Origin of the sequence: Streptomyces sp. NPDC001599 (assembly GCF_042893535.1) — a bacterium.
Lineage (GTDB): Bacteria > Actinomycetota > Actinomycetes > Streptomycetales > Streptomycetaceae > Streptomyces.
This window is the reverse complement of sequence record NZ_JBIAVA010000016.1, coordinates 1-57,671: the sequence shown is the minus strand read 5'-3', so window position 1 is coordinate 57,671 and position 57,671 is coordinate 1. Positions and strand designations below refer to the sequence as shown.

The following is a 57,671-nucleotide window of genomic DNA, read 5'->3' as shown; positions in this document are numbered from 1 at the left end:
GCCTGCGCTCGTACGTGGTCCGGGTGGCCAAGGGCGTACGGGGCCCCTCCGTGACGCTCTCCCGCACCCACCCCAACCTGGTGAAGAAGCTCTTCGCCCTGGAGGTGCCGGAGATCGCCGACGGATCCGTCGAGATCTCCGCGATCGCCCGCGAGGCCGGTCACCGCACCAAGATCGCCGTACGCTCCACCCGCTCGGGCCTGAACGCCAAGGGCGCCTGCATCGGCCCCATGGGCGGCCGGGTGCGCAACGTCATGGGCGAGCTGAACGGCGAGAAGATCGACATCGTCGACTGGTCGGACGACCCGGCCGAGATGGTGGCGAACGCGCTCTCCCCGGCCCGCGTCTCCAAGGTGGAGGTCGTGGACCTGGCGGCCCGCTCCGCGCGCGTGATCGTGCCCGACTACCAGCTCTCGCTGGCCATCGGCAAGGAAGGCCAGAACGCCCGGCTCGCGGCCCGGCTGACCGGCTGGCGGATCGACATCCGCCCCGACACCGAACAGCCCTCGGACGCGTCGCCGGAGCGGTCGTCCGGCGGCCACGGGGAATAGATCCAAGCCGCACGCCGCTGAGATCACGACAGCTTTGCGTGCGGCACGTGTTCGATTCTTGCCCCGAAGGGGTGAGGTCGGTCCGGGGAGGTAGACTTAGGAGTGTCTGGCCGGACACGTACCCGAGCATGCCCCGAGCGCACCTGCGTGGGGTGCCGGGAGCGAGCGGTCAAGAGCGAGCTGCTGCGCACCGTGGCGGTCGAGGGTCATTGCACCCCTGATCCACGCGGTACGCTGCCCGGCCGGGGTGCGTATGTACACCCCGCACCGGAGTGTGTCGACCAGGCGGTGCGCCGCAAGGCGTTTCCGCGGGCGCTCCGCGTCCCGGGCCCGCTCGACGTAAAGGCGTTGCGCCACTACGTCGAGCAGGCAGAAGGTTGCCACAAGGTTGCTGAAAGCAGCATGTGAGCAACGTGGTAAGGAAGACATGCCGCGCGGATACCCCGCGCGGCTTGGTACCTCGCGAGTCGAAAGCAGGTCGAGATTGCGATGAGCACTCGATGAGTACGCGATGAGTACGCCCATGAACTAGCGACGGTCCGGACGCAACCCGGACCTCAGAGGAGCGAAGTGGCTAAGGTCCGGGTCTACGAACTCGCCAAGGAGTTCGGTGTCGAGAGCAAGGTCGTCATGGCCAAGCTCCAGGAACTCGGTGAATTCGTCCGTTCGGCGTCTTCGACCATCGAAGCGCCCGTAGTACGCAAGCTGACAGACGCATTCCAGCAGGGTGGCGGCAACGGCCGTGCCGCCGGCCGCCCCGCGGCCCCGAAGAAGGCCGCCCCCAGGCCGTCGGCGCCGTCCCCGGCGCAGGCCGGTCCCTCCCAGGCCGCCAAGGCAGCGGGGGACCGTCCGGCCGCCCCGCGTCCGCCGGCCGCACCCAAGCCCGCGGCTGCCGAGCAGCCCGCGGCTCCGTCGGCCCCCGCGCCGGCTCCGTCGCAGGGTCCGCGCCCGACGCCGGGCCCCAAGCCCGCGCCGCGTCCGGCCCCGGCCGCGCCGGAGTTCACCGCTCCGCCGGCGGCTCCGGCCGCTCCGTCCACTCCGGCCCCGGCTCCGTCCGGTCCGAAGCCCGGCGGTGCGCGTCCCGGTGCCCCCAAGCCCGGCGGTGCCCGTCCGTCCGGTCCGGGTCAGGACCGTGGCCAGCAGGGCGGCCAGGGCCGTCCCGGCGGCCAGCGTCCCGGTGCCCCGGCGCAGCGTCCCGGTGGCCGTCCCGGCGGTCCGCGTCCGGGTAACAACCCCTTCACCTCCGGCGGCAACGCCGGCATGGCGCGTCCGCAGGCGCCCCGTCCGCAGGGCGGGCCCCGCCCGGGCGGTCCCGGTGGTGCTCCCGGCGGCGGTCCCCGTCCGCAGGGTCCCGGCGGCCAGGGCGGCGGTCCCCGTCCCCAGGCTCCGGGCGGCAACCGTCCGAGCCCGGGCGCGATGCCGCGTCCGCAGGGCGGCGGCGCCGGTCCCCGTCCCGGCGGCGGCCCGCGTCCGAACCCCGGCATGATGCCGCAGCGTCCCGCTGCGGGCCCGCGTCCCGGCCCCGGTGGCGGCGGTCGCGGTCCCGGCGGTGCCGGTCGTCCCGGCGGCGGCGGTCGTCCCGGTGGCGGCGGCGGCTTCGCCGGTCGTCCCGGTGGCGGCGGTGGCGGTCGTCCCGGTGGCGGCGGCGGTTTCGCCGGTCGTCCCGGTGGTGGCGGCGGCTTCGGCGGCGGCGGTGGCCGTCCCGGCTTCGGCGGTCGTCCCGGCGGTCCCGGTGGCCGTGGTGGCACGCAGGGCGCCTTCGGCCGTCCCGGCGGTCCCGCGCGTCGCGGTCGCAAGTCGAAGCGGCAGAGGCGCCAGGAGTACGAGGCCATGCAGGCCCCGTCGGTCGGCGGCGTGATGCTGCCTCGCGGCAACGGCGAGACCATTCGCCTGTCGCGCGGTGCGTCGCTCACCGACTTCGCGGAGAAGATCAACGCCAACCCGGCGTCGCTCGTCGCGGTCATGATGAACCTCGGCGAGATGGTCACCGCGACCCAGTCTGTCTCCGACGAGACGCTCCAGCTCCTCGCGGGCGAGATGAACTACACGGTTCAGATCGTCAGCCCGGAGGAGGAGGACCGCGAGCTGCTCGAGTCCTTCGACCTGGAGTTCGGCGAGGACGAGGGGTCCGAGGAGGACCTGGTCGTCCGTCCTCCGGTGGTCACGGTCATGGGTCACGTCGACCACGGCAAGACCCGACTGCTCGACGCCATCCGCAAGACGAACGTCATCGCGGGCGAGGCCGGCGGCATCACCCAGCACATCGGTGCCTACCAGGTCGCGACCGAGGTCAACGACGAAGAGCGCAAGATCACCTTCATCGACACCCCGGGTCACGAGGCGTTCACCGCCATGCGTGCCCGTGGTGCCCGGTCGACCGACATCGCGATCCTGGTCGTCGCGGCCAACGACGGCGTCATGCCGCAGACGGTCGAGGCGCTCAACCACGCCAAGGCGGCCGAGGTCCCGATCGTCGTCGCGGTCAACAAGATCGACGTCGAGGGCGCCGACCCGACCAAGGTGCGCGGTCAGCTGACCGAGTACGGCCTGGTGGCCGAGGAGTACGGCGGCGACACCATGTTCGTCGACATCTCCGCCAAGCAGGGTCTGCACATCGACTCCCTGCTGGAGGCCGTGGTCCTCACCGCGGACGCCTCGCTCGACCTGCGGGCCAACCCGGTCCAGGACGCGCAGGGCATCTCGATCGAGTCCCGTCTCGACCGCGGCCGCGGTGCCGTGGCGACGGTCCTCGTGCAGCGAGGCACCCTGCGGGTCGGCGACACGATGGTGGTGGGCGACGCCTACGGCCGCGTCCGCGCCATGCTCGACGACAACGGCAACAACGTCGCCGAGGCGGGTCCGTCCACGCCGGTCCAGGTGCTGGGTCTGACCAACGTCCCGGGCGCCGGTGACAACTTCATCGTGGTCGAGGAGGACCGTACGGCCCGCCAGATCGCGGAGAAGCGCGCCGCACGCGAGCGCAACGCCGCGTTCGCCAAGCGCACGCGCCGCGTGTCGCTGGAGGACCTGGACAAGGTGCTGAAGGCCGGCGAGGTCCAGCAGCTCAACCTGATCATCAAGGGCGACGCGTCCGGATCGGTCGAGGCGCTGGAATCCTCCCTGCTCCAGCTGGACGTCGGCGAAGAGGTCGACATCCGCGTCCTGCACCGCGGCGTCGGTGCGGTCACGGAGTCCGACATCGACCTGGCGATGGGCTCCGACGCCATCGTGATCGGCTTCAACGTGCGCGCCGCCGGGCGTGCCGCGCAGATGGCCGAGCGCGAAGGCGTGGACGTCCGGTACTACTCGGTCATCTACCAGGCGATCGAGGAGATCGAGGCGGCCCTCAAGGGCATGCTCAAGCCGGAGTACGAAGAGGTCGAGCTGGGCACGGCGGAGATCCGCGAGGTCTTCCGCTCCTCCAAGCTGGGCAACATCGCGGGTGTTCTCATCCGCTCCGGCGAGGTCAAGCGCAACACCAAGGCGCGCCTCCTGCGCGATGGCAAGGTCATCGCGGAGAACCTCAACATCGAGGGTCTGCGTCGCTTCAAGGACGACGTCACCGAGATCCGCGAAGGCTTCGAGGGCGGTATCAACCTCGGAAACTTCAACGACATCAAGGTCGACGACGTCATCGCGACGTACGAGATGCGCGAGAAGCCGCGGGTGTAAGCACCGCGACTTCCGGGAGTGACCGGTCCGGGGCCGGTCGGCGGAGCACAATTCCGTCGATCGGCCCCGGCCGTTCGTTGTACGGTTCAGATGATCCCGCCCGTTCGCGGCGGGGCCATCGATCCCGGACCGGCGGGTGAACCGGCTGCACATGTATGTGGGGACGCTGTCCTTCGACCTCCTCCTCGGCGACGTACATTCGCTGAAGGAGAAGCGCTCCGTCGTCCGCCCGATCGTCGCCGAACTCCAGCGGAAGTACGCGGTGAGCGCGGCGGAGGTGGAGCACATGAACCTCCATCGCCGGGCCGTCGTCGGCCTGGCCCTGGTGTCCGGCGACGCGGGCCACCTCAGCGACGTGCTCGACCGGTGCGAGCGGCTGGTGGCCGGCCGACCCGAGGTGGAACTGCTGTCCGTCAGGCGGCGCTTCCACGGCGACGACGACTGACCAGAACGGGCGGAAGACCGGATCGGGCACGAAGAAGCCGGAAGCCGGATCAGGCAAGAGAAGAAAGAACGGGAGACGGACCAGTGGCCGACAACGCGCGGGCGAAAAGGCTGGCGGACCTCATCCGAGAGGTGGTGGCCCAGAAGCTGCAGCGCGGGATCAAGGACCCGCGGCTCGGCTCGCACGTCACCATCACGGACACGCGGGTCACCGGTGACCTGCGGGAGGCGACCGTCTTCTACACGGTCTACGGGGACGACGAGGAGCGGAAGGCCGCCACGGCGGGCCTGGAGAGCGCCAAGGGCATCCTGCGCTCCGAGGTGGGCAAGGCGGCCGGCGTGAAGTTCACGCCGACCCTGACCTTCGTCATGGACGCCCTGCCGGACACCGCCCGCAACATCGAGGACCTCCTCGACAAGGCGCGGCAGTCCGACGAGAAGGTGCGCGAGGCGTCCGCGGGCGCCACGTACGCGGGCGAGGCGGACCCGTACCGCAAGCCGGACGAGGACGAGACCGAGGCCGACGAGACGGACGACACCGCTAAATGACCGACAAGCACACCACGCCCGACGGCCTTGTCATCGTCGACAAGCCGTCGGGCTTCACTTCGCACGACGTCGTCGCCAAGATGCGGGGCATCGCCCGCACCCGGCGCGTCGGGCACGCCGGCACGCTCGACCCGATGGCGACGGGCGTCCTGGTCCTCGGTGTGGAGCGGGCCACCAAGCTCCTCGGGCACCTCGCCCTCACCGAGAAGGAGTACCTGGGCACCATCAGGCTCGGGCAGACGACGCTCACCGACGACGCCGAGGGCGAGATCACGGGGTCGCGGGACGCCTCGAAGGTCACCCGGGAGGCGATCGACGCCGGCGTCGCCGAGCTGAGCGGCGACATCATGCAGGTGCCGTCCAAGGTCAGCGCCATCAAGATCAAGGGCGTGCGCTCCTACAAGCGGGCGCGCGAGGGAGAGGAGTTCGAGATCCCCGCCCGCCCCGTCACCGTCTCCTCCTTCGCGGTGTACGACGTCCGGGACGCCGTCGCCGACGACGGCACCCCGGTCCTGGACCTGGTGGTCTCGGTGACCTGCTCGTCCGGCACCTACATCCGGGCGCTGGCCCGCGACCTGGGCGCCGGACTCGGCGTCGGCGGGCACCTCACGGCGCTGCGCCGCACCCGCGTCGGGCCGTACAAGCTGGACGGCGCCCGGACCCTGGACCAGCTCCAGCAGGAGCTCACCGTCATGCCCGTCGCGGACGCGGCCGGCGCCGCCTTCCCGCGCTGGGCGGTGGACGCCAGGCGGGCCAGGCTGCTCACCAACGGCGTGCGGCTGGAGATGCCCGAGGAGTACACGGGCGTCGGTGCCGTCGCCGTCTTCGATCCCGAGGGGCGCCTCCTCGCCCTCGTGGAGGAGCACAAGGGCAAGGCGAAGAGCCTGGCCGTCTTCGGCTGAGCCCGCACACCGTCGGGTCCGCCCGTGGAGCGGCGCACACGGGGACTGCCACTGTCGCCGCTCCACGGTCCCCCCTCGGTTCCCCCACCCCTAGGGTGTATCCAACCCACCCCTTCTGTTCACCCGTCCGGGCAGGCGCTCGGAGTGAACCGGGGGAGTGGAAGGGGGCGCGTTCGCCGGGGGCTCTGTCCGGCTGATCATCACGCGCCTACCGTCGAACACACAGCACGGGTGTACGGCGGGGAGGTTCGACGATGGCGTCGCGGAACCGGTCCCGGGAGGCGACGGGCGGCAGGGCGGGAGAGCGGCCCGGGGACGGCTCCCGGGAGGCGCGAGGCGGACCCCCGGCCGTCCGGGTGGCCGACCCGGCGGAGCACGACGCATCCGACGCCGCCCTGATCCGCGTCCACGACCTCGCCGGCCGCCCCCGCGGCACGGGATTCGTCGCCGACCACCACGGCACCGTGCTCACCAGCCACGAAGCGGTCGACGGCCTGACCCGGCTGGTCCTGAGCACCGCCGGGGGCCGCCGCCGCGTCGTGGCCGCCGCCGATGTCGTCCCGCTGCCCGCCCTCGGCCTTGCCCTCGTGCGCACCGAGGGCCTCGGCGCCGACCCGCTGCCGCTGAGCACGCGGGACCGCGTCGAGGCCGGGACCTACGTCCGGATCGCCGCCGGCGGCTGGCGCGAGGCCCGGGTGCTGGGCTCCACCGACGTCACCTACACCGCCACCGACCGCTTCCACCTCCTCGGCGACGCCATCGAGCTGGCCGTCGGCACCTGCGGGCGCGACGCCCTCCGGCTGGGCGGGGGAGCGGCCGGCGGGCCCGTGCTCGACGTGGCCACCGGCGCCGTCCTCGGCGTCCTCGGCACCGCCCTCAGCTCCGGCCACAGCGACGTCGGCTTCGCCGTGCCGCTGCGCCGCGCGGCCGCGGGCCCGCTCGCCGACCTGCTCGCGGAGAACGCGGCGACGGTCCCGGCGTACGGCGCCGACCTCAACCTGGCCGGCGTGCTCGCCCTCACGGCGACGTCGGTCACGGAAACCGGGCACGCCGCCGGGCCGTACGGCGGACCCGACGCCCGGGAACCGGTCGAACGGGCGGGGGTGCAGCGCGAGTTCGCCGCCTTCGCCACGAGCGGCGTCCGCGTCCTTGGCCTGGTCGGCGCACCGGGCAGCGGCCGTACGACCGAGCTGGCGGCCCTCGCCGCCCGCCGTGCCAGGGGACCGGCAGCGGCCCCCACGCTCTGGCTGCGCGGGGCCGATCTGCACGACGACGACATGTCGCTGGCGGACGCGGTACACCGGACGCTGGCCCGGGCCGCCCGCATCGTCGCCGCCCCGGAGGCGGACCGCCCGGGCCCCGGCGGCCTCGGCGACGTCGTCCCCGAACGCCTCGCCCACCTGGCCCGCACCGCCGGACGGCCTCTCCTGATCGTCCTGGACGGCCCGGAGGAGATCCCGCCCGTCCTGGCCCACCGCCTCCCCGAGTGGACCGAGCGCACGGCCGCCTGGCTCCGGGAGACGGGCACACGGCTCGTGGTGGCCTGCCGCGCGGAGTACTGGGAGCACGCGGGGGCGGAGTTCCCGCGGGACCTGCTGCACGCCCCGGACCCCGGGGCGCCTTCGCCGGGCCCGGCGGGCGCGGGTGCGGATCCGGGTGCGGGTGCGGGCGCGGCACGGCGGCCCGCGTGGGCGGCGGAGGTCCCGTCGCCCCGGGCGTCCACCGCTCCGGGGCCGTGGCCCGTTCCGGGCGACGCGGTGGGCGCGGCGGGTGGTGCGCTGTCGTCCGGGGCAGAGGTTGCCGTGCCGGGGCGGGGATCGGGGTCGGGGGCGGCCGGTGGGGTGCCCTCGCCCGGGGCCGGTCTGCGGGAGCCGGGGTCGGGGGCTGCTGGGGGCGTGCCGACACTCGGTGCGAGTGGTGGGGTGTCTGGCGCGGCGAGGGAGGTTCCGCTGCCCACGGTGTTCATGGCTTCGGAAGGTCGGCCTGGTGCCGGTGGTGCCGGTCGTGCCGGTCGTGCCGGTGGTGCCGGTGGTGCCGGTGGTGTCGGTGATGCCGGTGGTGCGGCGGGGACTGGTGGGGCTGTACCGACGCTCGGTGCGAGTGGCGGGGTCTCTGGCGCGGCGGGGGAGGCGCCACGGCCCACGGTGTCCACGGCCTCCGTGCCTTGGCCGGGGTCGGTCGGTGGCGTGTCCTCGCCCGGGGACGGCCTGCGGGAGCCCGGGGCGGGAGCTGCCGGAGGTGCGGCGGCGCTCGGTGCGAATGGCGGTGCCTCCCGTGCGGCGGCGTGGCCGCATCGTACCGTTGGCGCCGGCGGGCCGCGACCGGCGCCGGGGACGGCCACAGGCCCGTCGGGTGGGACGGACGCCGTTGAAGGCGGGCCTGCGTCCGCACAGCGGGTGATCGCGGGCGCCCCGGTCCGCGGGCAGGCCGGGCTCCCGCCCTGCCTCCGCCTCGGCGACCTGCGCGACGACGAGGCCCGGGAGGCGCGCGCCCGCCACGGCGTGCCGGAAGGCGCCCTGGCGGACCCGGACGCCGGGCACCCCCTCACGATCCGCCTGCTCGCGGAGGTCCGGTCCGCCCTCCCCGGCCCCCCGGCCCCCGTGCCCGTCACCCGGGACGCGGTGTTCACGGCGTATCTGGACCTGATGTGCCTGCGCGTGGCCACCCGCCTGGCCGGGGAGAGCGGCCTGCACGGCACCGCCGTACGCCGGCTCGCCGCGAAGGTCTCCGGGCAGGTCCACGAGGCGGCCCGGCGCAGTCTCGGACCCGGGCAGGGCGGTCTGGACCGGGAGTCCTTCGAGACGCTGTTCCCGTGCGGACCGGCCCCGGCCCGGCTGGGCGGCGGCACCGGCTGGGCACCGGCCGTGCTCGCCGAGGGCCTCTTCGTACCCGCGGGCAGCGGCTACCGCTTCGCGCACGAGGAGCTCGCCGACTGGATCCAGGGCACCCACCTCGACCTGGACGAGGCCCTGCGCGCCCTCGTCCACCGGCGCGACACCCCGCTCGGCACCCACACCGTCCCCGTCCCGCACCACCGCATCGGCTCCGTCGTCGAGGCGCTCCTGCTCCTCGCCCGCCAGCACGGCATCCCCCAGCTCGCCCTGACCCTGGAGGAGCTGGTGCACGCCCTGGACCTCGACCCGCACTCCTGGTGGGCGGCCAGGCTGCTCGCCGAGGCGCTGACCCGCGTGCCCGACGCGACGCCGTACACCGAAGTGCTGCGGCTCCTCGCCGACGGCATCGCGCAGCGGGCCGGGGACGGGCAGCCGACCCCGCGGGTCTTCGGGCCCGCATTCTGGACGGCGCTGCGCGTGTCCGAGACCACCCGCCTGGACCTGCTGCGCCGCCTCGTCCTCGCCGACGGCCCGCCGCACGAACCCGGCCCCCGCCACCTGGACACCGCGGCCGGGCTGCTCGTCGCCGACCCCACGACCGTACAGCCGCTCCTCGTCCGCTGGTTCGACGACGAACGGCCGTTGCCCGCCACCCCGCACGCCACCGTGGCGACGGCGGCGCAGGCGCTGCTGCACACCCACCGCCACCGCGGCCTGGACGGACTCACCGAGGTACTCGTCGACAGCGCGCACCGCCGCGCCGACGAACTGCTCGGCGTCCTGGCCGAGGAGGAGCCGTCCGCGCTCTGCCGCGCGGTGGAGCGGTGGGCGCGCGACGAACGCCCCGCACGGCAGCGTGCGGCGGTCACCCACGGCCTGCGCACCGCCCCGCACGCACGCCCCGGCGCCGACCGCACCCTGCTCCGCCACGCCGCCCTGGTGCTGCTCGCCGGACCCTCCGACAGCCCGCTGCGCGGCGGCGCACTCGCCCTGCTCGTCCAGGACCCGGACTGCCGCGACCGGCACCTCCCCAGAGCCCTCGACCTCTTCGCCGCCTGCGATCCCTACCTTCCGCCGAGCGCGGTGGCCGCAGCCCTGCCGACCCACCCCGAGCCCGTCCTGGAAGCCTTCCGGGCCCGGCTGCTCGGCCCGGACGCCGGGGAGGCGCTGCGCAGGCTCGCCGACGCCACCACACCCGTGCTGACCCACCGGGTGGCCGCCCTCGTCGCCCGGACCGTGACCGAGCGCCCCGAGACCGCCGGACACCTGGCCGCCTACGTCGACCGGCGCCTCGACCGGGACCCGGCACCCCGCGCCGTACTCCTCCCCCTGGTCACCCGCCTCCTCGACGACGGCCCCGAGCCGGCGCGGGCCGCACTCGCCGGAATCCTCGCCGCCGACGGGGCGACGGCGAGCGCCCCGCTCCGCCGCGCACTGCGGGAGCACCTCTTCGCCCACGAGCACGAACCCGCCGTCCTGGACGCACTGCTGCACGCCGCCGCCCGGTGCGACGGTGAGGAGTTGCGGCCGCTCGTGCACCGCACCGGGCTGCTTCTCGTCCGCACCCCCGAGGGCGCCACCCGCTTCGACCGCGGCCTCGTCGACCTGGCCCGGCACCTGTCGGGGTTCGCCGCCCGGCTGACCGGCTGGCTCACCGACGCGCCCGAGGACTGGGCCGCACTGGTGGGCCCCAGCACCCGCCGCACGATCGAGCACCTGGCGGGCGTCCGCGTCCCCGCCTGACCCGCCCGCGCGCGGCGTGGGGTGCACCCGGTCACAGCACCGATGCCGATGCCGACCGGAGCCGGACGGCATGGCACCCTTAGACCTGCGTAAGGGTCACCACGGAAACCATGGAAACCACGGAAGCACCAAGGAGCGGACACAGTGCAGCGCTGGCGTGGCTTGGAGGACATCCCCGAGGACTGGGGACGCAGCGTCGTCACCATCGGCTCCTACGACGGTGTCCACCGCGGACACCAGCTGATCATCAGGCACGCCGTGGACCGCGCCCGCGAGCTGGGCGTCCCCGCCGTCGTCGTCACCTTCGACCCGCACCCCAGCGAGGTCGTCCGCCCCGGCAGCCACCCGCCGCTGCTCGCCCCGCACCACCGCAGGGCCGAACTGATGGCGGACCTGGGCGTGGACGCGGTGCTGATCCTCCCCTTCACCAAGGAGTTCTCGAAGCTCTCCGCGGCCGACTTCGTGGTCAAGGTCCTGGTCGACCGGCTGCGCGCCAAGGCGGTCGTCGAGGGCCCCAACTTCCGCTTCGGCCACAAGGCCGCCGGGAACGTGGACTTCCTCATCGAGCAGGGAAAGGTCTACGACTTCGAGGTCGAGGTCGTCGACCTGTACGTCACCGGCGAGGCGGGCGGCGGCGAGCCGTTCTCCTCCACCCTGACCCGCCGCCTGGTGGCCGAGGGCGAGGTGGCGGGCGCCGCGGAGATCCTGGGCCGCCCGCACCGCGTGGAGGGCGTCGTCGTACGGGGCGCCCAGCGCGGCCGCGAGATGGGCTTCCCGACGGCCAACGTCGAGACCCTCCCGCACACCGCGATCCCGGCCGACGGCGTCTACGCCGGCTGGCTGCACGCCCAGGGCGAGGCGATGCCGGCCGCGATCTCCGTCGGCACCAACCCGCAGTTCGAGGGCACCGAGCGCACGGTCGAGGCGTACGCCATCGACCGCGTGGACCTCGAGCTGTACGGCCTGCACGTCGCCGTGGACTTCGTGGCCTTCGTACGCGGGCAGGCGAAGTTCGAGACGCTGGACGCGCTCCTCGAGCAGATGGCCGTGGACGTGGACAGGTGCCGAGAGATCACCGCGACGGACGCCCCCAGGCCCTGAGGGCGATTCCTTCACCCGTCGCTCCCGCCAGCCCGGCGGCGTCCGCCCGCCCGTCGAGTCCCGCCGGGCCGTTGGCCGCCCGCCAGCCCTGCGGCGTCCGCCTCACCCGGCGGCCCGAGCCTGCCCGTCGTCTCCCGCCAGTCCGTCGACGTCCGCCTGCCCAGTGGCGTCCGCCCGCCTGCCCGGCCGTGTCAGCCCGTCCGTTCCGCGGCGGGTCGTTCCGCCCGGGCCCAGTGGCAGGCGACCTGGGACTCGTCGCCGCCGCGCAGGATCTCCAGCTCCCCGTTCCGGCAGGCGTCCGCGACGCCGGCCCGTGCGGCCTCGCCGGCCGCCAGCACCGGGCAGCGGACGTGGAAGCGGCAACCGCCGGGGATGTACGACGGGTCCGGCGGCTCGCCGGTGAGCACGACCGGCGTTCCGGGCGCCTCCGGGAGCACGGACAGCAGGGCCTGGGTGTAAGGGTGCCGCGGGGCCGTCAGCACCTGTTCCACCGCGCCCGTCTCGACGATCCGGCCGAGGTACATCACCGCGACCCGGTCGGCGATGTTCCAGGCCAGACCGAGGTCGTGGGTCACCACCAGCGCGGACAGGCCCAGCTCGGTGCGCAGCCGCAGCAGCAGCGCGAGGATCTCGCCGCGCACCGACGCGTCGAGGGAGGCCACCGGCTCGTCGGCGACGAGGAGTTCCGGCTGGAGGACCAGCGCGCCCGCGATGACGACCCGCTGGCGCTGGCCGCCGGACAGCTCGTGCGGGTAGCGCAGGAAGAACCGCTCCGGAGGCCGCAGCCCGGCCCGCGACAGCGCCTCGGCGACCGCCGTCCGCTCGTCCCCGGCGTGGCCGTGGATGCGCAGGCCCTCGGCGACGATGTCGTACACCGTGTGCCGCGGGTTCAGCGAGCCGCTCGGATCCTGGAGGACCAGCTGCGCCCGCCCGCGGTACGCCTTGAGCGCCCTGGCGGAGTACCCGAGAGGGGCACCGTCGAAGGTGACGCGTCCCCCGGTGGGTCTGACCAGGCCCAGCAGCGAACGGGCGAGGGTCGTCTTGCCGCAGCCCGACTCGCCGACCAGCGCGACGATCTCGCCCCGCCGGATGTCGAGGTCGACCCCGTCCACGGCTCGCGCGGCGGCGGCCCCGCGCCGGCCGGGAAAGGTGACGTGCAGACCCCGGACGCTCAGCAACGGGGGTGCGGCGCCGGGCGCGCCGCCGGGTGGGCCATCGGGTGGGCCGTCGGGCATGGTGCTGCTCATGGGGCACTGCTCCTCACTCCGTCGTCCTCCGCCGACGCGACCCCGCCCGCACCGCGTCCGTCGCCTCTCCCGTGGCCGTCGGCCGTCCCGCTGTCGCCGTCGGCGGTACTCCCGGCGGGTTCCGTGCCCTCGCCGGTGTCGCGGGTCCCGGCGGGCTTGCCGCGCTCGGCGGAGGAGCCGTCCGCGGCAGGCACTCCGCGCCCGGCGGGGCTCCCGCGCCCGGCGGTGTTCTCGCCCTCGGCCCCTTTCCCGCCCCCGGCGGCTTTCCCGGTTGCGGTCCCGGCAGTCGCCCCGTCGCCGTCCGGCGGCACCGTGCCGTCCGGACCCACGTGGACGCATGCCGCCCGGCGTCGCGTGCCCGCGTCCCGCAGCGGCTGGTCCTGGGTGGCACAGAGGTCCAGCGCCACCGGGCAGCGCGGATGGAACGCGCACCCGGACGGCACCGCGGCCGGGTCGGGCGGGTCGCCCGGCAGGCCGCGGGGCGCGAACCTCGAGGCCGGGTCCCCGATCGTGGGGAACGCCTCCGACAGCGCCCGGCCGTAGGGATGACGGGCGTCGTCGTAGACCTGCCGGGCCGGGCCCTCCTCGACCACCCGACCCGCGTACATCACCGCGAGCCGGTCGCAGGTGTCGGCCAGCACGGCGAGGTCGTGGCTGATCATGATCAGGCCGACGTCCTGCTCGCCCACCAGCCCCTCGATCAGCCGCAGGATCTGCGCCTGGATCATCACGTCGAGCGCCGTGGTCGGTTCGTCCGCGATGATCAGCCGCGGATCGCAGGCCAGCGCCATCGCGATCATCACCCGCTGCCGCTGGCCGCCGGACAGCTCGTGCGGGTAGGCACTGGCCCGCGCCGCCGGAAGACCGACCTGCTCCAGCAGCTCACCGGCCCGCTTTCGCGCCCCCGCCGACGTGGCCCTGCGGTGCAGCAGGATCGGCTCGGCGATCTGGTCGCCGATGCGGTGCACGGCGTTCAGCGAGTGCATCGCGCCCTGGAAGACGATCGACGCCCCCGCCCAGCGGACCGCCCGCACCCGCCCCCACTTCATCGTGAGCACGTCCTCGCCGTCCAGCAGGATCTCGCCGCCCACCCGCGCGCCCGGCGGCAGCAGCCGCAGCAGCGCCAGGGCCAGCGTGGACTTGCCGCAGCCGGACTCGCCCGCGATGCCGAGCTTCTCGCCCGCCGCCAGGGTCAGGTCGACCCCGCGCACGGCGGCCGCACCGCCGGGATACGTCACCTTCAGGTCCCGCACCTCGAGCAGACTCAACGGGACACCCCCAGCCTGGGATTGAGAACGGCCTCGACCGCGCGCCCGCACAGCGTGAACGCCAGCGCCACCACCGCGATCCCGATGCCCGGCGGCACCAGGTACCACCAGTCGCCGGAACTCACCGACCCCGCCTCCCGCGCGTCCTGCAGCAGCCCGCCCCAGGACACGACCGCCGGGTCCCCGAGCCCGAGGAAGGCCAGGGTCGCCTCGGCCAGGATCGCGGAGGAGATGATCAGGGTGGTCTGCGCCAGGATCAGCGGCATGACGTTGGGCAGCACGTGCCGGGACATGATGTGCCAGTGCCCGCCCCCGAGCGCCTTCGCCCGCTCGATGTACGGCCGCGACTCCACCGCCAGCGTCTGCGCCCGCACCAGCCGGGCCGTGGTCGGCCAGGTGGTCACGCCGATCGCGAGCACGATCGTGCCCAGCGACCGGGACAGCACCGTCGCCAGCACGATCGCCAGCACCAGCGTCGGCATCACCAGGAACCAGTCCGTGATCCGCATCATCACCGTGGCGTACCAGCCGCGGAAGTGACCGGCCGTGATCCCGATGAGCGCGCCGATGAGCACCGAGAGCGCCGCCGCGAGCAGCCCGACCAGGAGCGAGACGCGCGAGCCCCAGATCAGCAGGCCCAGCAGGCTCCGCCCGAACTGGTCGGTGCCCAGCGGGAACCGGCCGCTCGGGCTCTCCAGCGGCTGCCCGGGCGCGTCGGTCACGCTGTCCACGTCCGACCCGACGGTCAGCGGCGCGGTCAGTGCCACGAGCACGAACAGCAGCAGCGTGGCCAGCCCGAACACCTCCGCACGGTGCCTGCGGTACTCCTTCCAGAAGCGTGCGACGGAGGCACGGCGCCGCCGCCGGGCGAGAGCGCGCGGACCCGGCGCACCGGACTTCGCCGGCGGCCCGGACGTGGATTCGGTGGTCTCGGTGGTCTCGGCGCTCATCGGCCCACCCTCGGATCGAGCATCGGATACAACAGGTCCGCCAGGGTGTTCATCAGGATCACCGCGGCGGCGAAGACGAAGAACAGCCCCTGCACCAGCGGCAGATCGGGCACACTGAGCGCCTGGTAGAACAGCCCGCCGAGCCCCGGCCAGGAGAAGACCGTCTCGACGAGGATGACCCCCGCCACGGTCCGCCCCAGATTGACGAAGACCAGCGTCACCGTCGGCAGCAGCGCGTTGGGCACGGCGTGCCGGCGCCGTACGAGATCGTCCCTGAGGCCCTTGGCCCGCGCGGTCGTCAGATAGTCGCTGCCCATCTCGTCCAGCAGCGCCGACCGGGTGACGAGCAGCGTCTGCCCGTACTCCACCGCGACCAGCGTCACCACCGGCAGCACGAGATGGTGCGCGACGTCGAGCACGTGCGCGAAGCCCTCCTCGCGGCCCGACTCCATGCCCCCGGTCGGGAACAGCCCCGGGATCGGGTCCACCCCCACCGACAGCACGATGATCAGCAGCAGCCCCAGCCAGAAGGACGGGATGGAGTAGAGCGTCAGCGCCAGACCGGTGTTGAGCCGGTCGCCGAGCCCCCCGCGCCGCCACGCCGAGCGGGTACCGAGGAAGGCACCCAGCGCGGTGTAGAGCACGAAGGCCGTACCGGTGAGCAGCAGGGTGTTCGGCAGTGCCTCGGTGATCTTGTCGACGACGGGCGCGTGGAACTGGTACGACGTGCCCAGGTCCCCGCTCAGCGCCTTGACGCAGTAGTCCGTGAACTGCTCCCACAGTGGCAGGTCGAGCCCGAACTCCTCCTTGTACACGGCGAGCTGCTCGGCCGAGACCGGGCGGCCGCCGGTCATGAACTTCACCGGATCGCCGGGGATCAGCCGGAAGAGGAAGAAGCTCGTCACGAGCACGGCGAACAGCGAGACGGCCGCGCCCGCCAGCTTCCCCGCCACGTACCGCGGGTACGCGCTGCGGGTGCGCCCCCGCGGCGCCGCGGCCGCGGGAGCCCGCTTCTCGACCGCGGAGCCGGTGGCGCTACTCACGGTCGTCGGCCGACGCCCGCCGGCGGACGGCGAACAGTACCCCGAGACCGACGAGGACGACGACACCGGCGGCGATGCCGATCACCGTCCCGGTCGACGACGAATCCCCGGAGGAGTCACCGGAGCCGGCGGGCACCGCCGACCACCAGCTCCAGTAGCCGTCCTGCCCGTAGATGTTGCCCGCGTCCGACGGCATCGTGGTGATCGACTCGATCTGGTCCGTGCGATAGGCCTCGACGGCGTTCGGGTACGCCATGACGTTCATGTACCCGGTGTCGTACAGCCGCGACTGCATCTGCTTGACGATCTCCGCTCGCTTGCCGGCGTCGTACTCGCCCAACTGCCGCGCGTACAGGTCGTCGTACTTCTTGTCGCAGATGAAGTTGTCGGTGGCCCCGGTGTCCTTCGGCGTCGCCGGGAGCGCCGCGCAGGTGTGGATGGAGAGCACGAAGTCCGGGTCGGGATTGACGGACCAGCCGTCGAAGGCGAGGTCGTACTTGCCGGCCAGCCACGGGTCCGTCACGTTGTCCAGGCAGTTGAGCGTGACCGAGATGCCCAGCTCGCCCCACCACTCCTGGAGGTACTTGCCGACCGCCTTGTCGTTCGGGTCGGTGGCGTGGCACAGGATGCGGTAGTCCAGCGGCTTGCCGTCCTTGCCGAGGCGCTTGCCGTCGGAGTCCGTCCGGTAGCCCGCCTCGTCGAGCAACTGGGCCGCCTTCGCGGGATCGTAGGCCAGCTCCTGCTGGGCCGACGGCTCGAAGAAGTACGAGGAGAAGCGCGGCGGGATGTAGCCCGCGCCCTCGACCGCGTGGCCCTGGAACACCTTGTCGACGATCGCCTTGCGGTCCACCGCCATGAACAGTGCGTTGCGCACCCGTTGGTCCAGCAGCGAGGGATCGCCGTCACCGAACTTCGTCCCGTCCTTCGCCCGTGCGCCCGGATTGGTGGCCAGGGCGTAGAAGCGGCGGCCGGGGGCGTCGTTGACGCGGATGTTCTCCTCGCCCTTGAGCGAGTCGGCCTGGGCCGGAGTCAGCGACGGCGACCCGGCGACGAACGACACCTCGCCCTTGCGCAGGGCGGCGACCGCGGCGTCCTGGTCCTTGTAGTACCGGAAGACCAGCTCGTCGAACTTCGGCGCGCCGCGCCAGAAGTCCTTGTTGGCCTTGAGCCGCACATAGCTGTCCGGCTTGTAGTCGGTGAGCACGAACGGACCGTTGCCGACTACGGGGAAGTCCTTGTCGTTGTTGAACTTCGAGAAGTCGTCGACCTTCTCCCAGACGTGCTTGGGCACGATCGGCACGTCCAGCGCGGTCATCGTGGCCTGCGGCTTCTTCAGCCGGATCACCAGCTGGGTCGGGCTGGGCGCGGTGACCTCCGCGAAGTTGCCGACGAAGCTGCCGTTGGCGGTGGCGGCGCCCGGGTCGGTCATCATCGTGTTGAACGTCCACGCCGCGTCCTCGGCGGTGGCCTGCTCGCCGTCCGACCACTTGGAGTCGGAACGGATCGTGTACGTCCAGGTCAGCTTGTCCGGCGAGGACTTCCACTCCGTGGCGAGCCCCGGTATGACGTGGTTGTCCTTGGCGTCGTAGTTGGTCAGGTACTCGTACGTCAGCCGGTGGATGCTCGTACTGAGCAGCCGTACCGCCAGGAAGGGACTGAGCGAGTCGACGCTCTGCGCCACGGCGACGGTGAGCACCTTGTCGCCCCCCTTGCCGCCGTCGTCCTCCTTCGCCGAGACCGAGGGGGCGACCGCCCCCGACGCGAGGAGCAGCGCACCGGCGCCTGCTGCCGCGAGGAGACGGGTTCGCCACGGCCGGTGGGCGGTACGTCCGCTGCCGTGCTGATCGTGTCTGTTCATGACTACCTGACCTCGCGTCATCGCACGCGCAGACGCCGGGCGTCCTCGCGTGAGGCGGGCTTGAACGGTGGTGAACGCGGAATGAAGTGTGTGTCTACCAGCGGCAGTCTGCGCGCGTCAACGGTATGTCAAACCCCATGTGGCCTGCGGAAACGACGAGTTGACCCATACGTGACCCTCATTGGCGCAGACCACTGGCGCTTGCCTGGTGAGAGCGTGGCGGCTGGGGCGGACGTTGCCGTTCGCACACGCCCGAAGGCCCGCGCCGTCGAGGACGGCGCGGGCCTTCGGAGGTGGTGGGGCTACTGCTGGGGCGGGGGCGGAGGGGGCGTCTGCCCCTGCTGCGGCGGCTGCGGCGGCTGCCCCGGCTGTCCCGGCTGTCCCTGTTGCGGATATCCGTAACCGGGCTGGGCGTACGGCTGGCCGTAACCGGGCTGGGGGTACGGCTGCTGCTGCCCGGGCCCGGGCTGCGGCGGGTACGGCTGGCCCGGCTGCGGCTGCCCAGGCACCGGCTGCCCCGGCTGGCCCTGCTGCGGCGGCATCGGCTGCCCGGGCATCGGCTGCCCGGGCATCTGCTGGCCCGGCATGGGCGGGGCGGCGACCGGCGGCGGATTGCCGTCGGACGTCCACAGGCCGTGCGACTGCTGGTGGCGGACGAAGTCCTCGGCGACCATCGCCGCGAGGTTGAAGTACGCCTCCCGCACCTTCGGCCGCATCATGTCGAGGTCCACCTCGGCACCGGCGGACAGATGCTCGTCGAACGGGACCACGACGACACCTCGGCAGCGGGTCTGGAAGTGCCCCACGATGTCGTCGACCTTGATCATCTTGCCGGTCTCGCGGACCCCGGAGATGACCGTGATCGACCGTGAGACGAGGTCGGCGTACCCGTGCGCGGACAGCCAGTCCAGCGTCGTACTGGCGCTGCTCGCACCGTCCACGGACGGCGTCGAGATGATGATGAGCTGGTCGGCGAGGTCGAGCACGCCGCGCATGGCGCTGTAGAGGAGACCGGTGCCCGAGTCGGTGAGGATGATCGGGTACTGCTGGCCGAGCACGTCGATCGCGCGCCGGTAGTCCTCGTCGTTGAAGGTCGTGGACACGGCCGGGTCGACGTCGTTGGCGATGATCTCCAGACCGGACGAGGCCTGCGAGGTGAACCGCCTGATGTCCATGTACGAGTTGAGATACGGGATCGCCTGGACGAGGTCCCGGATGGTGGCCCCGGTCTCCCGGCGCACCCGTCGGCCGAGCGTACCGGCGTCCGGGTTGGCGTCGATCGCGAGGATCTTGTCCTGCCGTTCGGTGGCGAGCGTGGAGCCGAGCGCGGTGGTGGTCGTCGTCTTGCCGACGCCGCCCTTGAGGCTGATGACGGCGATGCGGTAGCAGGACAGCACCGGGGTGCGGATCAGGTCCAGCTTCCGCTGCCGCTCGGCCTCCTCCTTCTTCCCGCCCAGCTTGAACCGGGAACCGCCGGCGGCCGGACGGCTGCTCTTCGCCTTCTGCCGCTTGTTGTTCACCAGCCGGTCGGACGACAGCTCCACGGCCGCCGTGTACCCGAGCGGCGCCGCCCCCGGGTTGGTGGCCTGCCGCTGGTCGTGCTGCATCGGCTGCGGCCAGGCGGCTCCGAGCCGGGGATCGGCGGGCTGCGGGTGCGGCTGGGGCTGCGGCTGGTGCGGCTGGGGCTGCTGGGCCTGCGGCTGGTACTCCGGCTGCTGCGCAGGGGGTGCCTGGGGGGTGTGGGGCGCCGCTTGGGGTGCGTTGGGCGTCTGCACCGGCTGGCCGGGCTGCACCGGCTGGGCGGGCGGAGCCTGACCGACGTTCTGAGCCTGCGGAGCCTGCTGCGGCACACCGGGATACGGCTGCTGCGGCGACGGCCCGTGCGGGGCCTGCGGGGCCTGCGGGAAGCCGTATCCGGCGGGCGCCTGCGCGGGGGAGTGGGGCTGGGTCTGTGGCTGTGGGGCCTGCGCACCGGGCTGCGGGAAGCCGTAACCGGGCTGGGGGGCGGGCGGCGCGTCCCACCCGGCGGGCGCCGGCTGCGGAGCCTGCGGCTGGAAGGGAGGCTGCTGTGCCGGTACGCCCGGCTGCTCGGGAGGGGCGGGCGCGGGCTGGGGCTGGGACTGTGCGGGCCACTGGTGGGCCGCCGCGGGCGCGACCGGCGGGTACGACGGAGGCAGCGGCGGCATACCCGAGGGCGCCGGTGGCGCCGCGTCCTGCGGAACGGCGTCCTGCGGCACGCCGTCGGCCGGCGGGGCGGCATCATTGGGCACCGCGTCCGCGGGCACGGCGTCCACGGGCTCGTCCTCCGCCGGGACGCTGTCCTCGGGTTCGGCGGCGGTCTGCTCCGCGGACTCGGGCTCGGTGACGGCCGCCAGGACGACCGGCTCCGGCTCCGGCTCGGCGGCGGGGGCCGACCCACCGAGGCGGGGGTCGGCCAAGTCGCCGTGCGCGTCACCGGACACCGCGCCGGGAGCCTCGTCGGAGTCCGACTCGAAGCCGGACACCGTGTCGACGTCAGTATTGGCGTCAGCGTCAGGGTCAGTATCGGTATCGGTATCGGCGTCAGTAAAGCCCGTGCTCACGAAGGGCTCGTTGGGCTCGTCCGGCGTGTCACGGGCCTCGTCGGCACCGGCCGCCGGGTCCTCCCCGGCGGTGTCCTCCGGGGTCTCCTCCGCGGCGGCCCGCTCGGCGATCTCACGCTTGAGGGCAACCGCGGAGAAGCGCATGGTCGCGCCGCTTTCCAGGTCGCCGTTGTCGAGGTCGCCGGTGTCGGGCTCGCGGTCGGGTTCAGGTTCGGGCTCGGCCGCTGCCCCGGGCTCCTCGGCGGGCGGCGGCGGAACGGGAGCCTGGAGCTGGAACCCCCCGGCCGGGAAGGACGGCAGGGCCGCGGGAGACGCGAGATCCGCGGCAGGCGCCGGTTCGGCCACGGCTTTCGGCTCGGGCTCCGGCGTCCGAACCTCCGGCTCCGGCTCGGGCTCCGGCGGCGCGGACCGCTGCGACGGCGACGGCTGCGGCTCGAACCCGCTCCCCACCGGCAACTTGGGCACCCCTGCCGGCCCCCCGCTCGGCGGCGCGGGCGGAGTGAACGGCGCACCCGGCCCCGGCGGCGGAGGCGGCGTGAACGCGGCCCCCGGAGCCGGCGCCGGGGGCGGAGGCGTGAAGGGAGCGCCCGGGGCGGGAGCCGGCACGGAGGAAGGCCCATGGGGCGTCGCGTGCGGCGGCGGAGTCAGCCCCGGCAACGGCGGAACCGGACCACGAGGCGCGGGTGGAGCCGTCGGAGCGGAAGGCGGGGGAGAACCGGCCGAACCGGCAGGCGGATCGGCCCCCTCACCCTCACCCTGCCCGCCGTCGCCGGACGCGTTCTGCGTGTACCAGGCGGGCGGCGCGTAGTCGATGGTGAACTCGCCGGTCGTCTCGACGGAGGACTCCGCGTCGGGCTGGTCATCGCCGGGTGTAGCCCAGCCCCCGCGGATCCCGTCCCGATCGCTGCTCACAGTTCCTCCTGGTGTGGTCGAGCACCCTCATGCCGTGCTGGGGCGACCCTTGCTTGTCATTCGAAATTGTCCGAGGTCGTCCGATCCACCGGTTCTCCCCCTGAGACGCCGACGCCCGCTCACGGGTTCTGGTGTCGCGCCCGACACCAGCCTAATCACGAGTGACCCACCCCCGTCAGGCCCCCGTGCCCCTGCCCGCCTCGGTGCCCAACGTCACAACTGACGCAAAAAACATGCACTTTCGCGTCATATGGGGTGCAATCGGGCGATCCGGCCCAGGCGGTTCAGTCAGTCCATCCTCCGGGGCGTACCCAGCAGTCCGGTCTCCACATCGGTCGGCTGTGTCATCACGTACTGCCGGTCCCGTTCCGTACACCACAGGGTGACCCCGTCGGCGAGGGTCGGAAGCGCCTCGTACTCGGAGCGGGGCAGGCCGGTCACCCGGCCGATCTCCACCGCCTCGTCCGGTGAGACGCGCTGCACGCCCACCAGGCGCGCCTGACGCATCAACCGCGGCGCCAGCGGACTCAGGTAGGGCAGCAGCGTCAGCACGGACTGCCAGGGCGCGGAAACCACCCGGCCGCGAGGCGGACGCATGCCGCAGTCCCGGATGACCAGGACCGGTGCCGTCGCCGAGGCTCCCTGCGGAGGGACTCGCCCCACCTCGTGCACGGTCATACCGGACTGACCGCCACCTACCGCCTGCACCATCTGTGCCCAGTGAGCCGGGCGACCGGTCTCTACGGTCACCCGGGCCCCGGTCGCCGCAACGCGCAGTGCCAGGACCTGCGTGGTCCACAGTCCGCCGATCAGGAGGATGTCGAAGGGCGTCGGGCGGTTCACCCCCAGCACGGCGGGCTGTCCCTCACCGTTGACACCCACCACGACACCGTCGTCCCCGACTGGCAGGCCGAGCGTGTCCACCTGGGCCATGGAGAGCGTGTGCCGCGGATGACGGGGGCCCAGGAGACCGAAGCCGGTGCGCAGACGCGCCCGCGGGCCCGTGACCGGCCGCCCGGAAGCGGCGGCCCCGGGCGTCGGAGTGGTGGACGGCGTAAAGGCCATCAGCGGGCACCTCCGAGGGGCAGGGTGGCGAGCACGCCGGGCAGTTGTTCGCGGTCCAGACGCACGAGACCGGTCCGCGCCTGACGTGCGACGTTCTCCAGGCCCCGGCGTGCGTCGGCCAGCTCCGTGCTGCTGCGACCGGTGACCCGCACGTGCCCGGTGACCGCCACGTCGTGGCGACCGCTCGGCGTCAGGGTGAGGCTGAACGTGGTCGCCAGCGCGGGCACCGCCGTCAGCTGGGCCACCAACTGTGGCAACCCGACACCCTGACCGCCCAACTGGGGCCAACGGCGTACCCAGTACGTGGTGTGCCGCCGGTTGTCGCAACGCCAGCTGCGGCTGGACTCCTCGGTTCGCCGCCGGGGTGCGTCACCCTGGCCCGACTGGACGGTCACCATCGGGTTGGCGCACATCGAGGTGGCGAGGGCGGACGACACCTCCTCCTCGGTCAGCAGGTTCACCCGGAAGCCGGCACCCGTCAGCCGGCTGGACAGATGCTCGGCCGAGCGCACCAGGCACTTCTGCGCCCCCGGCAGCCCGCCGCCGCGCGCGGCCACCGCGTCGGGGCACAGTTCGGGGTCGAGCTTCAACGCGATCCACATGATGCGGACGGCAGGGGCGGCGATCTCGGACTGCAGCTGCGCGTAGTTGGCCACCACGACAGACTGGCGCGGCAGATGGGGCGCGGGCGCGGTCTGTGTGTGCAGGACGATCTGCCCCGACGCCAGACGAATGCCGTCCACGTCGAGCGCGTCCCGGACCAGGGCCAGCGGGACCGGTCTGCGGCCGCGCTCGGCGCGCAGCGCCCCCGCGTCGGCCTCCACCTGAAGCACGGCGGTGAGGAACCCCCCGTCGCCCACCATGCCCACAGGCCGGCGGTCGTGCTCGTCCCGGTGGACGAAGCTGTACGTGCGCAGGTTCGGCTCGCACTCCACCGCCGGGGCCAGACCGGCGTCGATGCCCTGCGGCACCGGCACCTGCGGTGCGCCCCGGCGGCGGGCCCGCAGCGCGAGATGGCTGGCCAGCCACTCAGGCAGCCAGCGCCGACGCCGACGTACCACAGCTAGGAGCACCAGCACCGCGGCAACGGCGACCGACGGCACCGTCGCCACCGGCCCTAGGAGCCAACCGCACACCGCCAACGCGGCGGCCAACTCCAGGAGCACCAGCCGCTGCAGGGTGGACGAGCCACCACGTGCCGGGCGGGCTTGCAGGTGCGGGGTGACAGAGGACCGGACTGCCGACGCCGTGCGTCCGTTGTCCGGCGGCGCGTTGGTACGACGGGGCGCCGAATGCGTGCGTGACCGGGTCCGCGACGCGGAAGCCATCACTCCAAATCCCCCGAACTCTCACCGAAGATATTGTGCTCAGCACACGGCAGACTCCGGAAGCCTACCGGTGCCCCATGCACCGTCCGGCAACAGGCATAGTAGGGGCCGGGTCTGACTCGTACGGGGAGAGAACGAAGACACATGGCATCACGGCGCGATGAACTGAACGCCCACACCTTCGCGAAGCGCCGCACACTCGCGTCTTTCCTGCAGCCTTCCCCGTCCGGTTCGGAGGAAGGCGCCCCCAGGCCGCTGCGCGCGATCGTCCCCGGTGCGGTCGTCGGCATCGTGGTGCTCGCCGTGTTCGGTGCGATCGGTCTGTTCAGCCCGACCGCTCCGAAGGGTTGGGACGAGGCCGGCGGGCACGTGATCGTGGCCAGCGACTCCACGACGCGCTACGTCGTCCTGAAAACGGACGGGAAGAAGCAGCTCCACCCGGTCCTCAACATGGCCTCCGCCAAGCTCCTCCTCGACCCCGACAAGGACAGCGTCATCACGGTGGACGAGGGCGTACTCGACAGCGGCGAGCCACCGCACGGCGCCACGATCGGTATTCCGTATGCCCCCGACCGCCTGCCCGGTTCCGACGACGCCGAGCAGGCCAAGCGCTGGGCCGTCTGCGAACGGCCCGGCCCGGGCGGCCGGGCCATCCAGAAGGCGGCGTTCGTCTTCGCGGAGAAGGACTGGTCCAGGATGGAGGGCAAGAACAAACTCTCCGGTGGCGACCTGATGTACGTCGTCGGACCGGACGGTACATCCCAGTACGTCGTCGACTCGCACGGCTCCGCCTACGCGCTGGCCGATCCGGCCGACAAGGAACTCCTGAAAGCCCTGGACACCCAGGGCCGGGCCCCGCAGCGCGTGTCCCAGGAGTGGCTGGACACGCTCCACAAGGGCGACCCGATCGAGATCCCGGAGATCAAGGGCACGCCCGGTGCGGCGGCCGGCGCCTCCGACATGCTCGGGCAGTACGACAAGGTGGGCATGGTCATCAAGGCGTACGACGGGCGGCGCATGCAGTACTACGTCGTGCAGAGCGGCGCCGTGGCCCGCGTCTCGGAGTTCACGGCCACGTTGCTCCTCAACAGCGGTGCCCTCGTAGAAGTCGGACAGGCCGGCGAGGCGCAGCAGGTCAGCCCCGGCGCGGTCGTCGACAGCGTCGAGTTCGCGGAGCAACGGAACTGGCCGTCGTACCGCCCGAAGACGGTCAACGACGGCACCTCCGCGACCTCCGGCCGCAACACCGTCTGCAGCGTCCTGCGCTCGGTCAACGCGAAGAACGGCGACACCACCCTGTCCACCTGGGCGAGCACCGACTTCCCCGCCCAACTGCCCACCGGTTCCTCCAGCGCGTACGTGACTCCGGGCTCCGGGCAGCTCTACCGTCAGTTCCAGGGCAGCGAGACGAAGGCGGGCGGGGTCTTCCTCGTCACCGACACAGGACTGCGCTACGCCCTGCAGTCCAACAGCGACAGTGCCACCGACGACAAGGGCATCGGTACGTCCGACAAGAAGCGTGAGCAGGAACTGAGCGAGTCCCGGATCGCCCAGACGAGGCTCGGCTACGAGAACGTGGAACCATCACCCGTTCCGGCGAAGTGGTCGACGTTCCTGCCCACCGGCCCACGCCTGTCCGAGGCGGCAGCGCGCCAGCCGCAGGGCTCGTGACGCCCGTGTCTGCGCGGAAGAGGGAAACGATCTGGAAGCGGAAGCCCGCGTGTGGCGTTGGCCGGATGCGGAGCCGGACACTGACCGCGGCCGTGCTCGCCGCCACGGTGCTCGCCGCGCCGACCGTACTCACGTTCCTCCCCGCCTCCCCCGCGGCGCGGGCGGCCGACGGCGGTCAGTGCACCTTCCCCTCCAAGAACTACGAGGGCAGGCCATGGGCCCTCCAACGCGTCAACCTGGACGAGCTGTGGGCCCAAACGAAGGGCAAGGGCGTCCAGGTCGCCGTGATCGACACGGGCGTCGACGTGAAACATCCCCAACTCGCCGACGCAGTCGACGCGTCCAAGGGCAAGAACTACCTCCCCGAGAAGAACGACAAGGGCGAGAAGATCGACCGGGGCAACGCCCACGGCACCACCGACACCGTCGGCCACGGCACCCGCGTGGCCGGCATCATCGCGGCGCGCCCCGCCAAGGGCACCGGGTTCGTGGGCCTGGCCCCGGAGGCCACGATCATCCCCATCAAGCAGAACGACGCGGAGGGCAACGGCACGGCCGACACCCTCGCGACGTCGATCCGGCACGCCGTGGACGCGGGCGCCGACGTCATCAACATCTCGCAGGACACGGCCAAGGCGGTGAAACCCGCCTCGACCCTGGAGTCGGCCGTCGACTACGCCCTGGACAAGGAGGTCGTGGTCGTCGCATCGGCGGGCAACGACGGCCTGGGAGGCAGGGACAAGACGACATACCCGGCCTCCTACGAAGGCGTCCTCGCCGTCGCCTCCTCCGACCGCAACAACGAACGCGCCTCCTTCTCCCAGGCAGGCGAGTTCGTGGGCGTGGCCGCCCCCGGCGTCGACATGATCTCCACCGTCCCCGGGGGCGGCCACTGCTCCGACAACGGCACCAGCTTCTCCGCGCCCTACGTGGCGGCCGTGGCGGCGTTGCTGAAGTCGGCGTACCCCAAGTGGACGGCCGAGCAGATCGTCGCCCAGATCGAGCAGACGGCCGAACGCTCCATCCCCGGTCACGACCGCCTCGTCGGCTGGGGCGTGATCGACCCGGTCAAGGCCCTGACGGACATGGACCCGGCCCACCCGGTGGAATCCCCCGCGGCCGAAAAGCCGGACGTCCAAGCCAAGGCCCCCGACGTCCCCCCTCTCCACCTCGGCGAAACCGCCGACGAACGCAACACCCGCCTGGGCACCTACGTGGCCGTCGGCGCCCTGGTCCTCACCGCCGGCCTGGGCGGGACAGCGGTGGCGGTACGGGACTCACGGCGGCGAAATCGCTGACGGCACTGTCAGGGGTATGAGGCAGGATCCCGGCGAAGCCGTCGGTCACGCGGTCGGGGTGAGGACGATGGGGCGGCGAGTCGCGGGCTGAGAGGATAGGGCCGTTGGCCATCTATCCCGCTCTACGCCGGGAAGCCTCAGCGGCGGCTACGCGGGATCCAGCACGGGCTTCGCGGGAAGCCCGCCGTTGTTCTTGCAGCCCAGTTCCTTGGCCATGGCCAGCGCGAAGGAATGGGCCACGGTCGCGTAGGCCTCCTTCAGCGCCCGGACGTTGTCCTCGGGCTCCGTCGGCATGGCCCAGTGCTCCACGCCGACCTCAAGGTGAGCCACTTCCCCCGTGCCAGCTACTTTGCCGCTCTTGCACCCGAACTGGATGTCTGCCTTGTCCGCCGCCGCCAGGGTCCGCTCCCCCATCTTCAGCTCGGTGAACTTGGAGGCGGGAGAGCCCTTGGCGTCGGGGTCGACCTGACTCCAGGTGACTCTGAGATCGAAGTCCGGCGTGTCGAGGGGCGTGTAGATGCGGCAGATGTCCCCACCCCGGTCGTGGGGCGTGTTGTACATGGTGGCAAGGAGCGTCGCGGCCTGCTCGATGCTGTATTCGTCCCCCGAAGCCTCGAACCGCGACGAACCCGTGATCACCTTCAGCGCTTTGGCCGCGTCGGCGGAGACGGCGCTGCCGCCGCACAGCTGGGTCCCCGCGACGACCTTGTAGTCGTCCGGAACCCCTTCCTCGTCCCCTTCGCCTCCGCAACCCGTGGCCCCGAGAAGCAACGAGCCCGCCACGGCTACGGAGAGGAGTCCTCCGCGTACCGGCCTACGACTGACCACTGTCCACATCCTCATGACTCCTTGGTCGTCCCTTGCCTCAGCCCGTCTCCGGGTCATTGCCCTGCTGGTTCTCGCGGTCGTTGCCGACCCCGTAGCCGACCAGCATCGCTTGGCGCAGGTCCTCACCGAAGTCGCCGTCGCGGTCCAGGCCGTTGTGCGCCAGGAACTCCTTCATCGGGGCCTCGGCCATGCTCTCACCTGAGGAGTAGATCTTCTTCTTCTCGTCATGGGTGAGCTCCTCGACCTTCTCCTTGTGCTCATCCACCGAGTTGTCGGACACGTCGCCGACCACCTGGCCGATGAGCTGCTCCGCAGCACCGCTGGCGGTGTCGGTGGCCAAGGGGATGAGTACCGCGGCCGTGCCCACAGCGGCGGTTGCGGGCAGGAAGGCGACACCTGCCGCAATGCCGGCTGCGGCTCCGAACTCGACCCAGCCCGCCCGCTTGGCGACCGCCTTCTCGTAGTCCTCGTGGGTCTTGAGGTTCGTCGCCTCCACCTGGTCGGCCCGGGACTGGTCGAGCATGCCCTGCACCTCGGCACCCGTACGCACGGTCGCCCTGGCGGCACCCTCGTCGATTCCGTCCGGACCCACGGTCCCTTCCAGCACGCTGCGGGTGTAGACCTGCTCTGCGGTCGACAATGTCGCATAGGCGTCCGGGTGCTGGCCCAGGGTGCTGAGGAAGCCCCGGACGACACTCCGCCCGTTTCCGTCCACAGTGTCCCCGAAATCGAGGTGCCCTTCCGGATTCTTGCCCGGTGCGAACACGCTCTCCCCGTCGTTCTCGTCGAGCGCCCAGTTGATGTCGTCGATGTAGCCGGCGCCCATGACACCCAGGCTGTCGGCCATCGCCTCGTGACGCTCCTTGAGCAGTCCGGGCTCCGCAGCGTACTTCTCCATAACCTGCTGCATGACCGCGACGTTGTCCTCGTCCCGCACCACTCCGGCGTCTGGGTGCCCGGCCGGGTAGCCCAGGGTCGCCGACTCCAGGGCGTGGCCGAGGGCGTCGGGCATGTAGTCGAGCGACGCCTTGAGTTCCTTGGGATCAGTCGAGTTGACGTCGCCGAAGGACTCCCACTTCTCGTTGGTGAAGAAGTCGAGGTAGTTGTCGAATGACTGGCCGTCCTTGTCCTTGCCGAGGTCGGCCGTGGCGTCGTGGTTGACCGTACCGTCCTCGTTGTACGCGGTCGGGGGGTCGGTGAAGAACTTCTTGGCCGCTTCCGGGCTGTTGCCGAGCGCCTCCAGCATGGCGGTGGTCGGCTCGTAGCCGGCGCCGTTCACTCCTGAGGGGTTGTACGGATTCTGGAGCCAGCCGTTCACCATCTTGGTCTCGGCGAACAGGTCCGGCTTCTTCGCGTGCAGTTGCGCCACGTGTTCAGCGATCGGGTTGAGGAACTTCGCGTCGTAGTTCCCGTATCGCATGATCCCGCCGAGCAACTGGTATCCGAAGGGCCCGCCCGAGTCGTACTTGGACAGCGCGATGTGCTCAGTGCCCAACTTGCGGAGCTCCGGGCCCCACTTTTCGGTGAATGCCTTGTCGTGGGAGGCGGTGGCCAGGTTGAGGCCGAGGTTCTTCTGGAGCTCCTGGACGTCCTTGAGGCGCTCCGCGTCGACCTTGCTGTAGTCATACGTGTCCGTGGCGAGCTGGCCGAAGAACGCGAGTGACTTCTCGGGTCCGAGTTCTTCGTAGAAGTACTTGGAGAACTCCACCGACGAACTGTTGTCCTTCAGCAGCTCGTTGAGCTCCACCAGGTCCTCGTGCGAGATGTCCCGGCCCTTGGCTGCCAGGGACGCGGCACGGGCGGCCTCCTCCTGATCCAGCTTCGTGTACTTGGGGGCGCCGAAGTCCTTGCGACCAGTGGCGTTGGCCGCAAGGGTCTTGTTCAAGGAGACGTCAGTGTCGCTGCAGTTGTCGACGATGAGGTCGATCTTCTTCTGCCACGACTCAATGTTCTTCTTCTCCTCCTGCAGGAGCTTGCTGTAGTCGGGGTCGTGGCGCGCCGCTGGGATCTCGGACAACGGCTTTTTCGCCGTGACCTTGCCTTTGCCGTCCACCCGGATGCCGGCCTCGGGACCCTCGTGGTCTCTGATGCTGACCAGGTCGTCCTTGGCCTTCTTGATGGCCGTGTAGCCCTCTTGAAGGATCCGGTGCACGCCCTTGGCCTCGACCACGGCGTCCGCGAACTCCTTGACGGTCTTGCCGATGAAGGCCTTGGTGACGCCTGCGTTGACGCCCTCCCAGGACGCCTTGTCCGCCTTGGCCTTCATTCCGTCGATGGCGTCGGTGGCGAGTGTGTCCAGCTTTCCCGCCATTTCCGACCAGTCGTCGACGGCGGTTTTCAGCTTCCCCAACGGGGCGTCGATGATGTCCTCGTACTTCAGCATGCTGCGCGCTCCCCCGAGCCCTACTTCATGTATTCCGTGAGTACGGAGATCCGGGCCAGATCCCCCTCGACCTTCGCCTCGTCCTTGGCGTGCCGGGCCTTGCTGTAATCGAGGTGATTCGATACCTGTCCGCAGGCGTCCAGCAACGTCCTGAGATGGGTCTGCCAGTTGTCGTGCACCTTCAGCAGCCCCGAACCGCTCTCGAAGTTCCCGTTGGTCAACGCCGTCGCCGCGTCGAACGTGGAGACACGGGCGTGGTCACCGTCCTTTGTCAGCCGCCCCAGCAGGTCATACGCGTCGTTGCCGATGGCGCCGAGGTCGTCGCGATGGACTACAAGGTCCTTGCCGCCGCCACCTTCCGTCGGAACGCTGTCGATCTGCATGGCGGTCCGCTCGCCCGCCGCCGCGCGCAGCTGGGCCCATTCTTGCTCGAACGTCATGAATCTCCCCAGTTCCATCCGGGCAGGTCACTGCGCCGTACTCGCTCGGCCGTCGACCTGATCACCTGACGCTTATATCACCACCCGGCCACGGGGCGTCCGGTGGCCGAGAGCCCGGCCGCGCCTCTGGCTGGAGTGAGCTCGCACGGACATCGGTAGAAATCTTATGGGTCGTGGGCGGGCCTTGGTCGCTCTCGCCGCTGCGGGCTGCGGTGGGCCGGGATCGGCTGACGACGACGCCTCCCACCCTGCGGACACCCCGTCGCTGACGAGCGGCAAGGATCTCCCCGTCGCGATCACCTCGGCAGAGTCCGGACTCCTGACGATGAAATCGCTGCTCGGCGCTCTGCCGCCGGAGCCCACAGCCAACGCCGCGTGCACCGAACTGACACTGAGGAGGATGCGCAAACGCACCGTGGCCATGGCCGGGATCCCGGCGAAGACAAGCGCCGCATGCGAGGGCGGCAAGGTGAGTGAAGATCCGGGCGTGACCACACGGTGCACCGTCACCTACGACGGCGTGAAGGTTCCCTGAATCATCCGTTTCGACGAGCCAACCGGTGACTTGGGACCGACACGAAATGACCAAAGCTGGCCAGGCGGCGCCGACGGCGAGGTCCGTCTACGGCAACTTCTGGAGGGAGTACAACCAGGTCAGCAAGCACGTAGGCCCCGAACCCGAAGGGGTGCCGGACATCGAACTCGTCGCAGACGACCAGGACACCAGTCACCGCTGCTAGTACGCCTCGTCCGCCGACGGCAAGGTCTGCTAGGCCAGTCCCGGAGCGTGGGCGAGTACGAGGTTGCCTTCAACAACGGCCACTCGCCGGAGTCCTCTTGAGACGGTGGACATGGAGCGCCAAGGAGCGCGTATGACGACGTCGCAACCCGGTGGAACACCGGTACAGGGCCCCGCAAAGCCGTCGGTCATGGCGCGGACGGTGTCGCCGACATGGTGGCGGAGGGCGACGGCGTTGTCCTGGTGACCGTAGAGGCTGCTCCGCCGTATCGGCCCGAGGACAGCGATCTCGCTGTTCACGCCGTAAGTCGGTCGCATCACGTGTTCGTGGGAGCTGAAAGAGGCGAGCTCTCAGTCGTCGGACACGCTTGTGAAGGCCACACCTCATGGATGGCGATCACTCGCACTTGAGTGTCTTGACAGTGACGGGGAAGTTGGCACGCATGAACGTCTCGGTGTCGCGTCGGTAGAAAGCTCCTGGTAGACGGGTTCACGACCAAGATCAACAGCCCATCAGGAGATTTCGCGTGCTTCTCTACCCGTCCGGTATCGATCCGTGCAGCCGCGCCCTGCAGCATTTTTCCGGTCTCCTCGCAGGTCACCGCCGTCGGATCGGCTCCCGGTGGCGTCGCCTCACCTGCGGCAGGCAGTCCCTGCTCGTCCTGGCTCACCTGCGCTGCGGCGACACCTACGCCCGCTTCGCGGCAGGTTTCCGCGTCGGGATCGCGACGGTCTACCGGCGCACACGCGAGGCCGTTGACCTCCTGGCCACTCTCACGCCCACGCTGGAACAGGCCATGACGGCCGCGCGGAGGAAGGCGTACGTGATCCTTGACGGCAGCGTGCTGCCGATCGACCGCATCGCTGCCGACCAGCCGTACCTACTCAGGGATGAAGAAACACTACGGGATGAAAGTGCAAGGTCCTCGCGGATCCAGCCGGCCATCTGATCTGGGCCTCGGACGCGCTACCCGGAGCCTGTGCACGATCTGACCGCGGCCCGGACCCACGGCATTCCCGCGGCCCTGACCGCCGACGACATCAAGCGCTGGGCGGGCAAGGCGGCGTATAAGGGCGCAGGTCATACTGTTCGCGTCCCGTTCCGGGGCGAGAATCTGCGCGGCTGGCGCCGGCGCCACAATCGCGATCACGCCAAGATCCGCAGCCTCGGCGAACGTGCCATGGCCACCCTCAAATGCTGGCAATTCCTGCCGAGGCTCTGCTGCAGCACTTCCCCGGATCACCTTCGTCCGTGCCGTCGTCGCCCTCGAACGCGCCACCTGATCAAGATGAAAAAGGCTCAGCGCAGCGGGAGATCAGAGCTTGAGCACCCCCCGCCATGTCCATCCAGCACCCAGTACTGCGTTTCGCAGCGGATCCGTCATCTCTCGCGTATCAAAGCGAAAAACCTCGACCTTATGCCGACGTCCGTCAGGGCTGCGCTGCGACTCCCACTGTCTGTACACCGCTGGCGCATTGCCGCGTCCGTACTGCCCATGCGCATTGTTGGCCGAACGGTTCTCCCAGCGCTCATCGAGATGGCGCACCTGGTGCTTTTCAGGAATGAGAAGCATTCGAGTCCTGAGGGTCACGCCCACCCTGGAGAGTTGACACTCTGCAATCAGGTCGGCCTTGTCTGCTGGAAGAGCATTACGCACGTTGAAAAGATTATCCGCGTTGTTGAGTGCCAGTAGTGCATGGCGGACGTCGTTAGCGGGACGTGGTGTGATGCTGCTGCAAGGTCGCCTAGTGCCAGTTAGTTTGTCGAATAGGGTCATCGGAAGAACCGCCTATGATTGTAAAATAAACTCAAGATGCATCCGCGCGAATGCTTCGCAAGAAGAGCTGGTATTCCGGCACGACAGAGGCGTACTGATCGGCGCTTGTTGTCAGTACCGTTCGAATCACCACACGCCGTCGAGGGTCCTGAACGTCCACCATGGCCAGGAGCATCTGCGATTGAACGAGTTCCCGGCGTACGCCACCGACGATGGCCGAGAAACTGAGCACTTGAACCAGGGCAGGTGCGCCCTCGGAAAGGACCTTACGTCGATTGGTCACCACCACCGACTCGGCGACTTCACGCATGCGCCAAACCGATTCATCGGCAAGGGAATCCAAAGTCGCTGTGTCCGGGGGGACCTCCCCGTCGATCGTGATGTTCGAGACGAACTCAGCCTCTGACGGCGAGCGTACCGCTGCGAAGGCCACGTCTCCGCCGACTTCTGAACCATGAGCAGCTGGTTGCCAACCGTCCGGCAGTCTGAATGACACAGGAATCGGCAGAATCTTGGGCATATCGAGACCCGCTTTCCAGGGGGAGGGTTCAGAACCAGCTGGTGACACCGTCCTTGACGGACCCTATGCCGTCACCGACCAGGTCGACTGTATCGCCTACGATGTCCACCGCATCGCCGACAGTTTGACTCACCTTTTGTGGATCAACGGTGATCTCGACTCCCACTGAGCCGCCGAGAATTGGTGAGGCGCCAGCCTTGCCACCAAGGTGGAACGTGCCGTCGTCGTCCTTCTTGTATCCCCACCAGGCCTCCGCGCCCGGACCGGCCCAGCCTTCGGCCGTCACGCCGAGCCCAATGCCGGCGGCCTCCCCGCCCCCGGCCACGGTGCCCTTGGCTCCGGCGAACGCTTTGGCGCCAACGGTGAATTCGTCCTTGGTTGCCTTCGCATTGACCCCCGCCTCGGCGCCCGCAAATCCCTCAACGCGCCCGTACCCGCCAGCGTATGGGCCGTACTCCACCCGGCCTTCGGCAACGCCACGTAGACCCGCCGAAGCTTCAGCCTTTCCTACGGCGCCCTTGTCGTTGAAGCCGTAATTCGCAGTGGCCCTAGCACCTCCGTAGCCATCGGCGATCCCGGCGAGTTGCCACCCACCGTTCGTGAGTTTCCCCTCGGCGGTTGCGTGGAACAGATCCCCGTAGGCCTTGACTGAGCCTTCCTTGCCGTACTTGGGATCGGTTGTGACGGTGAAACCGGCACCGAGACCGGTCAATGCGGTCTTGCCCTCTGTAGCCCATCCATCGGTCTTTGTGGAGGCGTCCTTGGCTGCCGTCTTCGCGGCCTCCTCATACGCTTCCTCATCGCTGTGGGCATGCCCGTTGAAGCCGTTGAGTGTGCCATCGGTGTGATCTGAGTCGATCACCACCGCCTCCAGAGCGATCTTGACACCGGAGTCGGCATCAACAACGTCCTGCACTGCTTTGTTGAGGTGCTGCTGCCACGACTGGACGGCCTCCTGCCACCCCGGGTCGTGGTGCAACGTCTTGCGTTCCGCTTCTGACAGCCGCGCGGTGTCCAGGCTCACCAGACCTTGATCGGAGACCTTCATTCGTGCATCGATCGCGTCCTGTCGAGCCGACTGCAACCGGCCGCGCAGGTCGACGAACTGGGTGTGGGCGTCCCGCAGCAACCCGGCCGTGGCCTTGGCCTCGATTTGCGCGTATTCGAACTCCTTGAGCGTGATGCCGAAACGCCGGTTGGCTGCGTCGGCGCTCAAGCCCACCCAACCAGTGCCCATGGAGACCCCGTGCACGTCTCGCCGGTAGGCCTTCTCCTGTTTTGCGAACTCGCCAGCCATTCCGTCCCACCGGTCGGCAGCCTTGGTGAGCGCATTGAGGTCAGCAGTCATGATCTCGTGATACGTCGGCACGCTTGTCCCCTCAAGATTCAGAGTCGGTCCAGTGCCGACGGGAGCCGGATCTTGCCACTTTCGGCACCTACTCCGTAGTCCGTGCTTTGCAGGATCGTGTCGGCTCCGCGCAGCGCGCCCTTTTCTGAATCGAGTCGGTCCATCAGGTTCTTCACCTGCTCGCCCCAGGTCCTGTGGGCTGTCTTCAGCGCCGTGGAGGTCGCCCAACCGTCTCCGTCTTTGGGGCCGAACGCCTTGACAGCGCTCCCTGTGTCCTCGTCCGCCCACCTCGCGGCCTTGGCCGTGTCGGGCTGGATGTGCTCCTCGATGGCCCTCACGGCAGCTGCCTTCTCTGCAGGCGATGAGGCCAGGTCCGTCTTCCCACCCGCGGATCCCGTGACGCCGGGAGGCCCACTCTGATCAGCCGGAAGTTGATTGAGCCTCATACCGACCGTTCCGTCGTCTTCGGCAGCAAGCACCGCCAACACCCTCCCCGTACGAATGTCAGTTCAGAAGCATGTCAAAGTTGACACATAATTACATGTAGTCATATCAAGGGCAAAGGTTGCGTGGAGTGGCCTTTGGACGTGGCCGCATGTACAAGCCTGCGGCGTCGGCTGGAGCCTCGCCACGCTCTGAGGCGCCGGGAGTTGGAGTGCTCACCCTCGAAGGTGAGATGGCCGAGAGCCTGTTGTTACACCGCTCTCGGATGTGACTTGGTACGGACTACGGGGCTCGATGGCCGCCTGCTCCACCGTATCCGCCACTACGACGTCTGAGTACGAGTACTCAGAGGGATCCGGACACCATCGGGCAGGCTTGCCGGGGACAGCTGGGTGGAGTGAGTTGAGTCAACTGCCTCTGAGGCGGCCGGGGTTGATCGCGGCTCCCCGAGCGCAATGCGAGGTGCGGCCAGAGAGCCCGCTGCTCGGCAACGGTGCGGCTCGGTGGCATGGTAGGTAAGGCTTCGGCATCGCCTTGATTGTTGAACGTTGAAACCAGCACGTGACAGCAACAAGGCTGGCGTAAATGGCGGTTGGGGATCGCCTACCCGATGGCTACAGTGACGATCTCTTGCGGTTACGATCAGTTGTGCGGGCGAGCGGTTCATCCTGGCTCGGCGATGGAAGGACGGGGAAGCGGGGGAGGTAGCAGCATGCTTCCAGCTGAAATGGTGGGAGGGGTGTCCGCCGCCAGGGCGGCCAACCTGGAGGTCACGGGCGAGGCGCTGTCGACGTTCGTGAAGCGGGTGGACAGCGCACTTCGCAATCTCGAGGGCTCAGCGGGCGATCCGACGCGCATCGGCGCACAAAGGATCAAGCCCTCTTCGCTCAACAGCGGCAGCGCGGCCGCCTTTCCGGAGGCCCACGCGTTGTACCTGCAGTACAACCGGGTCCACGAAGAGCTCACCAGCCTGTCGAAGACGCTGCACCTTCAGATCGAAGCGATCGGCATCGCGGTCAGGGGCGCGCACGTGGGCTTCGACAACCTCGAAGAGGAGCAGCGCCGCCGCTTCCAGCTGATCCAGACGCAGCTCAAGCGGATCGAGGATGCCAGGGGCGACGGCATGCACAAGAAGCAGACGGCTACCAGCGGGAGTCTCTAACGATGTCCGACAAGCATCACGAGGCGGACTACGGCCGAGTCTCTCAGCAGAACGCCGCTGCGGATCTGACTCGAGGTCTGGAAGTACGCCCTTCTTTCGGGCTGTTCGGCGGGGTGCTGAAGTCGGCTGTCGAATCGACGCCGCTGGGTTCAGCCATGCAGGGCCGGACGAACTTTGAGAACCACGACCTCAACGAGTTGGTCGACCTCGTCGAACAGACGAATCCGGAAGACCTGGAGAGCTCCGGCAAAGCGCTGTGGGATGCACGGGACGCCATCAAGGAGGCTGCCAAGGAGCTGGACGGTCATATCGGAAATGTGCGTTGGGTGGGGGAGGCGGGGGAAGCCTTCCGTAAGTGGGGGCGCTCACTCGTCACCAGCACGCACGGACTGAGTGCCTTTGCCGGCGGGGCAGGAGATCAGATCACCGCTGCCGCTGTGGGTCTGGCGAACGTACGCACCGCCATGCCGGAACGTGATACGAGGCCGATGACCAAAGCGCTGCGGCCCGAGCAGCTCCCGACTCCTATGCAGGTCGAGGGCAACAGCGAGTACGCGGAAGCGGTTCGTGTCGAGAAGAACCGCCAAGAGGCAATCAATCAGATGAACCGGTTGTCGTCCTACTACGCTGTGTCGGAGGAGATGCTGGCAGGGCTGGAACCGCCGACGTTCACAGCTATGCCGGATGTAGGAGTTCCGCAGCCTCGAGTCGTGCCCCGAGCTGGCGTGCCGACCGATCCTCAACCGCGTCGCATCCAGGGAAGCGGGAGCGGGAACTTCTCAGGCGGCCATTCGCCGTCGGCCATGGAAGACAGAAATCAGCCGCACCCAGCGGACGGCACAGTCGTTTCACCCGCGAGCATTACACGGCAGAACGTTTATACCGATGTTCCCGTAGCGACGAACATTGACAGTATCGGCACGCCGATGCTCCCCACGGCCCCTGCTCCCGGTCACACGTTGCCGACCACGCTGCCGCCGGGCGATGGTGGTGGGCCTACTGGGCCGTACGGTCCGGGTTTCGGCACTCCGCTGCCCCCTGGTGGCGCGGGCCGGGCTGATGGTGGAACGGGCCGTACCAAGGCACCCTTCTCCGCCCAGGGGCGTGTGACTCCTCCCGGCTCGGGTGGCGGCCCGGGGCCAGGGCGTCCGAGTAACCAGGGTCCCTTCAATCAGGTGGGACGTCCGACGCCTGCTGGGCAGCAGCCCGGGACCAAGGGGATCACGTCAGGAGTCAAGCCGTCCCCCATGGGCCACGGGGTGAGCGGCGGTACACCGCGTCCCAATCCCACGATGGCGCCGAGACCGGCGGGTGGCCCGGTCACCGGAGCCGGCCGGGCCGGTGGTGTGGTCGGCGGTCGGCCGGCGAGTACTACAGGTATTACGGGACGAAGTGGTCCGAAGCTACCTCGTGGCACGGTCGTCGGGGCCGACGCCGGGTCTCAGTGGGGCCAGGGTCGTTCCACGGCGAAGCCCGGTATCACTGGTGTGCCCTCGGGGTCAAGGTCTGCCACCCGCGCCGAACGGAACGGCATGACCCGTGGTGGTGCGGGGCTCGTGCGCGGTCCCGGCGGACGTGGGCGCCGACGTGACGATCTCAGGGAGGAAGGCGCGGAGCGACCCGACTACCTGGTCGAGGACGAAGAGACACACCTGCCCACGAATCCGCGGCGCGATGTGCCGCCGGTTGTCAACTGAGCGCGAGCGAGGACTCACCCCATCATGAAGACAGCAACACGCCGAGGGCTGCGAGTACGCGTGGGGGGCGCCGTCGCGAGCGCCCTGGTTGTCGTCGGCGTGAGCCTTGCTCCTGGTGCCACTGCGGCCGACGCGCAGTCGGAGCAGTGGTACCTGCGGCCGATGCAGGCCGAGAAGATGTGGAAGACCAGCACGGGGGAGGGCATCAAGGTCGCCGTGATCGACACTGGCGTGAACCCCGACACGCCTTCCCTCAGAGGCCAGGTCCTGGTCGACGAAGTGCCGAAGCAAGTCGCATACGGTGCCACGGACGACGATGCGGGCCATGGGACGACAATGGCAGAGTTGATCGCTGGTACCGGGGCGGAGGGACGCCTCCAAGGTCTGGCGCCTGATACGAAGATCGTGCCGTACAAAGCGGCCTTGGGAGACTCACCCAGCGCCAAGGATGATGAAATGGCGCCCACTTTGAAGGAAGCGATCAGGGCCGCTGCGGACACCGACGTGCGCATCATCAGCATGTCCGTCGGAAACGAGTTCTACGGAGCAGGCGAGGCAGCAGCGGTGCGGTATGCCGCATCCAAGGGAAAGATCCTGATCGCGAGCGTCGGGAACAGCGGCCAGGACAGTGGCTACATCGAATATCCGGCGGCATACGAATACGTTATTGGTGTGTCCTCGATCGATAAGAACAGCCACATCTCGGACTTCGGCCAGTCGGGTGGCCAGGTCGACTTGGTCGCGCCCGGCGAGAACCTCCCCGCGTATTGCAACGGGAACTTCGAGAAGTACTGCCACAACCTCAACGGCACCAGTTTCAGCACCGCCATCACTTCCGCCGCAGCCGCCCTCATCTGGTCCGCGCACCCGGACTGGACGGCGAACCAGGTCACCCGGGCGCTGATCGACACGGCCGGTCGCAAGTGGCCCAAGGACGAGCCGACCTCGACCGCCGGTTACGGGACCATCCGCCCCCGCTCGGTGCTGGCGGACCCGAACTACGACGCCGGTGAGCCGTACTCCGACCCGCTGCGGAAGGAGAACACGCAGGAGGGGGAGAAGCTGGTCACGGAGATTCCGCCGACGTCCGCCTCAGCGAAGCCTTCCGCGGGCGCAACAGCCCCGTCACAGGGTGCCGCGGGATCTTCCAAGGACAAGCAGGCGGCCGCAGGATCGGACGTTGCGAAGACCGCTGCGGCCGACGCGTCGAGCGACAGCGGCAGCACGCTGTGGATCGCACTCGGCGCCGCCGCAGCCGTGGTCGTGATCGGCGGCGGCGCCTTCGCCGTACTGCGGGCCCGGCGCGCGAACTGACACCGGCGTCGTCGGTGTCGTATGGAGAGAAGCAACAGGGAGGGCAGGGGCGGATCATGGCCGTCGACCAGAAGCTCGAAGACGCAGCGGTAGTCAAGCTGCAGAAGGACATGTACGAGAAGTTCGAGAGCATCCGCAAGCGGGTCCACAACCTGCAGGGTGTGATCGACGGTCTCGAGGGTCAGTGGCAGGGCATCGGCCGTGCCGCGTTCGACAAGAAGCAGTACGAGATCAACACGTCGCTGCAGAACATGGGCCGCATCCTCGCCGACGTCGTGGACGCGATGACCGCGACGCGCAACATCAAGGACAGCAAGGAAGACGAAGTCCTCGCTGCCGTGAACAAGATCAACGTCAACGACGGTGCTCCCACGGTGCAGTCGTCGCCCCTCAGCTCGTTCTGAGGCGAGCGGCAGACGTCAGCCACAGCCGCAGCACATTCCGAACGAGATGAGGTAAGCAGAGATGAGCCGTAACGCCGACGGTCTGCAGGTGACATACGACGGGCTCGACTTCGCGGCGACGAACCTCGCCAACGAGGCGAAGCTGCTCGACGAGGACATTCAACAGCTCACCAAGATGGTGGAAAGCAGCAAGCAGTACTGGGCGGGCAAGGCTCAGGAGGCCTACGCGCTGAAGCTGGAACTCTGGCGCAAGGAAACCACCGACATCCACCAGGCCCTCATGGGCATCGGCCATGTCGTGGGGTCGTCCGGCGGTACGTACATGGAGGGTGACCTGGCGGCGTCCAGGTACCTGCAGTAGACGCAGCGGCAGGATCGCGGCAGTGACGAGGGTGGGCGTGCGCGGGAGACGCCCACCCTCTTGTGTGTCCGGGGAGTCATCCGATGGCGGTCGTCCGATCCGGGCCGGACTCCGTCACCGACCGCCCTCGTCCTCCTCCAACCCCACCTGAACCAGCGGCTTCCCCCGCCGCCGCGACACGAACATGCCCCGGCCCGGCGGCATCGGGCGGGGGCGGACCCCGCCCAGCAGGTCGCCCTCGGCCGGGTCGCCGCTGAGGACGACACCCTGGGCGCCGAGTTCCTTGAGGCGCTGCATGAAGGCCTCGTAGCCGGCACGGCCCGCGCCCGCGGTCGAGCGGGCGATGATGAAGCGCACGCCGACGTCCCGGGCGAAGGGCAGGAGTTCGGTCAGGCCCGCCAGCGGGTTGCCGCTCGACGTCGCGACGAGATCGAAGTCGTCGATGATGATGTACACCGTCGGCCCCTGCCACCAACTGCGGTCGCGCAGTTGCTCCGGCGTGACGTCCGCGGTCGGCGTCCGGCGCTGCATCAGCTCGGCCAGCGCGTCCATGTGGTGCTGCATCTGGTTCGACATGGGGACGTACTCGGCCAGGTGCGACGGCGGGGTGACCCCCAGCAGCGAGCGGCGGTTGTCGATGACGAACAGTTTGCAGGAGTCGCCGTCGTAGCGCTCGGACAGACGCCGGATGAGGAGCTTCAGCAGGTTCGACTTGCCGGACTCGCTCTCGCCGAAGACGAGGAAGAACGGGTCCTGCTCGAAGTCCACGAACACCGGTTCCAGGTTGTCCTCGTCGAGTGCGAAGGACACCCCGCGCCGGGGGAACCGGTCCCCCGGGGGAAGCTGGTGCGCCGGGAACTCGCGCGGCAGCAACCGCACCGCGGGCGCCCCCGGCTGCTGCCAGTGCCGGGCGACCTCGGTCCCGAGTGCCTGTGTGGCCTCGGCGAGGTCGGTGTCCGAGGACAGCCCGTCGATGCGCGGGACCGCCGCCATGAAGTGCTGCTTCTGCGGCGTCTGGCCACGCCCGGGCACACCCGTCGGTACGTTCGCCGCGACCTTGCGGTCGAACTCCGAGTCCATGGTGTCCCCGAGCCGCAACTCGAGGCGGTTCATCAGGTGGTCCTTGAGGTTGCTGCGGACCTCCATGGAGCGTGACGCGGTGAGGATCACGTGGATGCCGTAGCCGAGGCCGCGCGCCGCGATGTCCAGCACGACCGACTCCAGCGCCTCGTAGTCCGCGCGGAAGTTCCCCCACCCGTCGATGACCAGGAAGACGTCGCCCCACGGCTGGTCGGCCACCGTGATGTCACCCCGCGCGCGGCGTGCGCGGAACTCCGCGATCGAGGAGATGCCGGCGGTGCGGAAGTACTCCTCGCGGCGGGTCAGCACGCCGTAGACCTCGGCCGCTGTACGCCGCACCTTCTCGGGGTCGAGGCGCGAAGCCACGCCGCCGACATGAGGCAGCCCGGCCACTGCCGACAGACCGCCGCCGCCGAAGTCCAGCGCGTAGAACTGCACTTCGTGCGGGGTGTGCGTGAGCGCGAACGACGCGATGACCGAGCGAAGGAGTGTCGACTTGCCGGACTGCGGTCCGCCCAAAATCTGCATGTGGCCGGCGGCGCCGCCGAAGTTCACCCAGAGCGGGTCCCGCCGCTGCTCGTACGGCTTGTCGACGATACCGACGGGCACGACGAGCCGACCCGCGCCCTCGTAGCCGGGCTGGGTCAGGCCGCGCCCCGCCACCTGGGCCAGGCCGGGCAGCAGTGTGTCGAGCGACGGCGGGCTGTCCAGCGGCGGCAGCCACACCTGGTGGGCGGCCGGGCCCTGTGCCTCCAGGCGCCGGACGACGACATCGAGCACGGTGTCGGCGAGCGCGTCGTCGCCCGCCCCGTCCGGGGTCTCCTCGCGCTGCGGCGGCACCGGGAGGTACCGGACGGGGACCTCGGCGGCGGTGAACAGCACGGGCCGCCGGTCGACCGGGCGCGGGCCGCCGGGGGTCGCCGCCTGCTGCGCACCCGTGCGGTACACGCCCGAGACGTACGCGGCCTTGAAGCGCACCATCTCGTCCGTGCCGAACTTCAGGAAGCCGGAACCGGGGACGTTCGGCAGTTCGTACGCGTCCGGCACACCCAGCGCGGACCGGGACTCGGCCGCGGAGAAGGTGCGCAGGCCGATCCGGTACGACAGGTAGGTCTCCAGGCCGCGCAGGCGGCCCTCCTCCAACCGCTGCGAGGCGAGCAGCAGGTGGACGCCCAGCGACCGGCCGATACGTCCGATCTGCACGAACATTTCGATGAAGTCCGGCTTCGCGGTGAGCAGTTCGCTGAATTCGTCGATCACCAGGACGAGTGAGGGGATCGGCTGCAGCGCGGCGCCGGCCGCGCGGGTTTTCTCGTAGTCGTGGATGTTGGCGTAGTTGCCCGCGTCCCGGAGCATCTCCTGGCGGCGGTTGAGTTCACCGCGGATCGAGTCACCCATCCGGTCGACGAGGGTCAGGTCGTCGGCGAGGTTGGTGATCACGGCCGCCACGTGCGGCAGTTGCGCCATGCCGGCGAACGTCGCGCCGCCCTTGAAGTCGGCGAGCACGAAGTTGAGGGTCTCGGACGAGTGGGTCACGGCGAGGCCGAGGACCAGGGTGCGCAGCAGTTCCGACTTGCCGGAACCTGTCGCGCCCACGCACAGGCCGTGGGGCCCCATGCCCTCCTGCGCCGCCTCCTTGAGGTCGAGCATCACGGGCCGGCCGTCCTCGCCGACGCCGATCGGGACCCTGAGCCGTTCGGACTGGGAGCGGGGCCGCCAGGTCCGGCGTGGATCGACGGAAGCTGCGTCCCCGAGATTGAGGAGATCCGTGAACTCGAGATTGGCCAGAAGCGGCTCGTCGTCGTCCCCGCCCGTTCCCACACGCAATGGCGCCAGCTGCCTCGCCAACGCCTCCGCGCTCTCCTGGGAGAGGACGTCGGGAGTGCCCTCGTAGACCGCACCGTGCGCCGCCTCCAGGCGCAACTCCTTCGGCTGCACGACGAGCGAGAGGTCCCCTCGTCCGGTGGAGAGGGTGCCGGGGACCACCTCGATGACGGTCACCCCCTGCAGGCCCTCCTGGCTCGCCAGCAGCGACGTCGGCGGCAGGGAGACTCCGTCGAGCACGATGACCAGGTGCGGTTGGTCGGGCACCGGCCGGCCGGCCGGATGAAACCTCGGGCGGCCCTCGAGACGGGTGCCGAGCAGCTCTTCGAGGGCCGTCGGGTCGGCCGTCACCAGCCGTCGGGAACCCGCGCCGTCCGCGACGTCGCCCGCCTGCGCGTGCGGGAGCCACTTCGTCCACTCCCATGCGGCCGCCGACTCCCGTCCGGTGGCGACGGCGATCACCAGGTCCTCGGGGGAGTGCAGTGCGGCGAGCGAGGCGGTGACGGCCCGGGCGGTCCCGCGCACGGTGGTCGGCTCGCCGCTGACCGTCACGTGGTAGAACGCCCGCAGGGAGACCGCCATCGGCAGCTCCTCAAGGGTGCTGTGCGTGGCGAGGAAGCGGTGCATGGCGCCCGCGGTCAGCGGCTCCAACTCGTCCACCGGAGCGGTCTGGGGCGGCACCAGGGGAGTGGCCAGGGCCTGTGGGCCGAGACCCACGCGGACCTGGGCGAAGTCCTCGTCGCCCGTACGCCGTTCCCACAGTCGGCTGCCCTCGGCGACCAGCGCCCACAGTTGGTCCGGCGAAGGATGCAGGTAGTACTGCGCGTCACGCTGGGCCTTCGCCGTCTCGTGAGCGGTGCGTCTGGTCTGCGACAGATAGCGGAGGTAGTCCCTGCGGGTGTCGGCCATCTGCCCCTGGTTGCCACGGCGGTAGCGCACCAGCATCGCGATGCCCATGGCGATCGTGGAGGCGATCATCACCATGCCCATGATCTTCATGATGGGCTGGGCCGAGGGATTGAAGAAGAACACCACGGACCCGCCCATGCCGAGCATGGGCAGGAGCTGCATCAACGCACCCTCCTGCTGCCCGCGCGGGAGTTCCGGAGGTGATTGCAGGTGGACTTCCTCCGTGGGCACGTTCTTCGGCAGCGCCCGAGGTGGGCGCTTGACGACGATGTGGCTCACTTCGCACCAATTCCCTTGCCGGCCCGACCTGTTCCGCCCACCGCCCGTCTCCCGGTGCACGTCGATCGCGAAGAGCGATCCTACTGACACACACGGACAGCAGCGGGCGGTAGGGTGCCCGTGAGACGCGTGAGCAGTTGCGAACCCGCCTGGGGCCCTGTGGAACCCCGCGGACAGCACCACGCTCGCTACGAACGCCCCCGTGCGCCGCGCAGCGGTGAGGGGTGACGCGGGACAACGGGGCAGGACAGCCACCGACCGGCAGGGCGCGCCGGTGCCGTACCTTGCCGATATCACCTACGAGGGGGAACAACGGGTGAGCATGACGGCCTCCGCGCCGACCGGCGCGCCAGGCGGAACAGGCACGGGTGCCGGAGGCCCGGCCGCCGGTTCGGGGCTCGGCTTCTGCCGGGTCACGATCGTGGCGCCCGACAGCCGCATCGACGTGGCCCTGCCCGACGACGTGCCCGTCGCCGACCTGTACCCGGAGATCCTGCGGTTTTCCCAGCAGAGCCCGGCAGAGGGTGCGCCGGTCGGGTATCACCTCGTACGCCGGGACGGGACCGTCCTCGACAGCGCCCGGTCCTTCGCGGCGCAGCGCATCCTGGACGGCGAGCTGCTCACGCTGCGTCCGTTCGCCGACTCCCTCCCCCCTGCGGTTTTCGACGACGTCTCGGAGGCGGTCGCCTCCGCCGTCGTCCACGACCGCACACTGTGGGACGGCGCGCTCACGCGCGTGGCCTGCCTGGTCGGAGCGGGTGTGTTCCCCGTTCTGCTGGCGTTCGTGGCCTGGAGTTCCCAGGTCCGCCACGACATGCACAGCGTGCAGGGCATCCTCGCCGCGGTCGCCGGCGTCCTGCTCGTCACCTTCGCGTGCGTGCGCGCGCGTGTGTACGAGGATCGGGGCTCTGCCCTGGCGCTCGGCCTGGGTGCCCTCGCGAACGTCGCAGTGGCGGGCTCGGGGCTGGTCCCGCTCGCCGGCGGACAGGGCATCGGACGCCTCCAGTTCCTCCTGGCGTGCGCGGCGGTCCTGGTCGCCTCCGTCGTACTCACCCTGGTGTCACCGAGTGGTGACAGCGCCTTCGTGGCGTTCGTCTTCTCGTCGGTGGTCGGCCTGCTCGCGACGTTCGTGGCGATGCTGACGGACCTGGAGCCGATGGAGACGGCCGCGGTCTGTGCGGTCCTGTCGGTGTGCGCCCTCGCCTTCCTGCCGGGCCTGTCGCTGCGCTTCGCGCGGCTGCCCATCGGCTTCGAACCGCCCAACCAGCCGCGCGGCTCCTACGCGGCGGACGAGACCGGTGCGCCGGAGCCCGTGGACGTCGAGCGCATCGCGGCGCAGGCCCGTCGTGGCCACGAACTCCTCGCGGGACTGGTCGGCGGCTGCGCGGTGGTCTCCGTGGGGGCGTCGGTCGTCCTCGGCTTCACGGGCAACGTGTGGGCGCAGCTCCTGACGCTCGCCACCGGCGTCGCGATGGTGATGCGGGCGCAGCTGTTCCGGTACACCGCCCAGGTCGCCGCCACGCTGGCCGCCGGGCTGGCCTGCCTGGTCTTCCTCGGCCTGGGACTGGCCATGAACCCGCCCGTGGAGTACGTGCGGGACGCGCTCCAGGGCGACACCGCCGCACTGGACATGCGCAGCGTCTGGCTGGCGGCGGCGGTCGCCGCGGCTGTGGCGCTGGTCACCGCGATCGGCCTGATCGCCCCTCGGCGCGGTGTGACGCCCTTCTGGGGACGCTTCATGGAGATCGCCGAAGTCTTCGTACTGCTGACACTGATCCCCTTGGCTCTCGCCGTGTTCGACGTCTACTCCGCGGCGCGGTCGATGGCAGGCGACTGAGGGGCGGCTCGCGCAGCGTACGTGGAGCGGGGACGCTGCCCCCGGCCGTCGTGCGCAGCGGGGGAGGGTGTGCGGCACACCCTCCCCTTCTATTCGACGTCGCCCCCGGAGCGCTCCGCGGCCGGTTCCAGGTCGAACTCTCCGTCCCGCGCACCGAGCACGAACGCCCGCCACTCCGCCTCCGTGTACCGCAGTACGGTGTTGTGGTCGAGCGACGACCGCATCGCGACGGCACCGTCCGGCAGGTAGGCGATCTCGACCCGTTCCTCATGGGCCTCGGTGCCGGGCGCGCTGTGCCATTCGACGCCCGAGATGTCGAGGGCGTAGAGCTCGTCCCGCTCCCGGTCCTTGCGTGCTCGGAGTTCCTTGTCCTCGGCCTCGGCCATCGCGGGTCCGGTCCTTCCTGCTGTGCCAACGAACTGTGCGGTCACCATACTTCTCCCCGTTCTTCCAGGTCAGTGGTTCACCGATGGAGGCACCGGTACGGGGGACGGGCGGAGGTGTCCCTACGGGCTGGTAAGCTGTGTGACGGCCGTTTGTGTACGCGCCCCCGGAGCTGTGAGCCCTGGAGGTCGCGCCCAGCGGATCCCCGCCTTCCGAGTTACGGAAGATCCCCCGAGACGTAGACCGGGGGCACTCGGTGGCCAGTCACAGACCCAGAGGAGTACGCGTGTCGCTCGACGCCGCAGTGAAGAAGCAGATCATCACCGAGTTCGGTACCAAGGAGGGCGACACCGGCTCCCCCGAGGTCCAGGTCGCTCTGCTGTCCCGTCGGATCTCCGACCTGACCGAGCACCTCAAGACCCACAAGCACGACCACCACTCCCGTCGTGGTCTGCTCATCCTGGTCGGCCAGCGTCGCCGGCTGCTGCAGTACCTCGCCAAGAAGGACATCCAGCGCTTCCGTGCGCTGGTCGAGCGCCTCGGCATCCGCCGCGGTGCGGCGGGCGCCCGCTAGCACGCCGTGAAGGGAGCGGTTCCCATCCGAAGGGGGCCGCTCCCTTTGCTGTACGTGCGCGCTGTCGCCGCCCCTTTGTAGTGTGGTAACAGAAGAACAAGACGTACGAGGAGAAGCGGACCGCACCGCCGCCGCCGGTCCTCGGTAGTGGCCCCCGGGGGCAGATCCCCGGGTGCTTCGATCGAAGACCGGCCCGCATTGCACGGAACGCTTCTCCGGCACCGTCCCCTCCGCCACACGGGCGGGCGGGACAAAAGACGACAAGCATCGGAGAAACCACTAGTGGAGAACGAGACCCACTACGCCGAAGCCGTGATCGACAACGGCGCATTCGGCACCCGCACCATCCGCTTCGAGACGGGCCGCCTGGCCCGTCAGGCCGCCGGTTCCGCCGTGGCGTACCTGGACGACGACACCATGGTGCTGTCGGCCACCAGCGCCTCCAAGAACCCCAAGGACCAGCTCGACTTCTTCCCGCTCACGGTGGACGTCGAGGAGCGGATGTACGCCGCCGGCAAGATCCCCGGCAGCTTCTTCCGTCGTGAGGGCCGGCCCTCCGAGGACGCCGTCCTCACCTGCCGCCTCATCGACCGCCCGCTGCGCCCGTCCTTCAAGAAGGGCCTGCGCAACGAGATCCAGGTCGTCGCGACGATCATGGCCCTCAACCCCGACCACCTGTACGACGTCGTGGCGATCAACGCCGCCTCCGCGTCGACGCAGCTGGCCGGCCTGCCCTTCTCCGGCCCGATCGGCGGCGTCCGCGTCGCGCTGATCCGCGGCCAGTGGGTGGCCTTCCCGACGCACACCGAGCTCGAGGACGCCGTCTTCGACATGGTCGTCGCGGGCCGCGTACTGGAGGACGGCGACGTCGCGATCATGATGGTCGAGGCCGAGGCCACCGAGAAGACCATCAAGCTGGTCGAGGGCGGCGCCGAGGCGCCCACCGAGGAGGTCGTCGCCGCCGGTCTGGACGCCGCGAAGCCCTTCATCAAGGTGCTGTGCCGCGCGCAGGCCGACCTCGCCGCCAAGGCCGCCAAGCCGACCGGCGAGTTCCCGATCTTCCTGGACTTCCAGGACGACGTCCTCGAGGCGCTGACCGGCGCCGTCAAGCCCGAGCTGACGCAGGCGCTCACCATCGCCGGCAAGCAGGAGCGCGAGGCCGAGCTGGACCGCGTCAAGGGGCTCGCCGCCGAGAAGCTCCTCCCGGAGTTCGAGGGCCGCGAGAAGGAGATCTCCGCCGCGTACCGCGCGCTGACCAAGTCCCTGGTGCGCGAGCGCGTCATCAAGGAGAAGAAGCGCATCGACGGCCGCGGTGTCACCGACATCCGCACCCTGGCCGCCGAGGTCGAGGCCATCCCGCGCGTGCACGGCTCCGCCCTGTTCGAGCGTGGCGAGACCCAGATCCTGGGCGTCACCACCCTGAACATGCTCCGCATGGAGCAGCAGCTGGACACCCTCTCCCCGGTGACCCGCAAGCGCTACATGCACAACTACAACTTCCCGCCGTACTCCGTCGGCGAGACCGGCCGCGTCGGCTCCCCGAAGCGCCGCGAGATCGGCCACGGCGCCCTCGCCGAGCGCGCCATCGTGCCGGTGCTGCCGACGCGCGAGGAGTTCCCCTACGCGATCCGCCAGGTGTCCGAGGCCCTCGGCTCCAACGGCTCGACGTCCATGGGCTCGGTCTGCGCCTCCACCATGTCGCTGCTGAACGCCGGTGTGCCGCTGAAGGCCCCCGTCGCCGGTATCGCCATGGGCCTGATCTCCCAGGAGATCAACGGCGAGACGCACTACGTCGCCCTCACCGACATCCTCGGTGCGGAGGACGCCTTCGGTGACATGGACTTCAAGGTCGCCGGCACCAAGGAGTTCGTGACCGCCCTCCAGCTCGACACCAAGCTGGACGGCATCCCCGCCTCCGTCCTGGCCGCCGCCCTCAAGCAGGCCCGTGACGCCCGCCTCCACATCCTCGACGTGATGATGGAAGCGATCGACACGCCGGACGAGATGTCCCCGAACGCGCCGCGGATCATCACCGTGAAGATCCCCGTCGACAAGATCGGTGAGGTCATCGGCCCCAAGGGCAAGATGATCAACCAGATTCAGGAGGACACGGGCGCCGACATCACGATCGAGGACGACGGCACCATCTACATCGGTGCCGCCCAGGGCTCGCAGGCCGAGGCCGCCCGCGCCACGATCAACGGCATCGCCAACCCGACCATGCCCGAGGTCGGCGAGCGCTACCTGGGTACGGTCGTCAAGACGACCACCTTCGGCGCGTTCGTCTCCCTGCTGCCCGGCAAGGACGGTCTGCTGCACATCTCGCAGATCCGCAAGCTCGCCGGCGGCAAGCGCGTGGAGAACGTCGAGGACGTCCTCGGCGTGGGCGCCAAGGTCCAGGTCGAGATCGCCGAGATCGACTCCCGCGGCAAGCTCTCCCTGATCCCCGTGATCGAGGGCGAAGCGGGCGACGACGACAAGAAGGACGACGCCGACAAGTGACGTCCCGTAGCGCCACGGCGACGGCCCGCACCTCCTCGGAGGCGCGGGCCGTCGCCCGTACCCAAACCCTCATCAAGGGCGAGCACGGCATCGGCACGGTCCGCAGGACGACCCTCCCCGGCGGCCTGCGCATCGTCACCGAGACCCTGCCCTCGGTCCGCTCGGCGACCTTCGGCATCTGGGCCCACGTCGGCTCCCGCGACGAGACCCCGGCCCTCAACGGCGCCACCCACTACCTGGAGCACCTGCTCTTCAAGGGCACCCGAAAGCGCAGCGCCCTGGACATCTCCTCCGCCATCGACGCGGTCGGCGGCGAGATGAACGCGTTCACGGCGAAGGAGTACACGTGCTACTACGCGCGCGTGCTCGACACCGACCTGCCGCTCGCCATCGACGTGGTCTGCGACATGCTGACCGGCTCGCTGATCCAGGAGGAGGACGTCGACGTCGAGCGCGGCGCCATCCTCGAAGAGATCGCGATGACCGAGGACGACCCCGGTGACTGCGTGCACGACCTGTTCGCGCACACCATGTTCGGCGACAACGCGCTGGGCCGTCCCGTCCTCGGCACCGTCGACACGGTCAACGCCCTCACCGCCGACCGCATCCGCCGCTTCTACAAGAAGCACTACGACCCCACCCACCTGGTGGTCGCCGCGGCCGGCAACGTCGACCACAACAAGGTCGTACGCCAGGTCCGCGCCGCCTTCGAGAAGGCCGGCGCCCTCAAGGACCCGGCGGCCCAGCCGCTCGCCCCGCGCGACGGCCGGCGCACCGTCCGGGCCGCCGGACGCGTCGAGCTGATCGGCCGCAAGACCGAGCAGGCCCACGTCATCCTCGGCATGCCGGGCCTGGCCCGCACCGACGAGCGCCGCTGGGCCATGGGCGTCCTCAACACCGCCCTCGGCGGCGGCATGTCCTCCCGCCTCTTCCAGGAGGTCCGCGAGAAGCGCGGCCTGGCCTACAGCGTGTACTCGTACACGTCGGGCTTCGCCGACTGCGGCCTCTTCGGCGTGTACGCGGGCTGCCGGCCCTCCCAGGTGCACGACGTGCTCAAGATCTGCCGCGACGAGCTGGACCACGTCGCCGAGCACGGCCTCACGGACGACGAGATCGGCCGCGCCGTCGGCCAACTCCAGGGCTCCACGGTCCTCGGCCTGGAGGACACCGGCGCGCTGATGAACCGTATCGGCAAGAGCGAGCTGTGCTGGGGCGAGCAGATGTCCGTCGACGACATGCTGGCCCGGATAGCCTCGGTCACGCCGGACGACGTCCGCGCCGTCGCCCGCGACGTCCTGGGACGACGGCCGTCCCTGTCGGTCATCGGCCCGCTCAAGGACAAGCAGGCGTCCCGGCTGCACGACGCCGTCGCCTGACGGTCCCGTTCCGAGAAGCTCGAGAAGGAAGCATGTGACATGAGCAAGCTGCGCGTGGCCGTCCTCGGTGCCAAGGGCCGGATCGGCTCCGAGGCGGTACGGGCGGTCGAGGCCGCCGAGGACATGGAGCTGGTCGCCGCCCTCGGCCGGGGCGACGGCCTGGAGGCGCTGGCCGAGTCCGGCGCCCAGGTCGCCGTCGAGCTGACCACCCCCGCCTCGGTGATGGACAACCTCGACTACTGCCTGCGCCACGGCATCCACGCCGTCGTCGGCACCACCGGCTGGACCGACGAGCGCCTCGCTCAGCTGAACGCGTGGCTCGACGCCTCCCCGGAGACCGGCGTGCTCATCGCGCCGAACTTCTCCATCGGCGCCGTGCTCACCATGAAGTTCGCGCAGATCGCGGCCCCGTACTTCGAGTCCGTCGAGGTCGTCGAGCTGCACCACCCGAACAAGGTGGACGCCCCCAGCGGCACCGCCACCCGCACCGCCCAGCTGATCGCTCAGGCCCGGCAGAAGGCAGGCTCCGCACCGGCGCCCGACGCCACTGCCACCGCCCTGGACGGCGCCCGCGGCGCGGACGTGGACGGGGTCCCGGTGCACGCGATCCGGCTGCGCGGCCTGCTCGCCCACCAGGAGGTCCTGCTCGGCGCCGAGGGCGAGACCCTCACCGTCCGGCACGACTCCCTGCACCACAGCAGCTTCATGCCGGGCATCCTGCTGGGCGCCCGCCGGGTGGTCACCACCCCGGGCCTCACCTTCGGCCTGGAACACTTCCTGGACCTGAACTGAGACCCTCACCCTGATGCGCGCGAAGATCACCTACCTCGTCACGGCCGCCGTCCTGGTCTTCTACTTCGCCCTGGTCGGCAGCCGCGGCGTCCTGCTCATCAAGACCGGCACCCTGCTCACCGTCACCTTCGGCGTCGCGGTGCTGATCCTGCCGGTGATCGGCCTGTGGTTCCTGTGGAAGAACACCCAGTTCGTCCGCAGGGCCAACCAGCTCGCCGCCGAACTCGACGCCGAGGGCGGACTGCCCGTCGACGAGCTGAAGCGCACCCCCAGCGGCCGCGTCGACCGGGAGTCGGCCGACGCGGTCTTCGCCCAGCGCAGGGCCGAGACGGAGGACGCCCCCGGCGACTGGCGCAGTTGGTTCCGCCTCGCCGTCGCCTACCACGACGCCCGCGACACCCCGCGCGCCCGCAAGGCGATGCAGCGGGCGATCGCCCTGCACGACGGCAAGCACGTCGAGGCCGCCTGAAGGGACCGCACACCAGACGCCGGGGCCCGGACCGCAGCTGTGCGGTCCGGGCCCCGGCGTCTCGACTGTCGGGTGCGCCCCGACTGACGACTGCGTCAGCCCCGTCGGTACTCGTCGGCCCACGCCTCCACCGCGTCGGCCGCCCGGTTGAAGGCGCCGTCGCGGGCGAGGAAGTCGGAGTTGTGCGAGGTCAGCAGCGGGGGCCAGGGCTCCGCCGACCGGCCCTGCCGCACCAGCAGCAGCGCCTGCCCCTGCACCGTGCGCGGCAGTCCCAGCCAGCGCACCGGCTGCTGCACGGTGCGCAGGCTGGCGACCTGCTGCCAGGTGACCGTGCGCGTGGTGAAGAAGCCCACCTGACGCACTCCGTGCGCGCTCACCCACGCGCCCATGCGCAGCATCCGCAGGGCGCAGAGGATGACGACGACCGCGATGCCGAAGACCACCCCGGCGGAGGACGGCCCGCCCGTCGCCGCGATGATGACCGCCGCGAACAGGACGAACGAGGCGAGCAGCAGCATCAGGGCCGCCGCTCCCACGCGCCACGGCCCCGGCCGGTAGGGCCGGCGCCACAGGTCGCGGTCGTCGTACGGCAGCGCGACGTCGTCGGCCGTGTCAAAGGCGCGGTCGGCCGTCAGGAAGGGCAGGGGCACGGCTGGTCCTCACTCGTTCCAAGGCAAGTGTTGTGCCCGGTGAGGCTACCGACCTGTGTCTCCGGTCACCACCCTCGGGGGTCCGGACGGCGTCGGGCCGACCGTGCCCGAGGCGTCTAGCGCCCCTCGGAGGCCTGCGACGGCTGCTTGTGCGGGGAGGGCTGGTCGGCCGAGAGGGCGGGCATCCCGATCACCAGGGAACCGACCAGACCGGCGACGACGGTGACGCCGAGGAGCCAGCGTCCGGCCAGCTGGCCGAAGGACGCCCGCTCACGCGGCGGGGGTGTGACATTGCTGCGGAACCTGTCGGCCTCGGCGACGAAGGCGAACGGCACGGGTTCACGCCGGCGGATCATAGGGGCTGCGTCTCCCTTCAGGGACTGGAATGAAGTGCTGTTACTCATACAGACGAACGAACGCCCCTTCAGGTGCCCTGTTTCGCCGACTTCATCGCGGCACGGCACCGATCGCCCGATTCGGCGCCTCTTGACGGGTCGTAGAGTGGCCTCGCCAAGCGCCGAGATTGACTGGGAAGGCCCTCCACACCGTGACCGACATCCCCGCCGACGATCCGAAGATCGAACTCCGCAGTGACATCACCGTCGAGCTGGTCAAGAGCGCCGCGACCGACTCCGACGTGCTGTTCGCCGCCCGTGTCTCCACCGCCGGGGAGCAGTCCCTGGACGAGCTGAAGAAGGACCCGGAGCGCTCCAAGGGCCTGATCAACTACCTCATGCGGGACCGGCACGGCAGCCCGTTCGAGCACAACTCGATGACCTTCTTCGTGAGCGCCCCGATCTTCGTCTTCCGGGAGTTCATGCGGCACCGCGTCGGCTGGTCCTACAACGAGGAGTCGGGTCGCTACCGGGAGCTTCAGCCGGTGTTCTACGTGCCGGACACCTCCCGCAAGCTGGTGCAGCAGGGCCGTCCCGGCAAGTACGTCTTCGTCGAGGGCACCCCCGAGCAGCACGAGCTGGTCGGCGGCGTGATGGAGGACTCCTACCGCCAGGCCTACGCGACGTACCAGCAGATGCTCGCCGCCGGCGTCGCCCGCGAGGTGGCCCGCGCGGTGCTCCCCGTCGGCCTCTACTCGTCGATGTACGCCACCTGCAACGCCCGCTCGCTGATGCACTTCCTGGGCCTGCGCACCCAGCACGAGCTGGCCAAGGTGCCCTCCTTCCCGCAGCGGGAGATCGAGATGGTCGGCGAGAGGATGGAGGCGGAGTGGGCCCGCCTGATGCCGCTCACCCACGCCGCCTTCAACGCCAACGGCCGCGTGGCGCCGTAGCCGGTCAGGCCCGATGGCCTGCCGTGCCGGGCACAGATGTACGCATCAATCATGTGAAGTGTCCGGATTGCGGCGGTTGGAGAAGTTCATCTAGCCTGATCAAAGGGACCCGGCACTGCTTGAACCCCCGAGCAGGCAGTGCCGGGCTCCACATCCGTTCCGACCTGCCGCCTCCCCCGAGGGCAGACCCCGCCCTGAGCAACGAGTAGCGTGTAACCCATGGCTCCGACCTCCACTCCGCAGACCCCCTTCGGGCGGGTCCTCACCGCCATGGTCACGCCCTTCACGGCGGACGGCGCACTCGACCTCGACGGCGCCCAGCGGCTCGCCACCCACCTGGTGGACGCAGGCAACGACGGCCTGATCATCAACGGCACCACCGGCGAGTCCCCGACCACCAGCGACGCGGAGAAAGCGGACCTCGTACGAGCCGTACTGGAGGCCGTCGGCGACCGGGCACACGTCGTCGCCGGAGTGGGCACGAACAACACCCAGCACAGCATCGAGCTGGCCCGCGCCGCCGAGCGCGTCGGCGCCCACGGCCTGCTGCTCGTCACGCCGTACTACAACAAGCCCCCGCAGGAGGGCCTGTACCTGCACTTCACGGCCATCGCCGACGCCGCCGGGCTGCCGGTCATGCTCTACGACATCCCCGGCCGCAGCGGCGTCCCGATCAACACCGAGACCCTGGTCCGCCTCGCGGAGCACCCGCGGATCGTCGCCAACAAGGACGCCAAGGGCGACCTCGGCCGGGCCAGCTGGGCCATCGCGCATTCCGGCCTCGCCTGGTACTCCGGCGACGACATGCTGAACCTGCCGCTGCTCGCCGTGGGCGCGGTCGGCTTCGTCTCCGTCGTCGGCCACGTCGTCACCCCGGAGCTGCGCGCCATGGTGGACGCGCACGTCGCCGGTGACGTACAGAAGGCCCTGGAGATCCACCAGAAGCTGCTCCCGGTGTTCACCGGCATGTTCCGCACCCAGGGCGTCATGACCACCAAGGGCGCGCTCGCCCTCCAGGGACTGCCCGCGGGACCGCTGCGCGCCCCCATGGTCGGCCTCACGCCCGAGGAAACCGAGCAGCTCAAGATCGATCTTGCCGCCGGCGGGGTACAGCTCTGACATCAGACTTCGCACCACCGCACGACCGGACGGACTTCACAACTGAATAAGCGGGCCACCGGTGCCCGCACCCCACTACGACAACTGCTTCTGCACGAACGTCACGCGCGCCACGTGCCACCGGTACGTGGCGCGTGTGGTGAGGAGAGTCTTTTGAGTCATCCGCATCCTGAACTGGGCCGGCCTCCGGCGCTTCCCAAGGGCGGCCTTCGGGTCACGCCCCTCGGTGGCCTCGGCGAAATCGGCCGCAACATGACGGTCTTCGAATACGGCGGCCGTCTGCTGATCGTCGACTGCGGCGTGCTCTTCCCCGAGGAGGAGCAGCCCGGCATCGACCTGATCCTGCCGGACTTCACGTCCATCCGGGACCGCCTCGACGACATCGAGGGCATCGTCCTGACCCACGGCCACGAGGACCACATCGGCGGCGTCCCCTTCCTCCTCCGGGAGAAGCCGGACATCCCGCTGATCGGCTCCAAGCTGACCCTCGCGCTCATCGAGGCCAAGCTCCAGGAGCACCGCATCCGTCCGTACACCCTCGAGGTGGCGGAGGGGCACCGGGAACGCGTCGGTCCCTTCGACTGCGAGTTCGTCGCGGTCAACCACTCCATCCCGGACGCGCTGGCCGTCGCCATCCGCACCCCGGCGGGCATGGTCGTCCACACCGGCGACTTCAAGATGGACCAGCTTCCGCTGGACGGCCGCCTCACGGACCTGCACGCGTTCGCGCGCCTGAGCGAGGAGGGCATCGACCTGCTCCTCGCGGACTCGACCAACGCCGAGGTGCCGGGCTTCGTCCCGCCCGAGCGGGACATCTCCAACGTCCTGCGGCAGGTCTTCGGCAGTGCCCGCAAGCGCATCATCGTGGCGAGCTTCGCCAGCCACGTCCACCGCATCCAGCAGATCCTGGACGCGGCGCACGAGTACGGCCGCAGGGTCGCCTTCGTCGGCCGCTCCATGGTCCGCAACATGGGCATCGCGAGAGACCTCGGCTACCTCAAGGTCCCGCCGGGCCTGGTGGTCGACGTCAAGACGCTGGACGACCTGCCCGACAGCGAGGTGGTCCTGGTCTGCACGGGGTCCCAGGGCGAACCGATGGCCGCCCTGTCCCGCATGGCCAACCGCGACCACCAGATCCGTATCGTCAACGGCGACACGGTGATCCTGGCCTCGTCCCTCATCCCGGGCAACGAGAACGCGGTGTACCGCGTGATCAACGGCCTGACCCGCTGGGGCGCCAACGTCGTCCACAAGGGCAACGCCAAGGTCCACGTCTCGGGCCACGCCTCGGCCGGCGAGCTGCTGTACTTCTACAACATCTGCCGCCCGAAGAACCTGATGCCGGTCCACGGCGAATGGCGCCACCTGCGTGCCAACGCCGAGCTGGGCGCCCTGACCGGCGTCCCGCACGACCGCATCGTCATCGCCGAGGACGGCGTGGTCGTCGACCTCGTCGAGGGCAAGGCGAAGATCACCGGCAAGGTCCAGGCGGGGTACGTCTACGTCGACGGCCTCTCGGTCGGCGACGTCGGCGAGCCGGCTCTCAAGGACCGCAAGATCCTCGGCGACGAGGGCATCATCTCCGTCTTCGTGGTCATGGACTCCTCCACCGGCAAGATCACCGGTGGGCCGCACGTCCAGGCCCGCGGTTCCGGGATCGAGGACTCGGCCTTCGCCGCGGTGCTCCCCAAGATCACCGAGACACTGGAGCGTTCGGCCCAGGACGGAGTCGTCGAGCCGCACCAGCTCCAGCAGCTGATCCGCAGGACCCTCGGCAAGTGGGTCTCGGACACCTACCGGCGCCGGCCGATGATCCTGCCTGTCGTCGTGGAGGTCTGACGGGCCGTCGGACCACCGACAGCGCCAACCTGGAGCGGGGCGCCCCGATTTGCATCGGGGCGCCCCGCTCCAGTACGTTTACATCTCCGCTCGGACGGGCACCCGATCACTTCGTGGTTCGGAGCCGCCCCGGAGGGTGGAAATCCCGACTCAGAATCTCTGATAAAGTCGGAACCGCCGGAAAGGGAAACGCGAAAGCGGGAACCTGGAAAGCACCGAGGGAATCGGATCGGAAAGATCTGATAGAGTCGGAAACGCAAGACCGAAGGGAAGCGCCCGGAGGAAAGCCCGAGAGGGTGAGTACAAAGGAAGC

At 70.1% G+C, this 57,671-nt stretch carries 45 protein-coding genes and 1 pseudogene (1 of these 46 running past the window's edge); 27 read left to right on the top strand and 19 right to left on the bottom strand.

Features of this window, described 5'->3' with window-relative positions; translation table 11 throughout:
• The 8 genes from nusA to ACFYZ3_RS31305 form a co-directional block, all read left to right on the top strand.
• On the top strand, positions 1-551 hold the 3' portion of the coding sequence (gene nusA / locus ACFYZ3_RS31340; protein WP_388524730.1) for a transcription termination factor NusA. 472 nt of this gene lie to the left of the window's left edge; the window shows 551 of its 1,023 coding nt (coding positions 473-1,023); its start codon lies beyond the left edge, outside the window; its stop codon occupies positions 549-551.
• A 102-nt stretch (positions 552-653) separates the two neighbouring features.
• The gene (locus ACFYZ3_RS31335; protein ID WP_361011661.1) at positions 654-959 is read left to right on the top strand and encodes a YlxR family RNase P modulator; all 306 of its coding nucleotides are present in this window, start codon (positions 654-656) and stop codon (positions 957-959) included.
• A 162-nt stretch (positions 960-1,121) separates the two neighbouring features.
• Complete coding sequence (infB, locus tag ACFYZ3_RS31330; protein ID WP_388524727.1) at positions 1,122-4,223, top strand: translation initiation factor IF-2; 3,102 nt, start codon at positions 1,122-1,124, stop codon at positions 4,221-4,223.
• 151 nt (positions 4,224-4,374) lie between these two features.
• Positions 4,375-4,668, top strand: coding sequence for a DUF503 domain-containing protein (locus ACFYZ3_RS31325; RefSeq protein WP_003973319.1), 294 nt, complete (start codon positions 4,375-4,377; stop codon positions 4,666-4,668).
• An 83-nt stretch (positions 4,669-4,751) separates the two neighbouring features.
• Positions 4,752-5,216 (top strand): 30S ribosome-binding factor RbfA, encoded by a 465-nt coding sequence (gene rbfA / locus ACFYZ3_RS31320; RefSeq protein ID WP_388524724.1) that lies wholly within the window; start codon positions 4,752-4,754, stop codon positions 5,214-5,216.
• Positions 5,213-6,118 carry a tRNA pseudouridine(55) synthase TruB gene (truB, locus tag ACFYZ3_RS31315; protein WP_388524721.1) on the top strand — a complete coding sequence of 302 codons (906 nt, stop codon included), beginning with the start codon at positions 5,213-5,215 and terminating at the stop codon, positions 6,116-6,118. Before rbfA ends, truB begins: the two co-directional genes overlap by 4 nt.
• A 254-nt stretch (positions 6,119-6,372) precedes the next feature.
• The gene (locus tag ACFYZ3_RS31310) at positions 6,373-10,695 is read left to right on the top strand and encodes a hypothetical protein (RefSeq protein WP_388524718.1); all 4,323 of its coding nucleotides are present in this window, start codon (positions 6,373-6,375) and stop codon (positions 10,693-10,695) included.
• 144 nt (positions 10,696-10,839) lie between these two features.
• Complete coding sequence (locus ACFYZ3_RS31305; RefSeq protein WP_388524715.1) at positions 10,840-11,796, top strand: bifunctional riboflavin kinase/FAD synthetase; 957 nt, start codon at positions 10,840-10,842, stop codon at positions 11,794-11,796.
• A 191-nt stretch (positions 11,797-11,987) separates the two neighbouring features.
• Here the strand turns inward: ACFYZ3_RS31305 and ACFYZ3_RS31300 are convergent, their stop codons facing one another.
• From ACFYZ3_RS31300 to eccE, 8 genes are all read right to left on the bottom strand, one after another.
• Positions 11,988-13,031, bottom strand: a complete 1,044-nt coding sequence (locus ACFYZ3_RS31300) for an ABC transporter ATP-binding protein (protein WP_388524925.1) — start codon at positions 13,029-13,031, stop codon at positions 11,988-11,990.
• A gap of 8 nt (positions 13,032-13,039) precedes the next feature.
• Positions 13,040-14,311 carry an ABC transporter ATP-binding protein gene (locus tag ACFYZ3_RS31295; protein ID WP_388524712.1) on the bottom strand — a complete coding sequence of 424 codons (1,272 nt, stop codon included), beginning with the start codon at positions 14,309-14,311 and terminating at the stop codon, positions 13,040-13,042.
• Positions 14,308-15,261: an ABC transporter permease gene (locus tag ACFYZ3_RS31290; RefSeq protein ID WP_388524710.1), complete on the bottom strand. Its 954-nt coding sequence runs from the start codon at positions 15,259-15,261 to the stop codon at positions 14,308-14,310. Before ACFYZ3_RS31290 ends, ACFYZ3_RS31295 begins: the two co-directional genes overlap by 4 nt.
• Positions 15,258-16,304 carry an ABC transporter permease gene (locus ACFYZ3_RS31285; RefSeq protein WP_388524707.1) on the bottom strand — a complete coding sequence of 349 codons (1,047 nt, stop codon included), beginning with the start codon at positions 16,302-16,304 and terminating at the stop codon, positions 15,258-15,260. Before ACFYZ3_RS31285 ends, ACFYZ3_RS31290 begins: the two co-directional genes overlap by 4 nt.
• The gene (locus tag ACFYZ3_RS31280; protein WP_388524705.1) at positions 16,297-18,162 is read right to left on the bottom strand and encodes an ABC transporter substrate-binding protein; all 1,866 of its coding nucleotides are present in this window, start codon (positions 18,160-18,162) and stop codon (positions 16,297-16,299) included. The genes ACFYZ3_RS31285 and ACFYZ3_RS31280 overlap by 8 nt, the downstream gene beginning before the upstream one ends.
• 302 nt (positions 18,163-18,464) lie before the next feature.
• Positions 18,465-21,656: an SCO5717 family growth-regulating ATPase gene (locus ACFYZ3_RS31275; protein ID WP_388524702.1), complete on the bottom strand. Its 3,192-nt coding sequence runs from the start codon at positions 21,654-21,656 to the stop codon at positions 18,465-18,467.
• Positions 21,657-21,944: 288 nt separating this feature from the next.
• Positions 21,945-22,721, bottom strand: a complete 777-nt coding sequence (locus ACFYZ3_RS31270) for a hypothetical protein (protein ID WP_388524699.1) — start codon at positions 22,719-22,721, stop codon at positions 21,945-21,947.
• Entirely contained in the window at positions 22,721-24,049 is a 1,329-nt protein-coding gene (eccE, locus tag ACFYZ3_RS31265; protein WP_388524696.1) for a type VII secretion protein EccE, read from the bottom strand. The genes ACFYZ3_RS31270 and eccE overlap by 1 nt, the downstream gene beginning before the upstream one ends.
• A gap of 144 nt (positions 24,050-24,193) precedes the next feature.
• On the opposite strand from eccE, the gene eccB reads away from it, so the two are divergent.
• Positions 24,194-25,720 carry a type VII secretion protein EccB gene (gene eccB, locus ACFYZ3_RS31260; protein WP_388524693.1) on the top strand — a complete coding sequence of 509 codons (1,527 nt, stop codon included), beginning with the start codon at positions 24,194-24,196 and terminating at the stop codon, positions 25,718-25,720.
• Between the two features lie 65 nt (positions 25,721-25,785).
• The gene (gene mycP, locus ACFYZ3_RS31255; RefSeq protein WP_388524690.1) at positions 25,786-27,018 is read left to right on the top strand and encodes a type VII secretion-associated serine protease mycosin; all 1,233 of its coding nucleotides are present in this window, start codon (positions 25,786-25,788) and stop codon (positions 27,016-27,018) included.
• 147 nt (positions 27,019-27,165) lie between these two features.
• On the opposite strand, the gene ACFYZ3_RS31250 is transcribed toward mycP, so the two are convergent.
• From ACFYZ3_RS31250 to ACFYZ3_RS31240, 3 genes are read right to left on the bottom strand one after another with little or no spacing between them, the layout of a single operon-like run.
• Positions 27,166-27,861 carry a hypothetical protein gene (locus ACFYZ3_RS31250; protein WP_388524686.1) on the bottom strand — a complete coding sequence of 232 codons (696 nt, stop codon included), beginning with the start codon at positions 27,859-27,861 and terminating at the stop codon, positions 27,166-27,168.
• 22 nt (positions 27,862-27,883) lie between these two features.
• On the bottom strand, positions 27,884-30,229 hold the full coding sequence (locus ACFYZ3_RS31245) for a hypothetical protein (protein WP_388524683.1): 2,346 nt from the start codon (positions 30,227-30,229) through the stop codon (positions 27,884-27,886).
• A 20-nt stretch (positions 30,230-30,249) separates the two neighbouring features.
• Positions 30,250-30,669 carry a hypothetical protein gene (locus tag ACFYZ3_RS31240; protein WP_388524680.1) on the bottom strand — a complete coding sequence of 140 codons (420 nt, stop codon included), beginning with the start codon at positions 30,667-30,669 and terminating at the stop codon, positions 30,250-30,252.
• Positions 30,670-30,853: 184 nt separating this feature from the next.
• Between ACFYZ3_RS31240 and ACFYZ3_RS31235 the strand changes: the two genes are divergently transcribed.
• The 3 genes and pseudogenes from ACFYZ3_RS31235 to ACFYZ3_RS31225 all read left to right on the top strand — a co-directional run bounded on the left by ACFYZ3_RS31235 (position 30,854) and on the right by ACFYZ3_RS31225 (position 32,692).
• Positions 30,854-31,204, top strand: a complete 351-nt coding sequence (locus ACFYZ3_RS31235; protein WP_388524677.1) for a hypothetical protein — start codon at positions 30,854-30,856, stop codon at positions 31,202-31,204.
• Positions 31,205-31,250: 46 nt separating this feature from the next.
• Positions 31,251-31,409, top strand: coding sequence for a hypothetical protein (locus ACFYZ3_RS31230; RefSeq protein WP_388524674.1), 159 nt, complete (start codon positions 31,251-31,253; stop codon positions 31,407-31,409).
• A gap of 526 nt (positions 31,410-31,935) precedes the next feature.
• A pseudogene (locus ACFYZ3_RS31225) lies at positions 31,936-32,692 on the top strand (transposase family protein).
• 32 nt (positions 32,693-32,724) lie between these two features.
• Here ACFYZ3_RS31225 and ACFYZ3_RS31220 read toward each other — a convergent pair.
• From ACFYZ3_RS31220 to ACFYZ3_RS31205, 4 genes are read right to left on the bottom strand one after another with little or no spacing between them, the layout of a single operon-like run.
• Positions 32,725-33,186, bottom strand: a complete 462-nt coding sequence (locus ACFYZ3_RS31220) for a hypothetical protein (RefSeq protein ID WP_388524671.1) — start codon at positions 33,184-33,186, stop codon at positions 32,725-32,727.
• A gap of 31 nt (positions 33,187-33,217) precedes the next feature.
• Positions 33,218-33,706, bottom strand: coding sequence for a hypothetical protein (locus tag ACFYZ3_RS31215; RefSeq protein WP_388524668.1), 489 nt, complete (start codon positions 33,704-33,706; stop codon positions 33,218-33,220).
• Between the two features lie 28 nt (positions 33,707-33,734).
• Positions 33,735-35,054 (bottom strand): hypothetical protein, encoded by a 1,320-nt coding sequence (locus ACFYZ3_RS31210; RefSeq protein ID WP_388524665.1) that lies wholly within the window; start codon positions 35,052-35,054, stop codon positions 33,735-33,737.
• Between the two features lie 38 nt (positions 35,055-35,092).
• Positions 35,093-35,533 carry a hypothetical protein gene (locus ACFYZ3_RS31205; RefSeq protein WP_388524661.1) on the bottom strand — a complete coding sequence of 147 codons (441 nt, stop codon included), beginning with the start codon at positions 35,531-35,533 and terminating at the stop codon, positions 35,093-35,095.
• 677 nt (positions 35,534-36,210) lie between these two features.
• On the opposite strand from ACFYZ3_RS31205, the gene ACFYZ3_RS31200 reads away from it, so the two are divergent.
• From ACFYZ3_RS31200 to ACFYZ3_RS31180, 5 genes are all read left to right on the top strand, one after another.
• Positions 36,211-36,660, top strand: a complete 450-nt coding sequence (locus ACFYZ3_RS31200; protein WP_388524658.1) for a hypothetical protein — start codon at positions 36,211-36,213, stop codon at positions 36,658-36,660.
• A gap of 2 nt (positions 36,661-36,662) precedes the next feature.
• The gene (locus ACFYZ3_RS31195; protein ID WP_388524655.1) at positions 36,663-38,357 is read left to right on the top strand and encodes a WXG100 family type VII secretion target; all 1,695 of its coding nucleotides are present in this window, start codon (positions 36,663-36,665) and stop codon (positions 38,355-38,357) included.
• 24 nt (positions 38,358-38,381) lie between these two features.
• Positions 38,382-39,671: a S8 family serine peptidase gene (locus ACFYZ3_RS31190; protein ID WP_388524652.1), complete on the top strand. Its 1,290-nt coding sequence runs from the start codon at positions 38,382-38,384 to the stop codon at positions 39,669-39,671.
• A gap of 56 nt (positions 39,672-39,727) precedes the next feature.
• Positions 39,728-40,075, top strand: coding sequence for a WXG100 family type VII secretion target (locus ACFYZ3_RS31185; protein ID WP_003973296.1), 348 nt, complete (start codon positions 39,728-39,730; stop codon positions 40,073-40,075).
• A gap of 61 nt (positions 40,076-40,136) precedes the next feature.
• Positions 40,137-40,436 carry a WXG100 family type VII secretion target gene (locus tag ACFYZ3_RS31180; protein ID WP_076976591.1) on the top strand — a complete coding sequence of 100 codons (300 nt, stop codon included), beginning with the start codon at positions 40,137-40,139 and terminating at the stop codon, positions 40,434-40,436.
• A 114-nt stretch (positions 40,437-40,550) separates the two neighbouring features.
• Here the strand turns inward: ACFYZ3_RS31180 and eccCa are convergent, their stop codons facing one another.
• On the bottom strand, positions 40,551-44,528 hold the full coding sequence (eccCa, locus tag ACFYZ3_RS31175; protein ID WP_388524648.1) for a type VII secretion protein EccCa: 3,978 nt from the start codon (positions 44,526-44,528) through the stop codon (positions 40,551-40,553).
• Positions 44,529-44,850: 322 nt separating this feature from the next.
• Between eccCa and eccD the strand changes: the two genes are divergently transcribed.
• The gene (gene eccD / locus ACFYZ3_RS31170; RefSeq protein ID WP_388524922.1) at positions 44,851-46,365 is read left to right on the top strand and encodes a type VII secretion integral membrane protein EccD; all 1,515 of its coding nucleotides are present in this window, start codon (positions 44,851-44,853) and stop codon (positions 46,363-46,365) included.
• Positions 46,366-46,454: 89 nt separating this feature from the next.
• On the opposite strand, the gene ACFYZ3_RS31165 is transcribed toward eccD, so the two are convergent.
• Positions 46,455-46,751: a DUF397 domain-containing protein gene (locus ACFYZ3_RS31165; RefSeq protein WP_319129568.1), complete on the bottom strand. Its 297-nt coding sequence runs from the start codon at positions 46,749-46,751 to the stop codon at positions 46,455-46,457.
• Positions 46,752-47,035: 284 nt separating this feature from the next.
• Between ACFYZ3_RS31165 and rpsO the strand changes: the two genes are divergently transcribed.
• The 5 genes from rpsO (at position 47,036) to ACFYZ3_RS31140 (ending at position 52,462) form a co-directional block, all read left to right on the top strand.
• Complete coding sequence (gene rpsO / locus ACFYZ3_RS31160) at positions 47,036-47,323, top strand: 30S ribosomal protein S15 (protein WP_003973291.1); 288 nt, start codon at positions 47,036-47,038, stop codon at positions 47,321-47,323.
• 282 nt (positions 47,324-47,605) lie between these two features.
• Positions 47,606-49,825, top strand: a complete 2,220-nt coding sequence (locus tag ACFYZ3_RS31155; protein WP_388524644.1) for a polyribonucleotide nucleotidyltransferase — start codon at positions 47,606-47,608, stop codon at positions 49,823-49,825.
• A complete protein-coding gene (locus ACFYZ3_RS31150) occupies positions 49,822-51,201 on the top strand; it encodes a M16 family metallopeptidase (protein WP_388524641.1) in 1,380 nt (459 codons plus the stop codon). Before ACFYZ3_RS31155 ends, ACFYZ3_RS31150 begins: the two co-directional genes overlap by 4 nt.
• Positions 51,202-51,240: 39 nt before the next feature.
• A complete protein-coding gene (gene dapB / locus ACFYZ3_RS31145; protein WP_385953716.1) occupies positions 51,241-51,993 on the top strand; it encodes a 4-hydroxy-tetrahydrodipicolinate reductase in 753 nt (250 codons plus the stop codon).
• A 13-nt stretch (positions 51,994-52,006) separates the two neighbouring features.
• Positions 52,007-52,462, top strand: a complete 456-nt coding sequence (locus ACFYZ3_RS31140; RefSeq protein WP_388524639.1) for a hypothetical protein — start codon at positions 52,007-52,009, stop codon at positions 52,460-52,462.
• A gap of 95 nt (positions 52,463-52,557) precedes the next feature.
• Here ACFYZ3_RS31140 and ACFYZ3_RS31135 read toward each other — a convergent pair whose 3' ends face one another.
• On the bottom strand, positions 52,558-53,112 hold the full coding sequence (locus ACFYZ3_RS31135) for a hypothetical protein (protein ID WP_388524636.1): 555 nt from the start codon (positions 53,110-53,112) through the stop codon (positions 52,558-52,560).
• Positions 53,113-53,228: 116 nt separating this feature from the next.
• A complete protein-coding gene (locus ACFYZ3_RS31130) occupies positions 53,229-53,468 on the bottom strand; it encodes a hypothetical protein (protein ID WP_076976600.1) in 240 nt (79 codons plus the stop codon).
• A 191-nt stretch (positions 53,469-53,659) separates the two neighbouring features.
• Here ACFYZ3_RS31130 and thyX point away from each other — a divergent pair, with 191 nt between their 5' ends.
• The 3 genes from thyX (at position 53,660) to ACFYZ3_RS31115 (ending at position 57,358) form a co-directional block, all read left to right on the top strand.
• The gene (thyX, locus tag ACFYZ3_RS31125) at positions 53,660-54,400 is read left to right on the top strand and encodes an FAD-dependent thymidylate synthase (protein ID WP_388524633.1); all 741 of its coding nucleotides are present in this window, start codon (positions 53,660-53,662) and stop codon (positions 54,398-54,400) included.
• A 219-nt stretch (positions 54,401-54,619) separates the two neighbouring features.
• Positions 54,620-55,519, top strand: a complete 900-nt coding sequence (gene dapA, locus ACFYZ3_RS31120; protein WP_388524630.1) for a 4-hydroxy-tetrahydrodipicolinate synthase — start codon at positions 54,620-54,622, stop codon at positions 55,517-55,519.
• 153 nt (positions 55,520-55,672) lie between these two features.
• Positions 55,673-57,358: a ribonuclease J gene (locus ACFYZ3_RS31115; protein WP_356866880.1), complete on the top strand. Its 1,686-nt coding sequence runs from the start codon at positions 55,673-55,675 to the stop codon at positions 57,356-57,358.
• Positions 57,359-57,671 lie beyond the last annotated feature (313 nt).

What these genes read in the sequence shown, in the direction of transcription:
- ACFYZ3_RS31300 (WP_388524925.1), bottom strand. Translation starts at nt 13,031, where the DNA reads ATGCCCGACGGCCCACCCGATGGCCCACCCGGCGGCGCGCCCGGCGCC.
- ACFYZ3_RS31220 (WP_388524671.1), bottom strand. Translation starts at nt 33,186, where the DNA reads ATGACCCTATTCGACAAACTAACTGGCACTAGGCGACCTTGCAGCAGC.
- truB (WP_388524721.1), top strand. Translation starts at nt 5,213, where the DNA reads ATGACCGACAAGCACACCACGCCCGACGGCCTTGTCATCGTCGACAAG.
- ACFYZ3_RS31280 (WP_388524705.1), bottom strand. Translation starts at nt 18,162, where the DNA reads ATGAACAGACACGATCAGCACGGCAGCGGACGTACCGCCCACCGGCCG.
- ACFYZ3_RS31190 (WP_388524652.1), top strand. Translation starts at nt 38,382, where the DNA reads ATGAAGACAGCAACACGCCGAGGGCTGCGAGTACGCGTGGGGGGCGCC.
- ACFYZ3_RS31270 (WP_388524699.1), bottom strand. Translation starts at nt 22,721, where the DNA reads ATGGCCTTTACGCCGTCCACCACTCCGACGCCCGGGGCCGCCGCTTCC.
- ACFYZ3_RS31210 (WP_388524665.1), bottom strand. Translation starts at nt 35,054, where the DNA reads ATGACTGCTGACCTCAATGCGCTCACCAAGGCTGCCGACCGGTGGGAC.
- ACFYZ3_RS31310 (WP_388524718.1), top strand. Translation starts at nt 6,373, where the DNA reads ATGGCGTCGCGGAACCGGTCCCGGGAGGCGACGGGCGGCAGGGCGGGA.
- ACFYZ3_RS31245 (WP_388524683.1), bottom strand. Translation starts at nt 30,229, where the DNA reads ATGCTGAAGTACGAGGACATCATCGACGCCCCGTTGGGGAAGCTGAAA.
- ACFYZ3_RS31140 (WP_388524639.1), top strand. Translation starts at nt 52,007, where the DNA reads ATGCGCGCGAAGATCACCTACCTCGTCACGGCCGCCGTCCTGGTCTTC.
- ACFYZ3_RS31200 (WP_388524658.1), top strand. Translation starts at nt 36,211, where the DNA reads ATGCTTCCAGCTGAAATGGTGGGAGGGGTGTCCGCCGCCAGGGCGGCC.
- dapA (WP_388524630.1), top strand. Translation starts at nt 54,620, where the DNA reads ATGGCTCCGACCTCCACTCCGCAGACCCCCTTCGGGCGGGTCCTCACC.
- ACFYZ3_RS31290 (WP_388524710.1), bottom strand. Translation starts at nt 15,261, where the DNA reads ATGAGCGCCGAGACCACCGAGACCACCGAATCCACGTCCGGGCCGCCG.
- dapB (WP_385953716.1), top strand. Translation starts at nt 51,241, where the DNA reads ATGAGCAAGCTGCGCGTGGCCGTCCTCGGTGCCAAGGGCCGGATCGGC.
- eccD (WP_388524922.1), top strand. Translation starts at nt 44,851, where the DNA reads ATGACGGCCTCCGCGCCGACCGGCGCGCCAGGCGGAACAGGCACGGGT.
- eccB (WP_388524693.1), top strand. Translation starts at nt 24,194, where the DNA reads ATGGCATCACGGCGCGATGAACTGAACGCCCACACCTTCGCGAAGCGC.
- ACFYZ3_RS31185 (WP_003973296.1), top strand. Translation starts at nt 39,728, where the DNA reads ATGGCCGTCGACCAGAAGCTCGAAGACGCAGCGGTAGTCAAGCTGCAG.
- ACFYZ3_RS31195 (WP_388524655.1), top strand. Translation starts at nt 36,663, where the DNA reads ATGTCCGACAAGCATCACGAGGCGGACTACGGCCGAGTCTCTCAGCAG.
- ACFYZ3_RS31325 (WP_003973319.1), top strand. Translation starts at nt 4,375, where the DNA reads ATGTATGTGGGGACGCTGTCCTTCGACCTCCTCCTCGGCGACGTACAT.
- ACFYZ3_RS31250 (WP_388524686.1), bottom strand. Translation starts at nt 27,861, where the DNA reads ATGAGGATGTGGACAGTGGTCAGTCGTAGGCCGGTACGCGGAGGACTC.
- ACFYZ3_RS31180 (WP_076976591.1), top strand. Translation starts at nt 40,137, where the DNA reads ATGAGCCGTAACGCCGACGGTCTGCAGGTGACATACGACGGGCTCGAC.
- ACFYZ3_RS31215 (WP_388524668.1), bottom strand. Translation starts at nt 33,706, where the DNA reads ATGCCCAAGATTCTGCCGATTCCTGTGTCATTCAGACTGCCGGACGGT.
- mycP (WP_388524690.1), top strand. Translation starts at nt 25,786, where the DNA reads ATGCGGAGCCGGACACTGACCGCGGCCGTGCTCGCCGCCACGGTGCTC.
- ACFYZ3_RS31230 (WP_388524674.1), top strand. Translation starts at nt 31,251, where the DNA reads ATGACCAAAGCTGGCCAGGCGGCGCCGACGGCGAGGTCCGTCTACGGC.
- eccE (WP_388524696.1), bottom strand. Translation starts at nt 24,049, where the DNA reads ATGGCTTCCGCGTCGCGGACCCGGTCACGCACGCATTCGGCGCCCCGT.
- ACFYZ3_RS31165 (WP_319129568.1), bottom strand. Translation starts at nt 46,751, where the DNA reads ATGGCCGAGGCCGAGGACAAGGAACTCCGAGCACGCAAGGACCGGGAG.
- ACFYZ3_RS31240 (WP_388524680.1), bottom strand. Translation starts at nt 30,669, where the DNA reads ATGACGTTCGAGCAAGAATGGGCCCAGCTGCGCGCGGCGGCGGGCGAG.
- ACFYZ3_RS31130 (WP_076976600.1), bottom strand. Translation starts at nt 53,468, where the DNA reads ATGATCCGCCGGCGTGAACCCGTGCCGTTCGCCTTCGTCGCCGAGGCC.